35 protein-coding genes and 3 pseudogenes (1 of these 38 only partly in view) are annotated in these 42,503 nt (G+C 65.3%); 27 read left to right on the forward strand and 11 right to left on the reverse strand.

Annotated elements, in window-relative coordinates:
- Window positions 1-411, reverse strand: the 5' portion of a protein-coding gene (gene tssK, locus QPK27_RS11580; protein ID WP_290418385.1) for a type VI secretion system baseplate subunit TssK. 936 nt of this gene lie to the left of the window's left edge; only the first 411 of its 1,347 coding nucleotides appear in the window; the start codon lies at window positions 409-411; its stop codon lies beyond the left edge, outside the window.
- 239 nt (window positions 412-650) lie between these two features.
- Here tssK and QPK27_RS11585 point away from each other — a divergent pair, with 239 nt between their 5' ends.
- The 16 genes and pseudogenes from QPK27_RS11585 (at window position 651) to QPK27_RS11655 (ending at window position 16,200) form a co-directional block, all read left to right on the forward strand.
- The gene (locus QPK27_RS11585; protein WP_290418386.1) at window positions 651-1,244 is read left to right on the forward strand and encodes a M48 family metallopeptidase; all 594 of its coding nucleotides are present in this window, start codon (window positions 651-653) and stop codon (window positions 1,242-1,244) included.
- Window positions 1,245-1,328: 84 nt separating this feature from the next.
- Window positions 1,329-1,838: a type VI secretion system contractile sheath small subunit gene (gene tssB / locus QPK27_RS11590; RefSeq protein ID WP_290418387.1), complete on the forward strand. Its 510-nt coding sequence runs from the start codon at window positions 1,329-1,331 to the stop codon at window positions 1,836-1,838.
- A gap of 3 nt (window positions 1,839-1,841) precedes the next feature.
- Window positions 1,842-3,326 carry a type VI secretion system contractile sheath large subunit gene (gene tssC / locus QPK27_RS11595; protein WP_290418388.1) on the forward strand — a complete coding sequence of 495 codons (1,485 nt, stop codon included), beginning with the start codon at window positions 1,842-1,844 and terminating at the stop codon, window positions 3,324-3,326.
- A 28-nt stretch (window positions 3,327-3,354) separates the two neighbouring features.
- On the forward strand, window positions 3,355-3,846 hold the full coding sequence (locus tag QPK27_RS11600; RefSeq protein ID WP_290418389.1) for a type VI secretion system tube protein Hcp: 492 nt from the start codon (window positions 3,355-3,357) through the stop codon (window positions 3,844-3,846).
- A gap of 89 nt (window positions 3,847-3,935) precedes the next feature.
- Complete coding sequence (gene tssE / locus QPK27_RS11605) at window positions 3,936-4,427, forward strand: type VI secretion system baseplate subunit TssE (RefSeq protein ID WP_290418390.1); 492 nt, start codon at window positions 3,936-3,938, stop codon at window positions 4,425-4,427.
- A gap of 1 nt (window position 4,428) precedes the next feature.
- The gene (gene tssF / locus QPK27_RS11610; RefSeq protein ID WP_290418391.1) at window positions 4,429-6,273 is read left to right on the forward strand and encodes a type VI secretion system baseplate subunit TssF; all 1,845 of its coding nucleotides are present in this window, start codon (window positions 4,429-4,431) and stop codon (window positions 6,271-6,273) included.
- Window positions 6,237-7,331, forward strand: a complete 1,095-nt coding sequence (gene tssG / locus QPK27_RS11615; protein WP_290418392.1) for a type VI secretion system baseplate subunit TssG — start codon at window positions 6,237-6,239, stop codon at window positions 7,329-7,331. The genes tssF and tssG overlap by 37 nt, the downstream gene beginning before the upstream one ends.
- 52 nt (window positions 7,332-7,383) lie before the next feature.
- On the forward strand, window positions 7,384-10,047 hold the full coding sequence (gene tssH, locus QPK27_RS11620; RefSeq protein ID WP_290418393.1) for a type VI secretion system ATPase TssH: 2,664 nt from the start codon (window positions 7,384-7,386) through the stop codon (window positions 10,045-10,047).
- 58 nt (window positions 10,048-10,105) lie between these two features.
- A pseudogene (locus QPK27_RS11625) lies at window positions 10,106-10,876 on the forward strand (type VI secretion system Vgr family protein); the annotation flags it as partial.
- Window positions 10,861-11,625, forward strand: a complete 765-nt coding sequence (locus tag QPK27_RS11630) for a contractile injection system protein, VgrG/Pvc8 family (protein ID WP_308633464.1) — start codon at window positions 10,861-10,863, stop codon at window positions 11,623-11,625. The pseudogene QPK27_RS11625 and the gene QPK27_RS11630, both read left to right, overlap by 16 nt.
- Window positions 11,604-12,596, forward strand: coding sequence for a PoNe immunity protein domain-containing protein (locus tag QPK27_RS11635; protein WP_290418395.1), 993 nt, complete (start codon window positions 11,604-11,606; stop codon window positions 12,594-12,596). The genes QPK27_RS11630 and QPK27_RS11635 overlap by 22 nt, the downstream gene beginning before the upstream one ends.
- Window positions 12,597-12,624: 28 nt before the next feature.
- Window positions 12,625-12,921 (forward strand): hypothetical protein, encoded by a 297-nt coding sequence (locus QPK27_RS11640; RefSeq protein ID WP_290418396.1) that lies wholly within the window; start codon window positions 12,625-12,627, stop codon window positions 12,919-12,921.
- 33 nt (window positions 12,922-12,954) lie between these two features.
- Window positions 12,955-13,305: pseudogene (locus QPK27_RS25470) on the forward strand (PoNe immunity protein domain-containing protein); the annotation flags it as partial.
- A gap of 338 nt (window positions 13,306-13,643) precedes the next feature.
- A complete protein-coding gene (locus QPK27_RS11645; RefSeq protein ID WP_290418397.1) occupies window positions 13,644-14,705 on the forward strand; it encodes a LysM peptidoglycan-binding domain-containing protein in 1,062 nt (353 codons plus the stop codon).
- Complete coding sequence (locus tag QPK27_RS11650) at window positions 14,702-15,634, forward strand: hypothetical protein (protein ID WP_290418398.1); 933 nt, start codon at window positions 14,702-14,704, stop codon at window positions 15,632-15,634. The genes QPK27_RS11645 and QPK27_RS11650 overlap by 4 nt, the downstream gene beginning before the upstream one ends.
- Before the next feature lie 5 nt (window positions 15,635-15,639).
- Window positions 15,640-16,200: a hypothetical protein gene (locus QPK27_RS11655; RefSeq protein WP_290418399.1), complete on the forward strand. Its 561-nt coding sequence runs from the start codon at window positions 15,640-15,642 to the stop codon at window positions 16,198-16,200.
- 18 nt (window positions 16,201-16,218) lie between these two features.
- Here the strand turns inward: QPK27_RS11655 and tssA are convergent, their stop codons facing one another.
- Genes tssA through QPK27_RS11690 form a run of 7 tightly spaced genes read right to left on the reverse strand, consistent with a single transcriptional unit; the run spans window position 16,219 to window position 25,696 of the window.
- Window positions 16,219-17,283, reverse strand: a complete 1,065-nt coding sequence (gene tssA, locus QPK27_RS11660) for a type VI secretion system protein TssA (protein WP_290418400.1) — start codon at window positions 17,281-17,283, stop codon at window positions 16,219-16,221.
- A 31-nt stretch (window positions 17,284-17,314) separates the two neighbouring features.
- Entirely contained in the window at window positions 17,315-18,094 is a 780-nt protein-coding gene (locus QPK27_RS11665) for an OmpA family protein (protein WP_290418401.1), read from the reverse strand.
- 13 nt (window positions 18,095-18,107) lie between these two features.
- A complete protein-coding gene (gene tagF, locus QPK27_RS11670) occupies window positions 18,108-19,091 on the reverse strand; it encodes a type VI secretion system-associated protein TagF (RefSeq protein WP_290418402.1) in 984 nt (327 codons plus the stop codon).
- Window positions 19,088-22,999: a type VI secretion system membrane subunit TssM gene (gene tssM, locus QPK27_RS11675; RefSeq protein WP_290418464.1), complete on the reverse strand. Its 3,912-nt coding sequence runs from the start codon at window positions 22,997-22,999 to the stop codon at window positions 19,088-19,090. Before tssM ends, tagF begins: the two co-directional genes overlap by 4 nt.
- Before the next feature lie 40 nt (window positions 23,000-23,039).
- Window positions 23,040-24,512, reverse strand: a complete 1,473-nt coding sequence (locus QPK27_RS11680) for a hypothetical protein (protein ID WP_290418403.1) — start codon at window positions 24,510-24,512, stop codon at window positions 23,040-23,042.
- 34 nt (window positions 24,513-24,546) lie between these two features.
- On the reverse strand, window positions 24,547-24,816 hold the full coding sequence (locus QPK27_RS11685; RefSeq protein ID WP_290418404.1) for a PAAR domain-containing protein: 270 nt from the start codon (window positions 24,814-24,816) through the stop codon (window positions 24,547-24,549).
- A gap of 16 nt (window positions 24,817-24,832) precedes the next feature.
- Window positions 24,833-25,696, reverse strand: coding sequence for a M15 family metallopeptidase (locus QPK27_RS11690; RefSeq protein ID WP_290418405.1), 864 nt, complete (start codon window positions 25,694-25,696; stop codon window positions 24,833-24,835).
- Between the two features lie 220 nt (window positions 25,697-25,916).
- On the opposite strand from QPK27_RS11690, the gene QPK27_RS11695 reads away from it, so the two are divergent.
- From QPK27_RS11695 to QPK27_RS11725, 7 genes are all read left to right on the forward strand, one after another.
- Window positions 25,917-26,795: a hypothetical protein gene (locus QPK27_RS11695; protein WP_290418406.1), complete on the forward strand. Its 879-nt coding sequence runs from the start codon at window positions 25,917-25,919 to the stop codon at window positions 26,793-26,795.
- On the forward strand, window positions 26,792-29,692 hold the full coding sequence (locus tag QPK27_RS11700; protein WP_290418407.1) for a type VI secretion system Vgr family protein: 2,901 nt from the start codon (window positions 26,792-26,794) through the stop codon (window positions 29,690-29,692). Before QPK27_RS11695 ends, QPK27_RS11700 begins: the two co-directional genes overlap by 4 nt.
- Window positions 29,693-29,712: 20 nt before the next feature.
- Window positions 29,713-29,922 carry a hypothetical protein gene (locus QPK27_RS11705; protein WP_290418408.1) on the forward strand — a complete coding sequence of 70 codons (210 nt, stop codon included), beginning with the start codon at window positions 29,713-29,715 and terminating at the stop codon, window positions 29,920-29,922.
- Window positions 29,923-29,924: 2 nt separating this feature from the next.
- Window positions 29,925-30,818: a DUF4123 domain-containing protein gene (locus tag QPK27_RS11710; RefSeq protein ID WP_290418409.1), complete on the forward strand. Its 894-nt coding sequence runs from the start codon at window positions 29,925-29,927 to the stop codon at window positions 30,816-30,818.
- Window positions 30,819-30,823: 5 nt separating this feature from the next.
- Window positions 30,824-31,357: a hypothetical protein gene (locus tag QPK27_RS11715; protein WP_290418410.1), complete on the forward strand. Its 534-nt coding sequence runs from the start codon at window positions 30,824-30,826 to the stop codon at window positions 31,355-31,357.
- Window positions 31,350-33,350 (forward strand): DUF2235 domain-containing protein, encoded by a 2,001-nt coding sequence (locus QPK27_RS11720; RefSeq protein ID WP_290418411.1) that lies wholly within the window; start codon window positions 31,350-31,352, stop codon window positions 33,348-33,350. Before QPK27_RS11715 ends, QPK27_RS11720 begins: the two co-directional genes overlap by 8 nt.
- Window positions 33,351-33,436: 86 nt before the next feature.
- On the forward strand, window positions 33,437-33,883 hold the full coding sequence (locus tag QPK27_RS11725) for a hypothetical protein (protein ID WP_290418412.1): 447 nt from the start codon (window positions 33,437-33,439) through the stop codon (window positions 33,881-33,883).
- A 62-nt stretch (window positions 33,884-33,945) separates the two neighbouring features.
- Here QPK27_RS11725 and QPK27_RS11730 read toward each other — a convergent pair whose 3' ends face one another.
- Window positions 33,946-34,758, reverse strand: a complete 813-nt coding sequence (locus QPK27_RS11730; protein ID WP_290418413.1) for an SDR family oxidoreductase — start codon at window positions 34,756-34,758, stop codon at window positions 33,946-33,948.
- 270 nt (window positions 34,759-35,028) lie between these two features.
- Between QPK27_RS11730 and QPK27_RS11735 the strand changes: the two are divergent.
- Window positions 35,029-37,252 (forward strand): annotated as a pseudogene (locus QPK27_RS11735) (NADP-dependent malic enzyme).
- Window positions 37,253-37,307: 55 nt separating this feature from the next.
- Here the strand turns inward: QPK27_RS11735 and QPK27_RS11740 are convergent.
- Window positions 37,308-38,240: a LysR substrate-binding domain-containing protein gene (locus QPK27_RS11740; RefSeq protein WP_290418415.1), complete on the reverse strand. Its 933-nt coding sequence runs from the start codon at window positions 38,238-38,240 to the stop codon at window positions 37,308-37,310.
- A gap of 112 nt (window positions 38,241-38,352) precedes the next feature.
- On the opposite strand from QPK27_RS11740, the gene QPK27_RS11745 reads away from it, so the two are divergent.
- Window positions 38,353-39,111 carry a sulfite exporter TauE/SafE family protein gene (locus QPK27_RS11745; RefSeq protein WP_290418416.1) on the forward strand — a complete coding sequence of 253 codons (759 nt, stop codon included), beginning with the start codon at window positions 38,353-38,355 and terminating at the stop codon, window positions 39,109-39,111.
- On the opposite strand, the gene QPK27_RS11750 is transcribed toward QPK27_RS11745, so the two are convergent.
- Complete coding sequence (locus tag QPK27_RS11750) at window positions 39,095-40,024, reverse strand: LysR substrate-binding domain-containing protein (RefSeq protein ID WP_290418417.1); 930 nt, start codon at window positions 40,022-40,024, stop codon at window positions 39,095-39,097. The two genes, QPK27_RS11745 and QPK27_RS11750, sit on opposite strands and share 17 nt — an antisense overlap.
- A 109-nt stretch (window positions 40,025-40,133) precedes the next feature.
- On the opposite strand from QPK27_RS11750, the gene QPK27_RS11755 reads away from it, so the two are divergent.
- The gene (locus tag QPK27_RS11755; RefSeq protein ID WP_290418418.1) at window positions 40,134-41,300 is read left to right on the forward strand and encodes a mandelate racemase/muconate lactonizing enzyme family protein; all 1,167 of its coding nucleotides are present in this window, start codon (window positions 40,134-40,136) and stop codon (window positions 41,298-41,300) included.
- Window positions 41,301-41,766: 466 nt separating this feature from the next.
- Window positions 41,767-42,360, forward strand: a complete 594-nt coding sequence (locus tag QPK27_RS11760) for a YitT family protein (protein ID WP_290418419.1) — start codon at window positions 41,767-41,769, stop codon at window positions 42,358-42,360.
- The last annotated feature ends 143 nt before the right edge of the window (window positions 42,361-42,503 follow it).

Raw genomic sequence — 42,503 nt, forward strand, 5'->3', positions numbered from 1 at the left:
CAGGTCGGGCGTGTCGGCGTTGTGCTGGGCGAAACGTGCGGCGTTGTTGCTTTGGCCTTCGGGCGCGAAATTGCCGCCGAAATGTTTAAACGCGGGCAGGGCGGCGTAGAAGGTCAGCTCTTGCTGGCCGCGCGGAATCGCGCCCAGGTCGATCTCGGGCGGCAGGTCGTCGGCGCCCGGCGCGGCGTAGATTTCACCGTCCGGGAAGTAGACTGTCAGTTCCAGCAGGCGCAGCGTGTCGTTCTGCAAGGCATCTTTATCGACCTGCAGCTGGCTTACTCCCCAGCAATACGGATGCAGCGCCCGCACGCTTTCGCGCAGGCGCGTCTCGTGGTAGCGGTCTTGCTGCTGAAAATGCTGGGGCCGCAGAAACAACCCCTCACCCCAAAGAAGTTTTCCAGAAATGCTCATTGCATACCCTATTGACGCTTGATTAATGCTCGCTTACAACTGACAAGACAATAACATCGAAAAGTGAGAAGCGGTAAGGGGGGTGTTGTAACGTGCTCAGCATGGAATACCCACGCCGCATGAGCTTGTCCCGTAGAGCTGCTGTGAACGCCTTTCGCCCGATTTATGGTATTTTTCCGGGCATGACAGTCGAGCAATAATGATTAGCTACTATGCCTAAACAATTTTTTGAGGACCGCATGAGAACAACCCCCAGCCTGCGCCGCCTTGTCGGCGGCGCCCTGTGCGCCTTGGCGCTGAGCGCCTGCAGCACGGTGCCGACCAAGTCCACGGTGGCGGCGCCGCCGACGCTGGCCGAGCTGATGAGCAAGGCGGCGGCCGCCGACGGCGCCGGCCAGAAGGAAGCTGCGATCACGCTGTGGCGCCAGGCCGCCACCGCCTTCCCGGCCGACAAGGAGCCGTGGACCAGGATCGCCCAGACGCGTTTCGACGCCGGCCAGTACGGCGAAGCGATCGTCAGCGCCGAGGAAATCAAGGTGCGCGACCCCAACGACCAGCTGGCCAACAGCATTCTCGCCATCGGCGGCCTGCGCCTGGCGACGCGCGCGCTGGCCGACCTGCGCAGCCAGAACAACCTGTCCGGTTCGCTGCGCACCGAGTCGCAGGACCTGGCCAAGCTGCTGCGCGAGAGCCTGGGCCAGCAAGACCTGGTGCCGCCGCCACCGCCGGCACCGCGGGCGCGCGCCGGCAATGCCAACCCGCCGCGCTCGACGCGCCGCAGCGCGCGCCAGAACAGCGAGAGCAGCGCCGATCCGTTCGACGCGTTGAAATAAGCAGCTGAAACAAGCGGCTGCCTGCACTGCAAGCCAATACCGGCGCCGCCAGCGCGCCGCCGTTCATGTGAAATGGGGAACCTCATGTCGAAAAAAGAAAGTGTCCAGAAACGCCTGCAGAAAGTGCGTCCACCGCGGGTCCACATGACCTATGACGTCGAGATCGGCGACGCGATCGAAAACAAGGAGCTGCCGTTCGTGATGGGCGTGGTGGGCGACTTCGGCGGCCAGTCGCAGGTCGAGCAGAAGCGTCTCAAGGAACGCAAGTTCGTCGGCGTCGACCGCGACAATTTCGACGAGGTGATGAAGGGCATCGAACCGCGCGCCGCCTTCCAGGTGGCCGACGAGCTGGGTGACGGCAGCGGCAAGTTCGGGGTCGACCTGACCTTCAAGTCGATGGACGACTTCCGTCCCGAGTCGGTGGTGCAGCAGGTCGAGCCTTTGAAAAAACTGCTGGAAGCGCGCACCAAGCTGGCCGACCTGCGCAACAAGATGGCCGGCAACGACAAGCTGGAAGACCTCCTCAGCGACGTGCTGACCAGCACCGAGAAGCTGGCCGAACTGGGCCAGCAAACCCCTGCCAAGAAAGACTGAACCATGTCCGTCCAAACCTCGTCCCAGGCCGCCGGCGCGGCCACCACCGAACTGGCATTGCTGGACCAGATCGTCGAGCAGAGCAAGGTGGCCAAGTCGAGCACCGAGCATGCGCGCGCCAAGGACATCATTTCCGAACTGGTGTCGCAAGTGATGGAAGGCACGGTGGTGGTGTCGAACAACCTGGCCGCGACCATCGACGCCCGCGTGGCGGAAATCGACGCCATGATCTCGCGCCAGCTGAGCGCCATCATGCACGCGCCGGAATTCCAGAAGATCGAGAGCAGCTGGACTGGCCTGAACTACCTGGTCAAGAACTCCTCGACCGGCCAGAACCTCAAGATCAAGATGCTCAACGCCACCAAGCGCGAGCTGGTCAAGGACTTCCAGAGCGCGCTCGAATTCGACCAGTCGACCATGTTCAAGAAGGTCTACGAAGAAGAATTCGGCACCTTCGGCGGCGCCCCGTTCGGCGCCCTGATCGGCGACTACGAGATCACGCGCCAGCCGGAAGACATGTACTTCATCGAGCAGATGTCGCACGTGGCGGCTGCCTCGCACGCGCCGTTCATCTCGGCCGCTTCGCCCGAGCTGTTCGGCCTCGAGACCTACAGCGACCTGGGTAAGCCACGCGACCTGTCGAAGGTGTTCGACACCGTCGAATACGCCAAGTGGAAATCGTTCCGCGAATCGGAAGACGCGCGCTACGTCGGCCTGACGCTGCCGCGCTTCCTGGGCCGGCTGCCGTTCCACCCGGCCGACGGCGCCACGGTGGAAGGCTTCAACTTCGTCGAGGACGTCGACGGCACCGACCACGAGAAGTACTTGTGGTGCAACGCGGCGTATGCGTTCGGCGCGCGCCTGACCAGCGCCTTCGAGGACTTCGGCTGGTGTGCGGCGATCCGCGGCGTCGAAGGCGGCGGCCTGGTGGAAGACCTGCCGACCCACACGTTCAAGACCGACGAAGGCGAAGTGGCGCTCAAATGCCCGACCGAGATCGCGATCACCGACCGCCGCGAGAAGGAACTCAGCGACCTCGGTTTCATCTCGCTGGTGCACTGCAAGAACACCGACTACGCCGCCTTCTTCGGCGCCCAGTCGGCGCAGAAGGCCAAGAAGTACAACAGCGACGCCGCCAACGCCAACGCCGTGCTGTCGGCCCAGCTGCAATACATCTTCGCCGTGTCGCGCATCGCCCACTACATGAAGGCGATGATGCGTGACAAGATCGGCAGCTTCGCCTCGGCCGCCAACGTGGAAGACTTCCTGAATCGCTGGCTGACCCAGTACGTGCTGCTCGACGATAACGCCAGCCAGGAACAGAAGGCGCAATTCCCGCTGCGCGAAGCCAGCGTGCAGGTGTCCGAAGTGCCGGGCCGCCCGGGCGTGTACCGCGCGGTGTCGTTCCTGCGTCCGCATTTCCAGCTCGACGAGCTGTCTGTCTCACTCCGTCTGGTCGCGGAGCTGCCTCAATCGACCAAGTCCTAACTTTTACTAATCTACTGAAGGAACTAGCATGGCCATCGACGTATACCTGCAAATTGACGGCATCAAGGGCGAGTCCACCGACACCCAACACAAAGACTGGATCGAATGCCGTTCGGTCCAGTGGGAAGTGCTGCAGCCGAAGTCGGCCACCGCGTCGACCGGCGGCGGCCACACCGCCGAGCGCACCGAGCACAAGGACATCGTGGTGTCCAAGCTGGCCGACCTGGCCACCCCGCTGCTGCTGCAGAACTGCTCGTCGGGCAAGACCATCCCGAAAGCCAAGTTCGAATTCCTGCGCGCCGACGGCCAGGGCGAACGCATCAAGTACTTCGAGATCGAGCTCGAGAACGTCCTGATCAGCAACGTGGCGCCGGCGGTCAACCCGGGCGACATCCTGGGCGAAACCGTGGCGCTGAAGTACTCCAAGGTCAAGTGGAAGTACACCCAGCAAAAGGTCGGCGGCGGTTCGGGCGGCAACACCTCGGGCGGCTGGGACCTGTCGGCCAACAAGACCGCCTGATTGCGGTTGGATTGAGCCTGCGCGGCGGCGCGGCCCGGCAATGCCATGTCGCCGTCGCCGCGACCCCATTGTCTTGATTCGGGAGCCACATGAAGGGTTTTTCGCCGGGATTGTTCGATCGCCTGATGGAAGGGGGACGCAATGGCGGCGCCGGCCCTGCCACCGTGTCGCGGGTGTCGATCGAGGAACTCAAGGACAGCGTCGCGCGCGACCTGGAAGCGCTGCTCAACACCCGCGCCGCATTCGGCGACCTGCGCATCCGCGACTACCCCGAGTGCGCGCGCTCGATCGTCACCTATGGCCTGAGCGACTTCGCGGGCTTCAGTTTGTCGAGCACCGACGACCGCGCCCACATCTGCGCCTGCATCGAAAAGACCATCGCGCGCCACGAACCGCGCCTGCGCAACGTGCGCGCCGCGCTGGTGGTGCAGGAAGGCGCGATCAACCGCCTGAATTTCGCCATCACCGCCTTGCTGGTGGTGCACGCCGAGCAGGAGCCGGTCAATTTCGACGCCGTGCTGCAGCCATCGAGCCTGCACTACACGATCAGCAAGGCGCGCCGCCTGTCCCAGGGAAGCTAGATTGGAACAACTGTTACCGTATTACGAGCGCGAACTCGGATTCCTGCGCCGCTATTCGCGCGAATTCGCCGAGCGCTATCCGAAGATTGCCGGCCGCCTGCTGATGGGCGGCGAAGTGTGCGAAGACCCGCACATCGAACGCATGATCCAGTCGTTCGCGCTATTGAATTCGCGCGTGGCCAAGCGCCTGGACGACGACTATCCCGAACTGACCGAAGCGCTGTTCGAGGTGATGTACCCGCATTACCTGCGCCCGTTTCCCTCGTGCTCGATCGCGCGCATGGACTTCAGCGCCGCCGCCGCCCAGCTGACCGCGGCCGGGGTGCTGGCGCGCGGCACCGAGCTCGATACCCGCCCGGTGAAGGGCGTGGCCTGTACGTTCCGCACCGCCTATCCGGTGACGCTGGCGCCGCTGGCATTGAGCCAGGCGGCGTTCCACCCGATCATCGAGGCCCCGGAAGCCGTGATGCTGCCGCCCGGCGTCGGTTCGAGCATCGCGATCTGCATCGAAACCACCGCGGCCCAGGTCACCATCGGCCAGCTCGGCGTGACGGCGCTGCGCGTGTTCATCGACGGCGAGCCGTCGTTCTGCGCCGCGTTGCGCGATGCGCTGTTCATGCGCACCGTGAAAGCCTGGGTCGAGCCGGAACCCAGCGGGCGCTGGACGCCGCTCGGCGCGGCGCCGGTGAAGGCGGTCGGCTTTGCCGAAGACGAGTCGCTGATCGACTTTTCGGCGCGCTCGCATCCGGCCTACCGCCTGCTGACCGAATACTTCTGCTTCCCGGAGAAATTCAACTTCTTCGATATCGACCTCGCCGCGGTCAATGCCGCGCTGCCGCCTGGCTGCAAGCGCTTCACGCTGCACCTGGGCTTGAGCGGCCTGCGCACCGACTCGAACACCGCGCGCATGCTGGGCACGATGTCGACCAATAACCTGCTGCTAGGCTGCACGCCGGTGGTCAACCTGTTCCGCCAGCGCGGCGAACCGATCCGCCTGACGCACGCCACCGCCAGCTATCCGGTGCTGGCCGACGCGCGCCGCGCCTACGCCTTCGAGGTGCAGTCGATCGACTCGGTGAAACTGGTGCGCCAGACGCCGCAGGGCGAATCGGTGACCGAGTTCCGCCCGTTCTATTCGCTGCGCCACGGCGAGACGCCGGCCAAGCACGGCCACTACTGGGTGATGCGGCGCGACGAACTGGTGGCGCTGAAAAGCCCCGGCTACGAAACCGAGATCTCGGTGGTCGACATCGACTTCGACCCGGCCGCGATCGAGACCGACACCCTGAGCCTGGAACTGACCTGCACCAACCGCGACATGCCGGCGGCATTGAGCTACGGCCTGCCGGGCGGCGACCTGTTCCTGGAAGGCGGATCGAGCGTGCGCAGCATCGCATTCCTGCGCCGTCCGAGTCCGGCGCAGCGCTTCGAGCGCGGGCGCGGCGCTCACTGGCGCCTGGTGTCGCACCTGGCGCTGAACCACCTGTCGCTGGCCGACAGCGGCGTCGAGGCCTTCCGCGAGATGCTGACCCTGTACGACCTGCCACGCTCGCCGATCTCGCAGCGCCAGATCCGCGGCGTTCATGCGATCGACTCGAAGGCGGCCAACGCCTGGTTGCCGGGCAATCCGTTCGCCTGCCTGGTGCGCGGCATCGAGGTGCGCCTGACGATCGACGAAGAGGCCTTCATCGGCAGCGGCATCCATGCGTTTGCCCACGTGATCGAGTGCTTCCTTGGCCTGTACGTGCACGCCAACAGCTTCGTCCAACTGACGATCGTTTCCCGTAAAACCGGAGAGGAAATCTGGCGATGCGCACCCCGCAGCGGCGATTCGAGCCTAGTGTAATCGCGCGGCTGTTCGCGCAGCCGTACCGGTTCCAGTTCTTCCAGGCGGTGCGCATGCTCGAGCTCTGGCTCAAGCGCAACGGGCTGGCGCGCGAAGGCGCCGTGGCCAGCTTCCTGCGCTTCCAGAATTCGCTGTCGCTGGATTTCCCGGCCAGCCAGCTCGAAGCGATGGCGCCCGAGCCGCGGCCCGAAGGGCAGGGCGACGTGGTCGATGGCGAGGCCCTGGGCGAGGCGCTGCGCCGCGGCGAAGTGAAGTACATCCGCATCACGCCGGCCTTCATGGGTTTCCTCGGCACCGCCGGCGCGCTGCCGGCGCACTACACCGAGCGGGTGGCGGCGCACGCGCTGTACGAGCGCGACGACGGCCCGCGCGCGTTTCTCGATGCGTTCTCGAACCGCAGCCTGGCGCTGTTCTATGAAGCGTGGCGCAAGTACCGGCTCGAACTGCAGTACGCGGTCGACGGCCAGGACCGCTTCCTGCCGCTGCTGCTGTCGATGGCCGGCATCGGCAATCACGCGCTCAAGCACCGCCTGTCCGACGACGGCGATGGGGTGCTGGACGAATCGGTGGCCTACTTCGCCGCCGCCATGCGCCACCGGCCGGCGTCGGCCGCCCTGGTCGGCAAGGTGCTGAGCGACTATTTCGGCGAGCCGATCGCCGTCACCCAGTTCATCGGCGCCTGGTACGACGTGCCGCGCGAGCAGCAGACCACGCTCGGCGGCGCCAACGCCGCCCTGGGCGTGAGCGCGCTGGTGGGCGGGCGGGTGTGGCAGCGCGACCTGCGCATGCGGCTGACGATCGGACCCCTGAGCCGCTCCGGCTATGAAGCCTTTCTTCCCGGCGGCCTGGCGGCGCGCGCGCTGGGCCGCATGCTGTCGATGTTCACGGGCCTGACCCTGGAATACGAAGTGCACGTGGTGCTGCGCGCGCCCGAGGTCGAGGGCGTCACGCTCAGCGACAACCGCATCGGCGGCCGGCTGGGCTGGGACAGCTTCCTGTCGACCCAGGCCGAGACGCGCGACCGCGACGACCTGCGCTACGAACTGGCGGCGCTGTAGCGGGCAACTTCATTCTTTTCTCACTAACCATACCAATAAGGACTCGCGCGCAATGAGCATCAACCTGAAGACGCTGATCGGCAAGCTCAATGACACCAGCCGCACCGCCGCCACGCGCGCGGCCAGCATCTGCGTGGGGCTGGGCCAGTTCGAGGTCGACCTCGAGCACCTGTTCCTGGCCCTGCTCGAGCAGCCGCAGAGCGACCTGGCCGTGGTCGCCCGCAAGAGCAACATCAGCCTGTCGATGCTGGAAGCGGACCTGCACGCCGAGGTGGCGCGCCTGAAGACCGGCAATACGCGCACGCCCGTGTTCTCGCCGCGCCTGCCCAAGCTGTTCGAGAACGCCTGGCTGATCGCCTCGCTCGACGTGCGCGCCGGCTTTGAAACCAGCATCCGCAGCGGCCACCTGCTGCTGGCGCTCCTGAGCGACAGCGAGCTGGCGCAGCTGGCCTATCGCGGCTCGAAGCTGTTCAACAAGTTCAACGTCGATGAGCTCAAGCACAAGTTCGACCAGCTGACCGAAGGCTCGCAGGAGGCGCGCCTGACGGCTTCTTCTTCGGACGAAGCGGAGCTCGAAGCCGGCGCCGATCCGGTCGGCGAGCTGGCCGGGCAGGGCGCCTCGAAGACGCCGGCGCTGGACCAGTTCACCACCAACCTGACTGCGCGCGCGCGTGACGGCAAGGTCGATCCGGTGATCGGACGCGATGCCGAGATTCGCCAGGCGGTCGACATCCTGATGCGGCGCCGCCAGAACAACCCGATCCTGACCGGCGAGGCCGGCGTCGGCAAGACCGCCGTGGTCGAGGGCCTGGCGCTGCGCATCGCCCAGGACGACGTGCCGGACGTCCTGAAAGGCGTCGAGATCCACACGCTCGACATGGGCCTGCTGCAGGCCGGCGCCAGCGTCAAGGGCGAGTTCGAGAACCGCCTCAAGAATGTGATCGACGAAGTCAAAAAGAGTCCGCACGCGATCATCCTGTTCATCGACGAAGCCCACACCATGATTGGCGCCGGCGGCACGGCCGGCCAGAACGATGCGGCCAACCTGCTGAAGCCCGCGCTGGCGCGCGGCGAATTGCGCACCATCGCCGCCACCACCTGGGGCGAGTACAAGAAGTATTTCGAGAAGGACCCGGCGCTGGCGCGCCGCTTCCAGGTGATCAAGGTCGAGGAGCCGAGCGAGGAACTGGCCTGCGCCATGCTGCGCGCGATGGCGCCGCTGATGGAAAAGCATTTCAATGTACGCGTCTACGACGAAGCGATCACCGAGGCGGTGCGCCTGTCGCACCGCTACATCTCGGGACGCCAGCTGCCGGACAAGGCGATCAGCGTGCTGGACACCGCCTGCGCCAAGGTGGCGCTGGGCCAGAACGCGACCCCGGCCCTGATCGAGAACCTGGTCAAGCGCCTGGACCGCATCGACGCCGAGATCGCGTCGCTCGAGCGCGAGGAAAGCGCCGGCGCCAGTCACGCGGCGCGCCTGGGCGAACTGCGCGCGGCGCGCGCCAAGGCGGCCGACGAACACGGTGCGCTGTCGGCGCGCTGGGAAGTCGAGAAGGGCCTGACCGAGAAGATCCAGGCCGCGCGCGGCGAGCTGGAAGCCGGCCAGGCCGACGGCGCCAAGAGCGACGCGTCCGCCGTGCAGGGCTTGATGAAGGAGCTGCGCGAGCTGCAGGGCGAAACGCCAATGGTGCCGGTGCAGGTGGACGGTCACGTGGTGGCCGAGATCGTCGCCGGCTGGACCGGCATCCCGCTCGGCAAGATGGTCAAGGACGAGATCAAGACGGTCTTGAAGCTGAAGGACATGCTGGAAGAGCGGGTGCTGGGGCAGTCGCATGCGATCGAAGCGGTGGCCCAGCGCGTGCGCACCTCGCGCGCCAACCTGGACGATCCGGACAAGCCGAAGGGCGTGTTCCTGTTCGTCGGCCCGTCCGGCATCGGCAAGACCGAGACCGCGCTGGCGCTGGCCGACGTGCTGTATGGCGGCGAGCGCAAACTGGTCACCATCAACATGAGCGAGTATCAGGAAGCGCACAGCGTCTCGGGCCTGAAAGGCTCGCCGCCGGGCTATGTCGGCTATGGCGAAGGCGGCGTGCTGACCGAAGCGGTGCGGCGCAATCCGTACAGCGTGGTGCTGCTCGACGAAGTGGAAAAGGCGCACCCCGATGTGCTGGAGCTGTTCTTCCAGGTGTTCGACAAGGGCGTGATGGACGACGCCGAAGGGCGCGAGATCGACTTCCGCAACACCATCATCATCCTGACCTCGAACGTGGCCTCGAGCACGATGATGGCGGCCTGCCTGAACAAGACAGCGGAGGAAATGCCGAGCCCCGAGGAGCTGGAACAGCAGATCCGGCCGCAGCTGATGAAGGCCTTCAAGCCGGCTTTCCTGGGCCGCCTGAAGGTGGTGCCGTACTACCCGATTCCGGACGACGTGCTGGTGCGCATCATCGAACTCAAGCTGGGCAAGATCGCGCGCCGCATCGCGGTCAATCACAAGGCCGAGCTGACGTACGACGAAGCGCTGGTGGAAGCGGTGCTGGCGCGCTGCACCGAAGTCGATTCGGGCGCGCGCAATGTCGACAATATCCTCAATGGCAGCCTGCTGCCGGAGATCGCGGAATCGGTGCTGGCGAATATGGCCGAGGGCAAGACGATTGCGAAGATCAAGGTCAGCGCCGACAAGAAGGGGCAGTTCAAGTACAGCGTGAAGTAAGGCAGCGGCCGCCTGCTGTCGGCGGCCTGACTATCCGCACATCCGGGAGTTCGGCACGATGACGAACGCAAACACCAACCTGGCCGGGGCAGCGCTGTCAACGGCGGTCCAGGCCGCACTCGGTGGCCAGTACAGCCAGCACCGGCGCATCCTGACGCTGTCTACCGGCTCCGGACGCGACGTGTTGCTGGCCGAAAGCCTGCGCGCCAGCGAAGGCCTGAGCGAAGGCTTCCGTCTGCAGGTAACGGCGCTCTCGCTCGACGCCGCGATCTCCCTCAGGACGCTGATCGGGCAACCGGTTCTGCTCCAGCTGGAAACCGCCGGCGCGCCGCGCTTCTTCCACGGCCATGTGACAGGCGCCGAGCAATCCGGCGCCAACGGAGGCTTCGCGCGCTACGTGCTGACGGTCGAGCCCTGGACCCGTTTCCTCGGAATCGGTCGCGATAGTCGCATCTTCCAGGGCATGACGGTCCCCGACATCCTGGACGCCGTGTTCCGCGCCTACGATGGCAAGGGCCGCCTTGCGCCCGCGTGGCGCTTCGACTTGCAGGACCGTGACGCGTACCTGCAGCGGAGCAGCACCACCCAGTACCAGGAGAGCGATCTGGCCTTCGTTGAGCGTTTGATGTTCGAGGGAGGCCTGTTCTATTTCTTCGAGCATGCGGGCGACCCGGACAGCCCGTCGTTCGGTAGCCACACCCTGGTCATCGCCGATCGTAACGGTGCGTTCGCGCCGAATGCCCAGTCCGATGTGCGCTTCACCCAGCTGGGCGCTGTGATGCGCGAGGATAGCCTCGACCGCTGGCGCACCGAATGGCGATTGCAGACCGACGCGGTGGAACTGGAGAGCTGGGATTATCGCAGCCCTCGGTGCGCAGCGTGTCGAGCAGCGTCGGCGGCGACGCGCCTCTGGTCAGCCGCGATCATCCGGGCGCATATGCCTATCCGACTCGCAAGCAGGGCGAGCGCATCGCGGAGCACCAGTTGCAGGCGCTGCAGGCGCGCAGACAGGTACACGTCGGCGCCAGAATAGTGCGTACCCTGGCGCCGGGGACCACCTTCACGCTGCACGGACACGCCAGCTTCGACGGCGGCGACGACGCGATTTTCACGGTGATACGCGCGCTGCACATAGCGCACAACAATCTCGATGCGGACGTCGACAATGCGCTCACGCGCCTTCTGGGCCAGTGTGCGCTGCGCCGGGCCAATGACGTCGACCTTGCTACGAGCTTGCATGCGGTGGGACGGGGCGCCGGGCAGCGGCCGGTGTACCGCAATCGCATCGACGCCATCCCGTCGAGCGTGCCGTACCGGGCCAGCGGCCGTGATGGCGACGGAGAACTACTGCATCCGCGCCCGCTGGTAGCCGGGCAGCAAACCGGGATCGTGGTTGGTCCGCCGGGCGCGGTGATTCATACCGATCGCGATCATCGGGTCAAAGTGCAGTTTCACTGGCAGCGCGGTGACGCCAGTCATAGCCGGCTGACGCATCCCACGCCCGACGGTCAAGCCGGAGCGCCGGCCGACGACCGCGCCGATCAAAGGGGAAATAAATGTCGAGCATCAAGCAAGTGAACAATAAAAGACGTCAACCTTATATTATACAAGTTTCTTATGATAATACTTTGAGGCACTTCGACAAAGATTACGATATCTTAGCCGGGAAATTGGAAGGGTGTGGCGGTGATATGCTGGGACGTACTGAGATATTAAGCGCGTTTGCATCGACCAGATGGTTCACTTTCCGATTGAAATTCACTGCTGGCGTCGAATTGGGAATTTTGAGGACAGAATTGACTGATGTTGTTGCCGCATATCAGAAATACGTAGATGAAGTTCGGGAATCAAGTGAGGACGAATACTATCCTCCATTTACATTAAACGACCTCATGGATACGTATGTCAATTATCTGGATTTGATCAGCTACTGCATACTTTTACATCGTGAGGATTTGTTGCCGAAAGTATTCGGGTTGATTGAGGATTCTGAATTTGATGGTGAAGACGCCGTTATTGAAGAGCTGTTCAAATTTTTCTTTGAAGATCGTCCGGAGCTGGATGAATGGTTCTGGGAGAAGCCATACAGAGGTTTGCTCGACGCGATAGATAACGATGATCCTAAGGGCCGCTCTCGAGATATGAAAAAATATGTTTCCGGATGGTATCGAAATATGAAAGGGCAGGCATTGTTTTGGGGGGAACATGAAAAAATAAAGGATTCATTTTCCCCATATTACGGGTACTGGGCCACGTGCGCCGCTGCATTTGCTTATTTATATGATATCGACGATAGCTCGTTCAGAGATGAACTGGTATATCCGAAAGACTTGGTTGAATACGCGAGAAGTATCCAGAGGGCCATTGCTACGGGAAACGACGGAAAATCAGTCCTTCGTGTGCTTGGTGGGCAGGCTTGTCCAAGAGCAGGAAAATGGTTCAGTCCCGCGAAAGAAGATAGCTATCGACACTTTACGCAGAATGAACATATGCCTGAATTTCCCGCTTCAGAATATGGAACAACAATATGGCAATGGGTTTCTGACTAAACTATGCGCTGTCGCGAGCGACGTCAGGATGAGAGACGATCTTGAACATGTGGTTATTGCATGCGAACAGGCAGCAACATACATAAAAATTTATCAAGGAAATCCCAAATTTCCACCATTGCGTTTTACGGAAATGGACGAGTATCAACGTGTTTTGCAAATGATTGGGTTGAGTTTTCTCCTTTATAGACGCGATTTGTTGCCAAAGATTACGGGTATGTTTGGTCCAATATTTGAAGCGCGAGATTTTCTTGATGAAGACTTTCTATCCTATAAGATGGAAGGGCGTTTTGAAGTTCATAAGTGGTATCATGAGGAGTGTTGAGATCAGGTCAACTCCTTATGTAGAGATACCGAAGCAGAGATCATTGAAGACTTGCACAGCTATTTGAAAAATTGGTACAAATCCTTCGAAATGGCGCCTTGGCACAATAGTCATCTTGAAATAGAAGACGATATGTGTGCAGGTTGTTTAGGTTGCTGGGCTATAGAGGCAGCGACGGTAGCATATCTGCTGGACGTTGACGATTCTAGTTTTAGGGGAAACTTGGTTTATCCTAAGGATCTAGTCGATTGCGCTAAGAAGATGGATGAGTCAGAGGTTGGCGCGTTGGATAAAGACGTCGGCCTGCGTCGAGTTGCCGGCGGGAACCCTTGCCCAGAGTTAGGGTATTCGATGGCGCCGGCGTGGTTGGATAGTCGACAGTAATTCAATGCAGGCGACCTTATGCCCGAATTTGTTAATTCTCCCTATGGCAATACCATTTGGGAATGGAGCACTGAGCAGCAATAGATAATCTCGGTGATTTATCAGCTGAGAAGATTAGGTGTACATCGGATTGTATGTTAGATAACGTAAGCCTTCGCTCGACCGCAGTGTGAGTTCAGTGTTCCAAATCGAGAGCTGTTGTTTCCGGAACTATAAATCGTCGCAGTATGTCTCCTCGCTTAGTCACCGGATTTTCTGGTGCGGCATGCATTGCGGCCAATCGCTTCTGGACCAGCCTTTCGGTCCAATGTGATCTGTTGACCGCAGAGGAGACCCTCATGAGTAACGCGATCAAAACCGTCAACGTCGAACGCAACGATACCCTGACAGGTATCGCCACCCGAAACAGCGTGAGCCTTGAAGCACTTCTGGCAGCAAATCCCCAGATCCGCAGCACCGACTCTCTGGCGATCGGCCAACCGGTCCATATTCCACTGGACCAGCCCCCATCCCAGCCGGTCACTCCAGTCCCCGAAGCCCCGCAGCAATCCCAGCAGCCGGACAAGCAACTGGACAACGCCATCAGACACGAGGTCCTGCCCGGCACCTGTGCCTGCGGACGCGACCTGACGCTTGACGAGCTGGCCGCAATCTTCCCCACGCGACGCAGGGACCAGCTCGATCCATTCCTGGCGCCCATGAACCGGATGATGGCGGTCTACGGCATCGACTCCTGCCTGCGCAAGGCACACGCGCTGGCGCAGATCGGCCACGAATCCGGCTCGCTGCGCTACCGCGCCGAAATACTGCCACGCGGCGTCACCGAGCAGGAGGCCTACGCCGGCTACAAAGGCCGTGGCCTGATCCAGATTACCTTCAAGGACAAGTACCAGGAATATGGTCGTTACAACGGGATGGATTTCCTCGGCGAGAACCGGCTCAAGCTCGAGACCGTCGAATACGCCACCGACTCCGCAGGATGGTTCTGGAACTTCGGCTCGCCATACAGGCTGAACGACTACGCCGACAAGAACGACCTGATCCTGATCTCGACCGCCATTAATGGCGGCTTCAACGGCTTCGACGATCGAGCCGCGATCTTCAGGCGTGCACACAAGGCACTGCGGGCAGCCGAATGCAAGACCGCGGTAAATCGTTCGCCGGATTACCTCCCGTTCGAACGCAGCAAGGCGTACGATACGCGCGACATGGCATTCGCATGGGGACTGTGGAGCGACCCGGCGTCGAGCCGGCACGGGCTTGCCAAGGACCCGGCGCGTGCCAAGGCTGGCTACCTGCGCTTTCTTGAACTGAACAACAGCAATCCGATCGCGCGCCGCCGGTTCGGATTCAAATCGACTACCGCCATGATCGACCACGCGAGAGAAAAATCACGATGACCAGAATGATGTCTGCGCTGTTGCTGCTGGCCTTGACTGCAGGTTCGGCCGCCGCGCTTGCCGCCGGGGCGATCGACGTCGACGGCTATCTGCGGCAGCAGGGATGGGAAGCGGCCGACCAAGGCAATGCCCTGCAATCGCCGGTGCCCGACGTTGCGCCACTTGTCTTTTATGCCAAGGGCGATTCGGTGCCGAGCTGCGGCCTGCTCACCGCGTCCGTCGGCGCCAAGGCCCTCGACTACATCGAACTGGTGGGCCCGGATCCGGAGGCCGGCTTTCCCCAATGCCTCGGCATCAAGTCGATGACGCCGTTCACATTGCAGAACAGGGAATACCTGGCGGTGGGCTACCTGGCGCGCGAAACGCGCGAGGATACGGACCTTCACTTCCACTACCTGGTGCGCGATCGGTCCAGGGGATTCATCACCGATGCGGCGCTCACCGATGCGGTGCCTTCCAGTCCTTCGGGCCTGCATCCCCGCAATCCGGTCGCCGTCAAACCCGCCGACGGCGTTCGGCTGGCGCGCATTGCCGTGCTGGGCCGCGCCTATCCCGCATGGCGCTTGATGGAGCGGGATTTCATCTCCGACAAAGCGTCGTCGTTCTCGATTTTCGAGGACAAGGCGGCGCGGCGCTGCCAGTTCGTCAGCGAGGCCGGTGCGGCGCCGCTCGCCGTTGCGCACACAAGCTTTGCGCCGGAAACCAGCTGCGACAGCATCCTGGCGTCGAGCCGACTCGAAAAGGGTGGAAGAGTCTATTACCTCGCGATGTTCGCAGTGCAGGGCCAGCGCCAGCTGGTCGGGGTGATTTCGGTTGCGCCCAATGGTGAGATCGGCCCCGAAACCGCGCTGTCCAACGCCATCAATCGCACGGGCGCCACCAAAAACATGGCGGCTGCGAAAGCAGCATTGATGCGCCAACTTCAATGACGGGGATGCATATCCGACTCTATCGCCACGACACGGCAGGCGACTTCATCGACATCGACGACGCTACGGGCATATGGTGCGCGGTGCCGCAGGATCCCGATCATCCACCGCTCATCGGGGCCATGCCCGTCACCATGCGCGTAGGAGAGGAATTCCGCGGCAGCTACACGATAGAAGACGATCGGCGCTGCTACCTTTACTGGAACGATGAGCGGGAACTGGTATTCAGGACCCATGACGGCCGGCGCCTGTCCCTGTTCAGGTATGAAGCGGATGGCGCGTTGACCGACCTGGCGCCGGATTTGCAGGTGCAACTCGAACCCGCAACCGATGGCGATGGGCGCGAGATGACAGGCATGAGCGTGTTCAGCCTGCGCGACCCGGCCCAGGGAACGCTGTACGAGATCACCTATGACTCGTTAGCCTATGCCAGGATGTTCGGCATCGCCAGCATGTTGACCTTCATTCCCGATGAAGAGCTGGGCGATTTTGACTTCTTCGTCGGCGCGAAACGCGCCATTGAAGAACTCAGGACGAGCGCCGGCCGGGCCACCATGGCCGGCTGACGGCCACGCAGGGACGCATCAGTCGTTACGCCGCTGCACCCCGAGCAACTCCTCGATGTGCGCCATCGTTGCGTCGTCCTTCACCACCGTGCGCAGCCAGTCGTGCAGGTTTTGCTCGCCGGCGTCGGCCGCCTTGTCGGCGAAGTAGGAGACCGGGCTGTGCGGCTCGGTGCGGCGGAAGAATTCGGCCACCGCGCGCAGCTGCGCCAGCGCCTGGGCGCGGGTCTGGATCGCGCCCGGCGGCCCGGCCGGGATGATCGGCGCCGCGTGGCCGGCCGGATGGGCCTGGCCGGCATCCTGCGCGGCCGGAACCGCTTCGGCGGCGACAGGGGCCGCCACAGCCGCCGCCGGCATCATGCGCTGCAGATCCAGCAAGGCATCGCGCGCCGCCGAGAAGCCCGGGCTGTCGTGACCCAAGCGCTCGTCGGCCACCGTTTCCAGTTCCTTCAGCGCATCCAGGCACAACTGCACATCCGCGTGAAACGCGCTCACGAACGACGGCGAATTGCCGCGCCGCGCCGCTTCCATGTCGGCCAGCTTGGGACCAGTCCCGCTACCATTGCCGTTGCCGTTGCCATCGCCATTCGCGGCCGCCGACTTGCGCGCAGTCTCGAAGTCGATCGTCGAATACCGTCCCTGCCTGCCGTCGGTCAGCGGGATCTCGCGCGTCAGCGATGGAATCCGCCCCAGGATCCAGCTCAGGTTGCCGATGCGCTGGTCGTGGTCGTCGCCGTCCGACTCCGGATACAGCCCCAGGTCCCAATAATCCTGGCACAGCCCGGACAGCGTGCGCAGCGCTTCACCGAGGGCGCGCAGGCCGTCGGTCTTGGCGCCGGCCTCGGCCAGCCAGACCGCCAGGCGCAGGTCCTTGCTTTTCTCTTGCAGCAGGGTGGCGCAGCGGCGCACCACGAAGTTCCAGTCGGCTTCCTTGAGGTCGGTCACCCATTCGCCTTGCGCCAGCGACGGATCGTCGAAGCGGCGCGCCTGGGCGATGGCGTCGAGCTCGGGCGAGAACGCCAGGTCTTCGCCGGCGGGCGACGTCGGGCTGATCGGTTCGAGGAGTTCTTCTGCGGTAAAGGTCATGAATTCAGCCTGTGATCGTTATTGAGCGAATTTATTGTGCAATTCGGAACTCGATGCGGCGATTGCGCGCGCGTCCATCCGGCGTGGCATTGCTGGCCACCGGCCGGTCCGAGCCCTGTCCCAGCGTGGTGAACATGTCGGCGCTCAAGCCCTTGCCGGTGAAGTAAGTCTTGACCGCTTCCGCGCGCGCCTGGCTCAGGCTCTGGTTGGCCGCCTTCAGGCCCTGGTTGTCGGTGTGGCCGATGATCTCGATCTTGCGGCCTTGCAGCTTCTGGATCGCGGCCGCCATCTGGTCCAGGATCGCCTGGCCGGTCGGGGTCAGGGTGGCCTTGCCGCTGTCGAATTCGACGATGCGATTGGCCAGTGCGCTGTCCAGGATGCCCTGTTCGGCGGCCGCCACGCGCAGGCCGTTGTTGACCACGTAGGTCGGGTTCAGGCTGGTGGCGAAGTCGCTGGCGATCTTCTGGCGCTGCGCTTCGTTCGCCACTTCGCCGCGTACGCTCACGGTGCTGCCGTCGATCTTCAGCTGCCCGCGCGAGATGGTCTTCAGTTGCGGCGTGATCAGCTTCTGCACGTAGGCGTTCCAGTTGGCCGGTTGCGCCACCTGGCCGACGGCGATCTGGTCGACCACCTTGTCGGCGCCGTACACCTCGACCAGGCGCGCCAGCACCGCGGCCTTGGTGGCTTCGTCGGGCACGGTGCCGCTGGCCAGCACCTGGCCCGGCTGCGGCGTGGCGGTGTTCTGGGCAAGCGCAGGGATGGCGGCGCCGAGGCAGGCGGAAAGAAGTAAAAGAGTCTGGACTACACGCATGGTCAGCTTCCGTTCAGGTTCCGATAAAAGCGGCGCGCAGCGAGTCGCCGGCCGATTTGAGTGAGAGGGCGCCTTGCGCCAGATAGGTCGACACCTTCTTGATCGCATAGTCGGCGCCGACCTGGTCTTCGACCCAGTCCAGCTGGTCGAAGCCGATGTGGTGCTCGAGCCCGACCTGCGGGTCCATGATCGCCTGCAGCGTCTGCGCCGAGGCGCCGCTGAAACCGAGCACCAGCACCGGGCGTTCGTCCTGGTGGGTGATGAACACCGACAGTTCGAAGTCGGCGCGCATCAGGAATGGCGCGATCAGGTGCATCCAGAAGGTCGCCACCATCTGGCGGTTGTGCGCCTCGACCGGCAGCGGCAGCACCAGGCTTTTTTCGAGGCGGCTGGAGCTGGTGGCCATCACCGGCTGCAGCAGCAGGCCCAGCGCCAGCAGGATCTGGCGCGTCGAGCCTTCGAAATTCGGGTGCGCCAGCATCGCGTCGAGCGAGCCGACCGTCTGCTGCTCCAGAAAATGCTCGAACTCGGTGGCGCTGGCCGGGTCTTGCGCATCGAATTCCACCGTGGCGTTGGCCGCCGCCTGCAGCGGCAGCACCGGATCCGGCGCGCGCATCACGTCGGCGCTCAGGGTCTCGAGGCGGTTCCACAGGCGCGCCAGCATCAGCGGGCTGTTCGGCACGAAGGCGGCCGGGGCGGCGATCGGCATGGTGCTCATCAACAGGAAGGGAAAGCGCCGGCCGGACTGGTCGCTGCTGGCCACCAGGTGGCCGGCCACGGCCCGTCCGCGGCGCGGGCCGATGAAGGCGAAGCGGATCGGCGCCAGCGCGTCGTAGTTGCGCTTCCAGCGCGCATCGAGGCTGAGCAGGTCGATCGCCTGCGCCAGCCAGGCGTCGAGCATGCTGCTCAGCGCCGCATTCTCGCTCGCCTTGACGAAGTCGGCCCGGGTCGGAATCTTGCCGAAATAGCCGATCGGGATCGCGACCGCTCGACTCATGGCTTGCTCCCCGCCGGCGCGCCGGCGCCAGCGGTGGTGGTAGTGGCAACGGCAGCGGTAGCCGACGCCGGGGTCGGCGGTGCCGACACCGCCACCACTTCCGGCAGGCGCATGCGGCGGAAGCCTGCGGCGGCGCCCGGCGGCGGGGCGGCGGCCTTGGTGGTGCCCACGATCTTGAGGTTGGCGCGCACGGTCACGCCGCTGCTTTCCCAGCTCAGTTCAAACACGCCGTTGTCGCGCCGGGTGCGCTTGGCGGCGTCGATCATCTTCTTCAGGCCGAAGTGGCCCGGCTCGTTGAGCAGCACCACGGTGCGGCCTTCCGGCGTGATGCCGGTAATGCGCGAGCCCGGCACGCCGCGCGGGTTCGGCCACACCATCTGCACGAACGGCTGCGGCTGGCCGCGCCAGCGCAGCGCCTGGCCGTCGATCTCGATGGTGAATTCGGTGGCCCCGGTGGCGCCCAGTGCCTGGACGTCGAAGCGGGTCTGCGCCTCGCCGGCGCCGGCGTTGGCGGCCACGCCGCCGGCCGACAGCGGCGCGATCCAGCTCGGGAAGCTGCTGATCACGCCCGGCGCCAGGTTGATGCCCATATTGGCCCAGGTCTTGGCGCTGATCACGTCGCCGCGCCGGACCACCAGCGGTCCGATGGTGGTGTTGAAGTACTTGGCGATCGCGCCTTCGGGTCCGAAGATCTGGCCGATCTCGGCGTCGGTGGCTTCCACCGCCGCCTCGCCGGCGAACGGGTACTTCAGGGCCAGCGTGCGGTTGAACGGTTCCAGCACCTGGGCCGCCCACACCTTGTTGATCTCGGCCTCGGTCGGGCGCACGATCACCGAGAAAGTCTGCATCAGCGGACGCACCAGCAGCGGCCGGATGGCCTGCTTCTGCGCGTCGGTCATGCCGATCAGCATCTGCTCGTCGACGTACTTGAGGGCGTCGGCCAGTTCCGAACCCGAGCCGTCCAGCGTCTGCTGCATGAACTGCTTGGCGCCGGGGCCGGTGTCGCCCTGGTTCTTGATCTGGTTGAAGCGCGCGCGCAGCTTGGACAGCATGTCCATATAGCCCTTCATCAGGGTCGCGCTCTGGTCGCGGCTGACCACCAGGCGCGCCACGCCCGAGAATTCGCGGCCCACCGGGCCCATCGGGATGGCGGCGGCGTTCTTGTTGCTGTTGTCCATCTTGACTTCGACCACGGCCGGCTTGCGGCGCAGGATGGTTTCCTTGAACCAGCCGATCATCCCGCGCTGGGCCTGCTGCAGGCCGGCGTCGACCAGCGACGGGTTGTCCCACGAGGTCTCTTCGTACACCGTCTTGATCAATTTATCGATCGGCGACGATTCCGGGTCGCCCAGGCGGTTCATGGCGGCCGCGGCCCCGTCGAAGCCGTTCAGGTCGCGGATGCTGACGCCCTGGATGAAGCGTTGCCACTGCTGGGCGTACTCGTTCTTGTACAGTTCGAGCAGGGCCTTCTGGATCTGCTCGGGGCTGCCTTCCAGCGTCAGGTCGTCGCTGGCGGCGGTCTTGAGCACCCAGTCGGTGCTTTGCAGCTCGCGGTTGGCCGCGTCGCGGAAGGCGCCCTGGATGTAGCTGCTCCAGGCTTCGCGGGTAAACGTGCCGGGGATGGCGTAGCTGCCCACCACCAGTTCCTTGTCGGCGTCGCCCACCACGCGCGCCACCGTCATCGAGGCGAAACGGGTGGCGGCGCGCGCCTTGACGTCGGCGTACACGCGCTCGCGCGCCGGCATGCCGCGCACCACGCGGCGCAGGTTGTCGCGGGTCTGGTCGACCAGCGCCAGTTTGCCTTCGATGGTGGGCCAGGCCGGATCGTCCATCTGGCTCAGGTAGAACGAGATCATGCGCTCGGCGCTGCGGATCATCTGTTCGCGCGTCATGGTGCCGCGGTTGCTGTCGAGCCAGACGCGCCAGAAGCGGGTCAACTGGTCGTTCAGGTGGCTGGCTTCGGCGCGCGATTTGTCGCTCAGCATCAGGTAGGTTTTCAACGCGTTGTAGGCGTCTTCGACGTTGCCCGGATTGGCGTCCTTGAATTGCAGGGCGCCGAAGTTGACGGCGGCCGCGGGCAGCGGACCGGCGCTGTTGGTGGTCGCGGCGGGCAGGCCTGGTACCACGGACGCCTGGGCCGTGTTCGGCGCGGACACGCCGCCGGCCGGCGTCACGCCGCCAGCTGGAGCGATGCCGGTCGCCCCCGACTGTGGCGGCGTCGTCATCGGCTGCAGCTGCGCCGCGCCGCTGTTGACTTCACCCAGGAAGGCTTCGAGCGACTGGCCGACGGGTTTCAGCATCACTTCCTTCAAACCGGCGAAATATTCCTGACGCAGCTTCTGCTCCAGCATCTCGCCCTGGTACAGGCCCAGGCCAAGGGCCAGCGGACGATCGTCGCGGTAGGCGTCGAGCTGTTCGATGCGGTCCTGCAGGATTTCCAGCGCCTCGAAGCGCGAGGCCAGGTCGAGCCGCTGCTCCTGCACCTTGATCGCCTGGTCCAGGTCGGCCTGGACGTTGGCCACCAGCTGGCGGTTGGCGAGATACGACCAGCTCCAGCCGCCCAGCGCCAGCCCGGCCAGCGCCACCACGGCGAAGAAGGTCACGTAGCGGGCGCGCATCTTCGAGGGACTCGCGTACTGCGCCACCAGGTCTTTATCGGCAAAGATCACCTTGCGGAACAGGTTGAGCAAGAAGTAGCCGTGCTGCTCCTGCACCTGGGATTGCGAGGTCGGCGCCAGCTGCAGGTCGAAGCGGTGCGCCACGCGTTCGGACGAGGCCGAGACGGTCTCGCCTTCCTGCACCGCACTGGTGAAGTAGAAGCCGCGGAATACCGGCTTGAACTGGAAGGGATTCTCTTCGAACAGGGTGGCGATGAAGGTGCGCAGCGAACCCTTGATCGAGCTGAATTCGAGCGGGAAGGTGAACACGCCGGGCGGCATGTTCTGGCGCCACTGCAGCGCCATATTGGCCATGCTCAGTTCCTTCAGGCCATCGTACAGTTCGTCGAAGCGGGCGTCGAACTGCTGCAGCACGTCTTCCTTCGAGCTGTTCTGGCTGTAGGGTAGCGTGGCGCCCCATACTTTATCGCGGTCGCCCCGTTCGGCGTCCTGGAAGAATTCGTTGAAGCCGGTGATCAGGTCGGCCTTGGTGAAGACGACATAGACCGGTGCATGCACTTCCAGGCGCTCGGTCAGTTCCTGCACGCGCTGGCGCAGGTTCTTGGCCAGGTTGATCGCGAACTCGGGGCGGTTGCCGGTCAGTTCGGCGATGCTGACCGCGATGATGATGCCGTTGATCGGCGCGCGTTTGCGGTATTTCTTGAGCAGGTCCAGGAAGCCCAGCCACTCGGCGCGATCTTCCTCGTTGACCGAGTAGCGTCCGGCAGTGTCGAGCAGGATGCCGTCGGTGGTGAAGAACCAGTCGCAGTTGCGGGTGCCGCCCACGCCCTGCACGATCTTGCTGTCGGCGAACGGGAACTGCAGGCCGGAACTGGCGATCGCCGTGCTTTTGCCGGCCGCCGGATTGCCGATCACCATATACCAGGGCAGCTCGTACAGGGCGGCGTCGCCCGACAATTGCCCCAGCTTGGAGGTCTTGATGGTGCCGATCGCTTCGACCATGCGCTTGCGGATCAGTTCATTCTCGTCGCGCTGGGCGGCGCTAGCGGCGGGCGTCGCAGCCTGCTGTTCGAGCATTCCGCCGAAGGCCTGGCCCGAGCGCTTGTGCTTGTAGCGCCGCCACAGCCAGGCGCCGCCGTACAGCAGCAGGGCGCCCAGCAGCAGCGCGCCGGCCCACAGGTAGGAAATGTCGAACACGGCGGCGCCGATCAGGAGCGCCACGGCGAGCGCCGCGAATCCGATGGCGGCCAGGCTGAAGCGGGCGGTGAGGAAATGCCAGAGTCGTTGCATCATAGGGGGTGCGAGACGGACGAAGGTTGAAGGTGATGGGTCATGCCGCGGCGGCCTGGGCGGCGTCGGTGGCGCTGGCCGGCGTCTGCGCCGGCTGCGCCAGCGTTGGCGGCGCCAGCAGGGCGACGCTGCGCTGGAACGGGTCGAGGTTGCTCACGCACAGGGCGGCCCCGAGGCCGGCGCGCACGTGCTGCTGGGCCAGCACCAGGGCGGCGACCAGGCTGGCGGCGCCGGCGTCGCCGCAGGCGGCTGCCACGCTCAGCACCTGGCTGGCGGGATCGAGTTCGGGCAGCGTGGCGCTGGCCATGGCCATGGTTTCACCGACGCGGCTGGCGCGGACGTCGCTGTCGGCGCTGACCAGGGTCACCGCGCCTGGCGCCACGCCGGCCTTGGCCAGCAAGTCGGTCGCGCCTTGCACCAGTACTGCGGGGTCGATGCGTCCGCGCGCATCGGCCGAGGAGGCGCGCACGCCGCCCGCGCTCGGGTACAGCACAGCGGCCTCCGGTGCGTCGAACAGTGCGCCCTGGGCGCGGTCGGCCAGCAGCAGGCCGGCCGCGCCTTCGCCCGGCACGCGGCCGTCTGGGTGCCGGCTGTCGAGCAGGATGAACTGGTCGGCCCAGGCCTGCACGCTCGTGTCGCCGATGCGCGAGTCGCACGCCAGCAGCAGGCCCAGGAAGGGCTGTTCGGCCTGGGCCGCCTGCGCCGCCAGTGCGTCGAGCGCGAGCAGGGGCGTCTGGCCCGGCGCCGGCAGGTGGATGCTGATGCGTTCGAGCGGCCAGCCGTACTGGGCGACTACCGCGCGCAGCCAGTCGGCGCCGGCGGCGCGTTCCGGCGCCGCCCATTCGGCGGGCAGCAGCGCCACCAGCTGCAGCGTCGGCAGCGGAGGCAGAGGTTTGCGCGCGGCCAGCGCATCGAGGTAGTCCGGCAGCGCCGGATGCGGACCGAGTTCGGCCGCCAGTTGGGCCGCCACCACAGTGCCGAGCGCCAGCGCGCGCCATTGCTCGTCGATCAGGAGGGCGTCGGGATGGTGCTGCTGCAGCCAGTCGGCCATGCTGTCCTGCTGGGCGGCGACGTCGACATCATCAAGACGCCCGCTCAGGATCGGGTAGCCGCGTTCGTCGAGCAACTCCGGGTCGAGCCGCAGGTTGGCCTGGCGCGACAGCATGGCTTCGCCGAGCACCCGCGCGCTGTCGCCGTGCGGCATGCGCAGGGCGCCGGCCAGGACGATCAGCGTGGACGGCGGAACGGCGGACGGCTCGGCGGCAGCGCCGGCCTGGGCGGCGGCTGCGGCAGCCGCGGCGCTTGCTGCCGCACGGGCGGCGGCGACGCCACTTGCCAGCTTGCGCAACGCCCACAGTCCCGCCAGCAGCAGCAGCGGCAGCAACACCAGCCACAGCACCACGTCCGACGTCGCCGGCATGCGGCGGGTGGCGCTCCAGTACCACAGCACGCCGATCCAGCAGGCGCCGAAGACCCCGAGCGCGACCAGGGTACGGCTCAGCCAGGGACGCATGGCGACCGCCTTTCGAGAGAGAACGAAACCATGGTCACACCTGGTCCACGGTGGCTTGCTGGCTGGCGATCAGGGTCGCGCCGCAACTGGTCAGGTCGCCGTGGCGCGCCACCGGCTTGCCGTCGACGATCATGCTGGCGTCGCCGCTGACGATCACGCACGGCGTGTGGCCGGCGAGCGGGCACACCACGCTGTCGCCGACGCGCGCGATGGCCACGCCGCCGCTGGTGCTCACCGGCGACGCGCTCGCCACCACGCCGCCATGCGAGGTCTTGTCGCCCAAACGAATTACCGGACCTGCCATCGTGCCTCCCTTGTATTCAACCGGCTTCGCGCGCGCCGCGTCGTTCGCGCTGCATCACGCCGGGCACCCGCAACTCGGTGTGCCCGAAATCCATCATCTTCCAGCGTCCACCCCAGGTCAGCCCGACCGACTCGGCCACCTGGCCATACAGTTCATAGCCGCGCATGGCCCACGGGTCCTTTTCTGAAATCACCAGCTTGCCGTTGCGCAGGAAGGCGCAGTCGGCCGCCAGGCCATGCTGGTGCCAGCTCTGGCCGGCGCGCGCATTGGTGACGTGGCCGCCCATGCGCGCCAGCGCATCCTGGCGCTCGGGACTGCGATAACCTTCCAGGATCGCCATCTCGTAACCGTGCTGCTCCTTCATGATCTTGAACACCAGCAGCAGACGCTGGGTAAATTCGGCGTCCAGCAGATCCCAGTTGCGGCTGGCCGACTGCAGCATCGGCCGCTCCTGCACCACCTCGGCCGTGGTGAACACGTCCGGCGGCAGCGCGGCCGGCGGCGCCAGCTGTTCGCCGTGCAGCAGGGCCGCCACCTGCGGGTTGGCTTCGCGTGTCGAGACCGCGTAACCGTCCAGCATGCTTCTTCCCCCGGTCATGAATACCAGCGCCGGCGGCACCGCCAGCAAGGCCAGGCCGGCCAGCCACAGCAGATAGTGGCGGCCCACGTGATGCGTCGCAGCGCGGAGCGGCGCAGCGGTCGCCGAAGCCGCCCGCATGGCTGGCAGGCGCCAGCGCGCCAGACTGGCGAGCCACGCCGCCAGGCGTGCCTCGAGCCGTCCCAGCGCGCCCATGGCCAATGTTCTTCCGGCAGGGAAGAACAGCAGCCAGCCGACCATGCAGGCAAGCAAAAAATACAGGGCTATCGCCAGTAGCAACACATCGACTCCGCGCTCAAACACCATCCGCGACCGCTTCTATGCATGCCGCATTATCTGTTGGTTATTGCTTGTGAGTATAACTTACTAGTCTGATAATTCGGTCAAATCATGCCCAATCGTGCAGCGCTTATGCACTACCAATTGTTGGGTATCGTGCGGGGTATCGCCTTAGTCACTTTATTAGCGTAAAGTGTTGCGATAACAATCAGGAGCTTGAATTTTGCTACGAAAAGACAAGATTCCCACACGTGGGGCGCCCAGCCTGCTGACCCCGGCCCAGCAGGCCGAAGCGGAGCGCAACCGGATACTGTCGACACTGGAAGCGTCGGACGGCGAGCGCAAGCGCGCGCCGAAAGCGGCGCGTGGGCTTGACGCGGCGCCGGCCGCGCGCACGCCCTGGGCGTGGCTGGTGTTCGGCGTGATGGTGGCGGTCGTGGCCGGCGGCGCCGGCCTGTGGTACGGCCAGCGCAGCGTGCCGGCGTCACCGCTGGTGGTGGCCGACGCAACGCAACCTTCATCGCGACAGGACGTGGCGCCCACGCCCGCTACCCCCGCGGCGCCGGAACCTGCAGCGCCCGTGCAAGCCAGTGCCGCCACCATCCAGGACGAGGGCATCGCGCACGCCGGCGCGGCTGGCGGGCCAAGCCTGAGCGAGATGCTGGAACCGGCCCCTGCGGCTGCACCGGCTGCCGCGCCGCATGGTGCGCCGGCCGGAGCCGACTCCGACATGCTGAGCCAGGCGCTGGAAGCGCCATCCGGCGCGGCGCTGGCTGCCGCAGCCGCGGTGCCTGCCGTGCTGAAAGCCGAGCCGAAACCGGCCAAGGTCGCACAGAAAGCGCCGGCCAGGCCGAAAGCCGCGCCGAAACGCGTGGCCGCGAAAAAGGCGGCGCCGGCCACGACCCAGGACACCGACGCGGTGCTGCTGTCGGCGCTGATCGCCCACGCCAACGCCGCCGAGCCGGCCGCGAAAAAAGCACGTCCCAGCCTGGAGCAGGAACTGAAAGCCTGCCGCACCGGGCCCAAGGCTCAGTTGGCCGCGTGCCGCGAACGCGCCTGCGAAGGCCGCAGCAACGTCGGGCTGTGCAAGGTGCAACGATGAGTTTGGCGGTAGTCGACGAGGTGCTCGCCGCCCTGGGCGGCTTCTCCAGCCACACCCGCCTGTACGCGCTGCAACTGGGCGACGAGCAGGAAGGCGGCGGCAGCGGACTGATGGTCGAAGCCTTTGCCGCCGACGACGCCCTGCAGTCGGTCGGCGCACGCGACCTGATCCTGCTCGGCACGGACGCCGAACTCGACCTCGAACCCTTGCTCGGCCAGCCCGCCGCGCTCGAGACCAGCCTGGCCGACGGCACCCGCGCCCGCTTCAGCGGCCTGGTGAGCGAAGCGGCGATGCTGGGCAGCTTCGGCGGCCTGGCGCGCTACCGCCTGCGGCTGCAATCCTGGCTGTGGCGCCTGGGCCGCGTGCGCAACAGCCGCGTGTGGCAAGACAAGACCGTGATCGAGATCGTCGACGCCGTGTTCGGCGCCCATGCGCCGCTGGCGCAGTGGCGCTGGAGCGAAGAAGTCGCGGCCTTCATGGCGCATGCCGGCGCGCGCAGCTATTGCTGCCAGTACCGCGAGTCCGATCTCGATTTCGTCACCCGCCTGCTGACCGAGGAAGGCATGGCCTGGCGTGTGGAAGAGGGCGAGGGCAGCGAGGACAGCGGGCAGGGCCATCGCGTGGTGCTGTTCGCCGACAGCACCGATACCCGCGCCACTCCGCAAGACCCGAGCAGCGCGGCCGGCGGCGGCATCCGCTACCACGGCGCGCGTGCCGGCGAAGCGCACGACACCATCCAGGCCCTGCGCGCGCGGCGCAGCCTGCGCATCGGCATGTCCACGGTGCTGAGCTACGACTACAAGGCGAAAAAGGCGGTGGCCGCCAGCGTGCCGACCGCCGGCGCCGTGGGCGGCCGCAACGCGCCGGCGCTGGAAAGCTACGACACGCCGGGTCAGTATTTCTTCGCCGATGGCGACGCCGCGCGCCGCTACGCCCTGCTGCAGATGCAGGCCAATGAAGCGCGCCGCCAGCTGTGGCAAGCCCGTTCGACGGTGCGCACGCTGCGCGCCGGCGTCCGTTTCAACATGACCCAGGGGCCGCTGCAGGCCGGTAGCGAGGTCGATCCCGAATACGTGGTGCTGCGGGTGGTGAGCGTGGGCGTGAACAACCTGCCGGCGCGCGCGCGGCAAGGGCTGGAAGAATTGTTCGGGCCGATTCCGGAGCTACTGCAGGACGTGTTGCAAGAGGTGCACCAGCCGCGCGACGAACTGCTGGCGGCGACCATCGCCCAGGCCGCAAAGAGCGGCTATGCCAACCACTTCGAGGCGATCGCGGCCGACACGCCGTGGCGTCCGGTCGTGGGCGAAAACGGCCTGCGCCACCATCCGAAACCGACCGCCCACGGCAGCCAGAGCGCGATCGTGGTCGGCGCCGACGGTGGATCGAGCGCCAATGGCGCCGACGAGATCCATTGCGACCGCCTGGGCCGGGTGCGCATCCGCTTCCATTGGCAGCAGGACGCCAGCGCCACCTGCTGGGTACGGGTCGCGCAGCGCTCCGCCGGCGGCGGCATGGGCAGCCAGTTCCTGCCGCGCATCGGCCAGGAAGTGCTGGTGCAGTTCATCGAAAACGACATCGATCGCCCGCTGGTGGTGGGCGCGCTGTACAACGGCCAGGGCGAGGGCGGCGAGCCGCCGACGCCGGGCGGCAAGCGCGAGCGCGACAGCGCTACCGAGGTATTCACCGCGGCGCACGACCACGCCGTCTCGGCCCAGGGCAACCTGGCCGGCGGCAACAGCCCGCTATGGCATGGCGCCGCCGCCGGCGGCAGCGGCCACCGCAACGCCGCGGCCCAGTGGGGCATCCGCAGCAAGGAATTCGGCGGCAGCGGCTACAACCAGCTGCTGTTCGACGACACCGACAACCAGGGGCGCATCCAGCTCAAGAGCAGCTATGCGGCCAGCGAACTGAATCTGGGACACCTGATCCACGCCGCCGATAACTATCGCGGCAGCCTGCGCGGACTGGGCGCCGAGCTGCGCACCGACGGCTATGGCGCGGTGCGCGCCGGCACCGGTTTGCTGGTGTCGAGCTACAAGATCACGCATGGCGCCGACACGCGCGATCCGGCCGGCGACAATGTGGCGGGCATCGCGCTGCTCAAGCAGGCGGTCCAGCTGGGCAAGGCGTTCAGCGACGCCGCCACCACGCACCAGACGGTGGCGTTCGCGTCGTACCTGGGCGCGGCGAAACCGGATGCGAGCAAGCTGGACGACAAGGCGGCGCCGTTGCAGGCGCTGCTGACGGCGACCTCGGGCATGCTCAGTGGCGAGAGCGTCGATGCGGCGCGCGCCGAGATGCCGGGCAAGCCGGTGGCGCCGGAGGATGGCAAGCTGCCGCACAGCAGCGCCGCGATCATCGCCATCGCCGCCAAGGCGGGGCTTGGCGTGGTGGCGGGGCAGGATCTGCAGCTGGCGAATGGCGAGACCATCTCCTTGATGAGCGGGCAGGACACGCAGTTCGTGACCGGCGGACAGATGCGCATCCACAGCGGGCAGGCGATCGGCATGCTGGGCGGCGCGGTCAAGGCGGGCGAGGACAACGTCGGCCTGCAGCTGATCGCGGCGCAGGGCGCGGTCGATCTGCAGGCCCAGGGCGACGTGCTGAACGTGCAGGCGCGCGACCAGGTGGATATCGTCAGCGCCAATGCCCACATCGACTGGGCTGCGGCCAAGAGCATCAGCCTGTCGACGGCGGGCGGCGCGAACATCACCATCGAAGGCGGCAACATCACGGTGCAGTGTCCGGGCAAGATCACGATCCACGCCGCCAGGAAGAGCTTCGAGAGCGGCAAGGAAGTCGACTACAAGCTGCCCTTCCTGCCGCAGGGCGTGTGCGTGGAATGCCTGGCCAAGCGCGCTGCGCAGCGCACGGCGTTCATCAACAAGGGCAATTGAAGGGGTATCGGGGCAGCAGGATGAAGACACTTTTCAGGGAATACAAGCAGGTCACGCGCCGGCTGCTGTTGAATGCCTTCGGCGCGCTCGCCGTGGTGGCGACCGGCGGCAGCCGGGTGGCGCGGGCGGCCACGCCGGGCCGCAAGGACGCTCCCGTGCAGGAGCTGTGCGTGGAATGCCTGGCCAAGCGCGCCATGCAGCGCGGCGCCTTCATCAACAAGTGGGTGTGACGATGAGCGATCATCCGCACCTTGACGCCCTCATCGCCGTGGCGGCGCAGCATCCGCGGTGGCACTGGTATGCGATCGCCGACAGCGCCCAGGACAAGTCGCTGCCCGGCGCCATCGCGCCGTCCGGCGCCAGCGTGCGCTGCCTGCTGGGCGCAACCCAGGGCAGCCCGCTGGCCGAGCAGTCGCCGCACCTGGTGCGCCTGGATCCACCGTCGCACGGCAGCGCGGCGTGGCAGTGGATCGCGCGCACGGCGCCGCGCAAGCCGTGCCTGACGGTCCTGGCCAGCACGTTGCCGTTCGACGCCTTGTTCGCGCAGCTCAAGCAGTTCACCGAAATCAGGCTGCCGGACGACTACGACATGTTCTTCGGATTCTGGGATCCGGCGATCCTGGGCACGCTGATCGGTCAGCCTGACGACCAGACGCTGCACGTCAAGGGACCGGTGTTCGACGCCGCGCAGCGCCGCATGCTGTTCGGCGGCCTTGAAGGCTGGTGGTACTGGGACCGTGACGGGCAGCGGCACGCCGTCGACGTCGGGGCCGACGCGCCGCCGGTGCGGCTGGCGGCGCCGCTCATGCTGTCGCAGGCGCAGGTGGACGACCTGGTCGAAGCCGGCGTGCCCGACCATGTGCTGTATTTTGTCGATTTGAATCAGCCGCATTTGCTCAGGGATATCCCTGAGCGGCAGCGCTATGCCTATGTGGAGCAGGCCGTGAACGGCGCGCGCGCGGTCGGCTTGACGGGCATGAGGGATATGGTCAATTACGTGTGCATGACCCTGATTTACAAGGAGCGATGGTACCGTGACAAGGACATCGCCCAGTTGCTGGTCAGGGTAAAAAACGGCGAACTCGAGTTTTCCGATGCGCTCAAGCTGCTGCCGCCTTCACGTTGAGATGCATGTATCACGAAACCAATGGTCCGGACCTCGAAGGGCCGGATCTGTCTGAGCGAAATATGACGAGCAAATTGATAGCGGGTTCTAGAGGCATTGACCGGCGCAGATGGCTGGGCGCAGGAGCGTGCTTTTTCTTGATTAACGCGTGTGGGGCAAAGACCATGAAGGTTCGTTTCGATGTCGTCCTGTTTAATTATCTGGACCGACCGATCTTCGAAGTGCTTATCGATGGAAACGTCGATGCAAGTTCCGATCAATATCCTGGAACTGGGAGCGGGACCATCATGGGGATTCAACTTGCGCCGGGCCCGAAAAAAGTAACCTGGCGTCTCGGCGGTCCCGAAGGGTTGGCGAATAACGGCGATACGGTCACGAGCAAGAACACCCCCGAATTAAAGCCCATCCCCGGCGGCAGGTATCTCGGGATCCACATTTATCCCGATTACAGCGTTGAGTTGATTCCTACAGTGAGTTTCCCGAGGGTGAGCGAGCGCGGTGAATCGGAGATGAGCAAAGCGGGGAGGGACCGTGGCTAGCGAAGACGTCGGCGCCGTAGAATCCAGCAACCGGGACGTCTCGAAGAAGGAGCCCGGGCCGCTGCAAGATTGCAGCGATGTCGTTCACGTGGCGATTTTCTTTGACGGGACCGGCAATAACCGGGAAGCCGATATCGCCACTAAAAGCTGGAGCAATGTCGGTCGCATCTATGACGCCGCATTGCAAGATGCCAAAAAAGCGATCTTCCCGATTTACGTGTCGGGCGTCGGCACCGCATACAACGGCAAAGCAACAAATTGGATCTCGACTGCCAATGCCTGGCACGAGGACACCATCCAGGGGATGGGATTTGGCGGAGGCGGTACCCGCCGCTTGCACCAGGGCCATGATGACGTCAATGACCGATTGCGCGACGTCATGATCGAAAACGCGCGCCGCCTGGGAGCGGAAACGGCAGCATATGCGGAGAAGGCCAGTAGCCAGAGTTTTTCCGACGTAAACGAAGTCCTCGGTAAATTCCGCCTGATAAAAATGATCAACATGTCGTTTTTTGGATTCTCGCGCGGCGCCTCGCTGGCGCGCGCGTTTTCCAATCGGATGATCAGGCGCTGCAAGGTGGAGAATGGCAACCTGGCATACGGCGGCTACCGCATGCGCTTCAATTTTGTCGGCGTATTCGACACCGTCGCATCGTTCGGCGTGCCTTCCCTGAACGTCAGGCTCCCGTTCGAGGAGCGTGAACTCGTCGTGTCCCCGAAGGTGGAGCGCTGCGTGCACTACGTCGCGGCGCACGAGGTCCGTTTCTCGTTCCCCGTCGACCTGATCAGAAAGAACGGCAAGCTCGCGGGCGACTGGGTGGAAAACGTGTATCCGGGCGTCCACTCCGACGTCGGCGGCGGCTACGAGCCGTTGGCACAGGGTATCGACAACAATTACGCGCGTATTCCAATGCGCGACATGATGCGTGAGGCCGTCGTCAGTGGCGTTCGGATCCGGTCTTACGAAGAAATCGAGAAGGTCAATAAGCCGCTGTTCGACGCCCGCTTCAAGATTCAGGAGTCGACCCTTCAGGCGTATCGCAACTACATGGCTGCGTGCGGCGCCATGTCCGGCACCGTGGAAAATCAGATCAAGCGCCATATGCAAGTGTTCTATAGCGCGAACGGCACGATGCACCGGAAAGGTATCGAAACCCCTGGGGCACGCCGGCGCAACGAATCGAAATACAAATACCTGGGGCCGAAAGGAATGGCATGGGAAATCGCCAAGTACCGGACCGCGGCGAAGGCAGGCGAGTGGCTGCGCATCGGTGGCTACGCCATCAGTGGCTACGCCCAGTATATCAAGCCGGAGGATTGGCAGATTTCGGCCTGGGACCAGCCTGCGAGCGATGGGGCGGTCGATTTCGTCGCACGCTTTGTCCACGATTCGAAAGTCGACTTTATCGGCAACCTCGCCGAGCCGTTCAGCTATTTCCGGCCACGCGGGGTCCAGGAATCGACCGTCAACGTGACCGTGGAATGGCGCTACTGGATGGGCAACAAGCTCGAGGAGGGGAAAACCGCCGTCGGGGATGCTTACGCGTCTGGTAAGAAAAAAGTTGGCGAAGCGGCCGATGCAACGGTAGACGCCGCGAAAGAAGCCGCCGATGAGGCGCGCCGCCGCGCCGAGGCAGCGGCCGCGGCAGCCCAGCGCAAGGCCGAGGAAGCAGCCCGCTACGCCCAGCGCAAGGCGCAGGAAGCGAAGGCCGCGGCCGAGCGGGCGTACGACGCGACAACACAGGCAGCCAGCGATGCGGCCGAAGCCGCGCAACGCAAGGCGCAGGAGGCTGCGGCATACGCGCGCAGGCAGGCGCAGGCCGCCGCAAATGCCGTGGAAAGCGGATACAAAGCAACCACCACGGCCGGGAAGAACGCGGCGGCGGCGGCGGGCAGGGCGGCGGAAGATGCACGCGAAGGCGCCGAAGTCATCTACGACCGGGGCATCAACTGGATCAAACGTACGGCCAAGGATGTCGGCGACTGGTTCTGAGCGACATGTAGAGGAAGGGCCGAGGCGCGCATCCCCGGGTGGCTCGGCTGTGTCTCACACAATGCGGATCATTGAAAGAGCGCTGGATGAAGCGACGAAATTATCTCGGCGCCTTGCTGGCGCTTCCCGTTGCGAATCTCGGTACGGCCAAATCCAAGAAGGTCGTGTTGAGTGTGGTCCTGTTCAATTATCTGGACCGGCCGATCTTCGATGTTTTCGTCGATGGCAAGATGGGCTTCGGCAGCGATGCCTTTCCTGCGACTGGAGGTGGAATCGTAACGGGCGTCGCTTTCGAGCTCGGTCCGAAAAAAGTCAGCTGGCGGCTGGACGGGCCAGCGGGGACACGGCGCAATGGCGAGACCGTCTTCAACAAGAATCCGCTTCGGCTCGATGCTGTCGTGCCGAAAGCCCGATATCTCGGCGTGCACATCTACCCGGATGATACCGTCGAACTGATCACGTCGGTCAGCTTGCCGGACAAGACAAAACGCGGCATCGCCATGGTTGAGCAGACTAACAGTCACCGCGGCTGATGCCGCGGTGCCGGGGCCGTCGTGCCGGCATTGGCTGACGGCCCCTCCGATCGCACGGATCATCAGTTCTTCAACCCCGACCCCGGCTTCGCTTCCTTGGCATGCAGATCCGCCTTCACCGTATCCGGCGCCAGGTTGTTCACCACATTCCCGATGATCTTGCTGCTCACCATCCCCGCCACCACGCGGTCTTCCCCCTTCTTGAAGGCCGCATAGCCTTCTTGCGCCACCTTCACCGGCGACGCCTTTTCGCCCACCGCCAGCTTGTTGTCCACCATCCCCGAGCGCGGCCAGAAGTTGGTGTCGACCTGGCCCGGCAGGAGCAGGGTGATCTCCACGCCGCTGTCCTTGATCTCGGACTTGACCGCTTCCGCGAACGAAATCAGGAAAGCCTTGGTCGCGCCATACACCGCCTCGTACGGAGTCGGCATGGTGCCCGAGATCGACGCCGTGTACAGCAGCTTGCCGGCGCGCCGCGCCACCATGTCGGGCACGATCAGCTTGGTCAGGTGCACCTGCGACACGGCGTTCAGCTGGATCATCTTGAGTTCGTCTGCCAGCGCCGTGCCGCCGACGAAATAGCCGCCCAGGCCGACGCCGGCATTGAGCACCGCCGCCGCCAGCGGGCGGCCGGTGGCGCGTACCGCCTCGTACAAGCGTTCGACGCCGTCGTATTCGGTCAGGTCGGTCGTGAAAATCTCCACCCGCGCGCCGCTGGCACTGACTTCGCTCGCGGTGCGTTCGAGTCCCGCCTGCTGGGTGGCGGTCAGGAACAGGTCATAGCCGTCGGCGGCGAACTGGCGCGCCAGTTCGTAGCCGATGCCGCTGGAGGCGCCGGTGATCAGCGCCAGTGGTCGATCGGTATTGCTCGTCATCGGATTCTCCTAAGCTGATTGCATGTGGAATGAGCTTAGCATGTTGGTCATTTCGACAACGTCCGCTTCGGGACCGGGCTGCGTGGCCCGAAAACGCGCCGCCGCACGCGCTGGCAAATTGGCATTGACAACCCATCAATGGTGGTATTCGGATAGAATGGCCAACCCCTGCGCACGCATCAGTCGTTGCGCGGGCACGACCAACAAGCACCAGGAAACGCGGCCGTCCGACAGACCGCGCTTGGTGCCGGCAGCAGCACCAGATTTCGCATTACAAGCAATAGGAAAACACATGAGTACCGACAGCACGCTCAACGAAACCCAGAACACCCAGCTGCGCCTCGATGCGCTCGAATACCACCGCAGCCCGACCCGCGGCAAGATCGAAGTCGTGGCCACCAAGCCGCTGTCGAACCAGCGCGACCTCTCGCTCGCGTATTCGCCGGGCGTGGCCTACGCCTGCGAGGAAATCGCCGCCGACCCGGCCACCGCCGCCGACTACACCTCGCGCGCCAACCTGGTGGCCGTGATCTCGAACGGCACCGCCGTCCTCGGCCTGGGCAACATCGGCCCACTGGCTTCGAAGCCGGTCATGGAAGGCAAGGGTTGCCTGTTCAAGAAGTTTGCCGGCGTCGACGTGTTCGACCTGGAACTCGACGAACTCGATCCCGATAAACTGGTGGACGCCATCGCGATGCTCGAACCGACCGTCGGCGGCATCAACCTGGAAGACATCAAGGCGCCGGAATGCTTCTACATCGAGAAGAAGCTGCGCGAGCGCATGAACATCCCGGTCTTCCACGACGACCAGCACGGCACCGCGATCATCTCGACCGCCGCGCTGCTCAACGCGCTGAAGGTGGTGAATAAAGACATCGGCCAGATCAAGCTGGTCGCCTCCGGCGCCGGCGCCGCCGCCATTGCCTGCCTGGACATGATGGTGCTGCTGGGCGTGGACCAGAACAACATCTGGGTCACCGACTCGCGCGGCGTGATCTGGCAGGGCCGCGAAGCGAACATGGAAGCCAATAAGGCGCGCTACGCGCAGGATACGAGCGCGCGCACGCTGGCCGACATCGTGGATGGCGCCGACGTGTTCCTGGGCTGCTCCACCGCCGGCGTGCTCACCGCCGACATGGTCAAGACCATGGCCGACAAGCCGGTGATCCTGGCGCTGGCCAACCCGGAACCGGAAATCCGTCCCGAAGTGGCCAAGGCCGCGCGTCCGGACGTGATCATCGCCACCGGCCGTTCGGACTACCCGAACCAGGTCAACAACGTCCTCTGTTTCCCGTACATCTTCCGTGGGGCCCTCGATTGCGGCGCCACCCGCATCACCGACGAGATGAAGCTGGCCTGCGTGACCGCGATCGCGGAACTGGCCGAAGCCGAAGCGAGCGACGTGGTGGCGCTGGCCTACGAAGGCCAGGACCTGACCTTCGGCCCGGAATACATCATTCCGAAGCCGTTCGATCCGCGCCTCCTGGCCGCGATCGCGCCGCGCGTGGCGCAAGCCGCTGCCGATTCGGGCGTGGCGACCCGTCCGATCGAAGACATGGATGCCTACCGCGACAAGCTGGGCCAGATGATCTACCACACCGGCTTCTTCATGAAGCCCGTGTTCACCAAGGCCAAGGCCACGCTGCGCAAGGTGGCGTACGCCGAAGCGACGGACAAGCGCGTGCTGCGCGCGGTGCAGACCGTGGTCGACGAGCAGCTGGCGCATCCGGTGCTGATCGGCGCCGCCGCCGACATCGAGCGCGCGGTCAAGGAAGCCGGCCTGCGCCTGCAGGCAGGCGCCGACTACACCGTGATCGAGGCGCAGGGCGACACCACGCTGCAAGGCACGCGCCTGTTGAAGGCGGGCGACGTCGATGGCCTGATCTGCGGCATGGCCGGCAGCTACGACAGCCACCTGGAACACGTCAGGAACGAGATCGGCACCGCGCCGGGCGCCGAAGTGCTGGCCGCGATGAATGCGCTGGTGCTGGACAAGCACACGCTGTTCATCACCGACACCTACGTCAACGAGACCCCCAACGCGCAGGAACTGGCGGCGATCACGCGCCTGGCGGCGTCGATGCTGCAGCACTTCGGCGTCGAGCCGAAGGCGGCGCTGCTGTCGCACTCGTCGCAGGGCTCGAGCGAGCGTCCGTCGGCGCGCCGCATGCGCGAAGCGCGCGCGCTGCTGGCGCAGCAGGCGCCGGAACTGGCGCTGATCGGCGAAGTGCACGGCGACGCCGCGCTGTCGGAAGAGATCCGCGAGATCTACAACATCGAAGGCGACTTCGCGGGCAGCGCCAACCTGCTGGTGATGCCGTCGCTGGACGCGGCCAACATCCTGTTCAACGTGCTGAAGGTCGCTGCCGGCAAGGGCGTGACCGTGGGTCCGATCCTGCTCGGTACCGCCAAGCCGGTGCACATCCTGAGCCCGAGCGCGACGGTGCGCCGTATCGTCAACATGACGGCGCTGGCGGCGGCCGAGGCGAAGTAAGCTTCAATCGCATGGAATGATCGGGCAGGCATGTCCGATTATTCCGCGCTCGGCCTCATGGGCTGCCGGATAAGGCCGGCGCTGCTCCCACCCACGCCGCCTCGCGCCCGAACCACGCCACCAAAAAATCGATGAACGCCGTCACCTTGGCCGGCACCGTCGAGCGCTCCAGGTACACCGCGAACACGTCCGCGCTCGGCAACTCCCAATCCTCCAGCACCGGCACCAGCTGCCCACCGGCGACGTGCGCATGAATGTCCCACATCGAGCGCATCATGATCCCGAACCCTTCCAGCGCCCACAGCACCCCGGCGTCGCCATCGTTCGATGTCAGCGTGCCGCGCACCTTGACCGTCTCGTGCCGGGTGCCCTTGGTGAAATGCCAGGTCCCGAACGCGCTGTCGTTCTGGCGCAGCACGATGCACTGGTGCGCCTGCAGCTCGCGCGGTGTGCTTGGTGCGCCATGTTCGGCCAGGTACGACGGCGCCGCGCACAGCAGGCGGCGGTTGCCTACCACGCGCCGCGCCACCAGGCGCGAATCGGGAACTTCGCCGAAGCGGATGCCGACGTCGAAGGCGCGGTCGGCCAGGTTCAGCGAGCGGTCGGTCAGCTCCAGCTGCACCTCCACCTGCGGATAACGGCGCGCAAAGGCGGCGATCGCCGGCGCGATGTGCTGGCGCCCGAAGCCGAAGCTGGCGTTGACGCGCAACCGGCCGCGCGGCACCGCGCGGCTGTTCGACACCAGCTGCTCCAGGTCTTCCAGTTCGCCCAGCAGGCGGGCGCCGGTCGCGAGATACAGCTCGCCCTCGTGGGTAACGCTGATGCGGCGCGTGGTGCGGTTCAGCAGCCGCACCCCGAGGCGCTTTTCCAGCTGCGCCAGGCGCGCGCTGACTGCCGGCGGCGTCACGCCCAGTTCGCGCGCCAGCGCCGCCAGCGAACCATGCTTGAGCAGGTCGACGAAGAATTCGAGGTCGGCGATTCTACTCATGGATTGCGCTCATTATTCAATCCAGTTTATGAATAGATGAAAGATGGCTGCATTATAAAACCGCCGGCGGCGGCTACACTACACCTGCTTCTGACTCCTCGAACCACGCACCATGACGCTGTCCCTGATTTCGTTCGCCACCAATTTCAGCCTCGGCGCTTCGCTCGGCGTCGCCGGCGGCATGCTCGGCATCGGCGGCGGCCTGATCGCGATTCCGATACTCGGCCTGCTGTATGGCATGGACCAGCACCTGGCCCAGGGCACGGCGCTGGTGATGATCGCGCCCAACGTGCTGCTCGGCCTGCTGCGCTACCACCAGAAAAACCCGGTCGACTTCCGCTCGGTGGCATCGATCAGCGTGTTCTCGATGGTGACGACTTACCTGGCCGCGCGCTTCGCTGTCGGCATCGACGCCGACGTGCTGCACCTGGCCTTCGCGCTGTTCCTGATCGCGCTGGCGCTGTACTTCGGCTGGCCCAAGGGCAGGGCGGTGGCGCACGACGAACCGGGCAAACCGATCCCGCGTCCGCTGCTGCCGGTGATCGGCATGGCCAGCGGCGCCATGTCGGGCTTCTTCACCATCGGCGGCGGGCTGGTGGTGGTGCCGGCCCTGGTGAGCCTGTTCCGCATGCGCCAGACGCGCGCCCAGGCCACGGCGCTGGCGCTGGTGGTGCCGGGCGCCTTCATTGCGCTGGCCACCTACGGCCAGGCCGGGCAGGTGGACTGGGAGACCGGCCTGCCGATGGCGCTGGGCGGGGTGCTGAGCGTGTCGTGGGGCGTGCACCTGGCGCACCAGCTGCCGGCGCCGCTGTTGCGCTGGCTGTTCTGTGCGGTGCTGGTCGGCACCGCCGCCGTCATGCTGGCGACGTAATCCTGATCCGGGCGCCGGACCCGGGCCCGAGCTGCTCGACCAGGAAGTCGATGAACACCCGCGTGCGCGCCGACTGGTGCTGCCGGTTCGGGTAGACCACGAACAGGTCGGCCGCCGGCTGCACGTATTGCGGCAGCACGACGGCCAGGCGTCCGCTGTCGACGTAGCGCGCCAGGTCCCATTCCGAGCGCATCAGGATGCCGTGGCCGTCGAGCGCCCAGCCGAGCGCGATGTCGCCGTCGTTCGAGGCCAGCCGGCCCTGCACCTTCACCGTTTCGATGTGACCCTCATGCTCCAGGCGCCAGACCCCGTGCGCCTCGTCGTTCTGGCGGTGGATGATGCACTGGTGCGCGGTCAGGTCGGCCAGCCGCGCCGGCGTGCCGTGGCGTTCCAGGTAGCGCGGCGCGGCGCACAGGAAGCGCCGGTTGGACATGATGCGGCGCGCCACCAAGCGCTGGTCGGGCGGGGCGCCGAAGCGGATCGCCAGGTCGACGCCGTCGGCCACCAGGTCGACCGGGCGGTCGCTCAGGTCCAGCTGCACCTCCACCTGCGGATAGCGCGCGGCAAAGCTGGACACGATCGGCGCGATCGCGGTGCGCCCGAACCCGAGCGAAGCGTTCACCGTTAGCCGTCCGCGCGGCACCGAGCGGGTGGCGGCCACCGCGTCTTCCATCTCGCGCAGCTCGGCCAGGATGCGGGTGGCGTAGTGCAAATACGTTTCGCCTTCCGGCGTCAGGCTGCTGGTGCGGGTGGTGCGGTTCACCAGGCGCACGCCCAGCCCTTCCTCGAGCTGGGCCAGGCGCTTGGTGGCGGCCGGCGGCGTCAGGTCGAGCGCGCGCGCCGCCGCCGACAGGTTGCCGTGGCGCGCCAGCAGCACGAAAAATTCGAGGTGGGAGGCGAGGTCGCTTTTCACTTTGGGTGAAGAATGATGTGAGAAATCCTGAATCATAACCGCGCTGGAAGCGAATAATCTGGTGGCTCGATCATTACTCGCTGCACACAGCGAACCCCAAGGAGACCCCATGAAAATCGTCGAGATCCGCGAAAAGACGGTCCCGATCAGTTCCCCGATCCGCAATGCCTACATCGACTTCAGCAAGATGACGCTCAGCGTCGTCGCGGTAGTCACCGACGTGATCCGCAACGGCCGCCCGGTGACCGGCTACGGCTTCAATTCCAATGGCCGCTACGGCCAGGGGACACTGATGCGCGAGCGCTTCATCCCGCGCATCCTGGAAGCCGACCCGGCTTCGCTGCTGGACGACAGCGGCAATAATCTCGACCCGCACAAGGTATGGGCCGCCATGTTCACCAACGAAAAGCCGGGCGGCCACGGCGAGCGTTCGGTGGCGATCGGCACCATCGACATGGCAGTGTGGGACGCGACCGCCAAGATCGCCGACAAGCCGCTGTTCCAGCTGCTGGCCGAACGCTACGGCAACGGCACGCCAGACAAGAAGATCTTTGTCTACGCCGCCGGCGGCTATTACTACCCGGGCCAGGACCACGAAAAGCTCAAGGACGAGATGCGCAGCTACCTCGACCGCGGCTACACGGTGGTCAAGAAGAAGATCGGCGGCGCTTCGCTCGACGACGACCTGCGCCGCATCGACGCGATCCTCAGCGTGCTGGGCGACGGCCAGAAGCTGGCGGTGGACGCCAACGGCCGCTTCGACCTGGATACCGCGATCCGCTACGCCAAGGCGCTGTCGCAGTACGACCTGTTCTGGTACGAGGAGGCCGGCGACCCGCTCGACTACGAGCTGCAGGCGACCCTGCGCAACTACTACGACAAGCCGATGGCCACCGGCGAGAACCTGTTCTCGATGCAGGACGCGCGCAACCTGATCCGCTACGGCGGCATGCGCCCGGACCGCGACTGGCTGCAGTTCGACTGCGCGCTGAGCTACGGCCTGGTGGAGTACCTGCGCACGCTCGACATGCTGCGCCAGCACGGCTGGTCCGCCAGCCGCTGCATCCCGCACGGCGGGCACCAGATGTCGCTGAACATCGCGGCCGGCCTGGGGCTGGGCGGCAACGAGTCGTATCCGGACCTGTTCCAACCCTACGGCGGCTTCCCGGATGGCGTGAAGGTGGAGAACGGCTATATCACCATGCCGGACTTGCCCGGCATCGGCTTCGAAGGCAAGGCCGACCTGATCGCGCAGATGCGGCAGCTCACTGCCTGATCATGGTCTGAGCCGTTCAGCATCAATCGGGTGCGGCGCCGCACCGGGATGGTGCGACGCCGCACAGTCAGGTGGAATATCCTGCCGCCGCACCACAGTTCAAGGGTTCAAACGTGTTCTGTATCGACATTGCGCCGCAACATAAGCGATAATGGCGGCGCTTTCGCGCAAGATGGCGTCCAGCCCCCAACCGGGACTGGCGCGGCGACCAGGCTCCCGGCACCACCCGGACCGGCCAGGAACGCCAACTGCCATCGCGTTCCACCCTCAGAACACCGATCAACATGAACCAGACCTGCCTGTCCGCCGCGCTGCCGAAGCGTTCGTCCCGCCCCGAGCGCGCCGTGTCCACCGTCCCTGGCGTCCTGTGCGCCGTGGTGCAGGAGCGCGCGCAATGACGCGGCAGGCTGCCTTTCCGGGGCCGACGCCTTCTTCGGCACCTTCGACCGCACCCCGTCCCTTGCCCGTGAAACCGCATAGCCTGCTGGACGACGTCTACGGCATCGCGGTCGGCGTGCTGTTCGTCGCCGCCGGCATCGTGCTGCTGCAGGCGGCCGGCCTGATCACGGGCGGGGTGGCCGGCATCGCGCTGCTGTCGTCCTACTTCAGCGGCATGCCGGTGGGCCTGCTGTTCATGCTGATCAACGTGCCGTTCTTCCTGTTCGGCTACCTGTTCATGGGACCGCTGTTCACGGTCAAGTCGCTGGCCGGCAGCGTGGCCATCATGCTGCTGCTCAAAGCCGTGCCGCACGTGCTGGTGATCGGCCACGTCCACGTGGCGGTGGCGGCGCTGGCCGGCGGCACCTTCTGCGGCATGGGCATCCTGGCGCTGGCGCGCCACGGCGCCGGCGTCGGCGGCACCGGCATCGTCACCCTGTGGCTGCAGAAGAAGTACGGCATCAACGCCGGCCGCACGCAGGTGATGATCGACGCCGTGATCCTGCTGGTGGCGCTGGCGCTGGTGGCGCCGCAACTGGTGGGGTGGTCGGCGCTGTCGGCGGTGGCGATGAGCAGCATGGTCATGGCCTGGCACCGCGCCGGACGTTATTTCGGCAGCTGAGTGGTAGCTGAGCGCCAGCCGCGCACGGCGGCGTGCGCGAGCCGCTATACTGGGCGCGCCGCATGACGCGGCGCCTTGGAACAGCACATGACGAGCAATGAACTCCCCCTGACTGACGATTACTGGAGCGTCGTGGGGGGGGG

The sequence above is a fragment of the Massilia sp. YIM B02443 genome (assembly GCF_030411955.1).
Lineage (GTDB): Bacteria > Pseudomonadota > Gammaproteobacteria > Burkholderiales > Burkholderiaceae_D > Telluria.

What these genes read in the sequence shown, in the direction of transcription:
- QPK27_RS11585 (WP_290418386.1), top strand. Translation starts at nt 651, where the DNA reads ATGAGAACAACCCCCAGCCTGCGCCGCCTTGTCGGCGGCGCCCTGTGC.
- tssB (WP_290418387.1), top strand. Translation starts at nt 1,329, where the DNA reads ATGTCGAAAAAAGAAAGTGTCCAGAAACGCCTGCAGAAAGTGCGTCCA.
- tssC (WP_290418388.1), top strand. Translation starts at nt 1,842, where the DNA reads ATGTCCGTCCAAACCTCGTCCCAGGCCGCCGGCGCGGCCACCACCGAA.
- QPK27_RS11600 (WP_290418389.1), top strand. Translation starts at nt 3,355, where the DNA reads ATGGCCATCGACGTATACCTGCAAATTGACGGCATCAAGGGCGAGTCC.
- tssE (WP_290418390.1), top strand. Translation starts at nt 3,936, where the DNA reads ATGAAGGGTTTTTCGCCGGGATTGTTCGATCGCCTGATGGAAGGGGGA.
- tssG (WP_290418392.1), top strand. Translation starts at nt 6,237, where the DNA reads ATGCGCACCCCGCAGCGGCGATTCGAGCCTAGTGTAATCGCGCGGCTG.
- tssH (WP_290418393.1), top strand. Translation starts at nt 7,384, where the DNA reads ATGAGCATCAACCTGAAGACGCTGATCGGCAAGCTCAATGACACCAGC.
- QPK27_RS11630 (WP_308633464.1), top strand. Translation starts at nt 10,861, where the DNA reads ATGGCGATTGCAGACCGACGCGGTGGAACTGGAGAGCTGGGATTATCG.
- QPK27_RS11635 (WP_290418395.1), top strand. Translation starts at nt 11,604, where the DNA reads ATGTCGAGCATCAAGCAAGTGAACAATAAAAGACGTCAACCTTATATT.
- QPK27_RS11640 (WP_290418396.1), top strand. Translation starts at nt 12,625, where the DNA reads ATGAGAGACGATCTTGAACATGTGGTTATTGCATGCGAACAGGCAGCA.
- QPK27_RS11645 (WP_290418397.1), top strand. Translation starts at nt 13,644, where the DNA reads ATGAGTAACGCGATCAAAACCGTCAACGTCGAACGCAACGATACCCTG.
- QPK27_RS11650 (WP_290418398.1), top strand. Translation starts at nt 14,702, where the DNA reads ATGACCAGAATGATGTCTGCGCTGTTGCTGCTGGCCTTGACTGCAGGT.
- QPK27_RS11655 (WP_290418399.1), top strand. Translation starts at nt 15,640, where the DNA reads ATGCATATCCGACTCTATCGCCACGACACGGCAGGCGACTTCATCGAC.
- tssA (WP_290418400.1), bottom strand. Translation starts at nt 17,283, where the DNA reads ATGACCTTTACCGCAGAAGAACTCCTCGAACCGATCAGCCCGACGTCG.
- QPK27_RS11665 (WP_290418401.1), bottom strand. Translation starts at nt 18,094, where the DNA reads ATGCGTGTAGTCCAGACTCTTTTACTTCTTTCCGCCTGCCTCGGCGCC.
- tagF (WP_290418402.1), bottom strand. Translation starts at nt 19,091, where the DNA reads ATGAGTCGAGCGGTCGCGATCCCGATCGGCTATTTCGGCAAGATTCCG.
- tssM (WP_290418464.1), bottom strand. Translation starts at nt 22,999, where the DNA reads ATGCAACGACTCTGGCATTTCCTCACCGCCCGCTTCAGCCTGGCCGCC.
- QPK27_RS11680 (WP_290418403.1), bottom strand. Translation starts at nt 24,512, where the DNA reads ATGCGTCCCTGGCTGAGCCGTACCCTGGTCGCGCTCGGGGTCTTCGGC.
- QPK27_RS11685 (WP_290418404.1), bottom strand. Translation starts at nt 24,816, where the DNA reads ATGGCAGGTCCGGTAATTCGTTTGGGCGACAAGACCTCGCATGGCGGC.
- QPK27_RS11700 (WP_290418407.1), top strand. Translation starts at nt 26,792, where the DNA reads ATGAGTTTGGCGGTAGTCGACGAGGTGCTCGCCGCCCTGGGCGGCTTC.
- QPK27_RS11705 (WP_290418408.1), top strand. Translation starts at nt 29,713, where the DNA reads ATGAAGACACTTTTCAGGGAATACAAGCAGGTCACGCGCCGGCTGCTG.
- QPK27_RS11710 (WP_290418409.1), top strand. Translation starts at nt 29,925, where the DNA reads ATGAGCGATCATCCGCACCTTGACGCCCTCATCGCCGTGGCGGCGCAG.
- QPK27_RS11715 (WP_290418410.1), top strand. Translation starts at nt 30,824, where the DNA reads ATGTATCACGAAACCAATGGTCCGGACCTCGAAGGGCCGGATCTGTCT.
- QPK27_RS11725 (WP_290418412.1), top strand. Translation starts at nt 33,437, where the DNA reads ATGAAGCGACGAAATTATCTCGGCGCCTTGCTGGCGCTTCCCGTTGCG.
- QPK27_RS11730 (WP_290418413.1), bottom strand. Translation starts at nt 34,758, where the DNA reads ATGACGAGCAATACCGATCGACCACTGGCGCTGATCACCGGCGCCTCC.
- QPK27_RS11740 (WP_290418415.1), bottom strand. Translation starts at nt 38,240, where the DNA reads ATGAGTAGAATCGCCGACCTCGAATTCTTCGTCGACCTGCTCAAGCAT.
- QPK27_RS11745 (WP_290418416.1), top strand. Translation starts at nt 38,353, where the DNA reads ATGACGCTGTCCCTGATTTCGTTCGCCACCAATTTCAGCCTCGGCGCT.
- QPK27_RS11755 (WP_290418418.1), top strand. Translation starts at nt 40,134, where the DNA reads ATGAAAATCGTCGAGATCCGCGAAAAGACGGTCCCGATCAGTTCCCCG.